Genomic DNA, 57,671 nt, shown 5'->3' on the forward strand with positions numbered 1-57,671 from the left:
GCCTCCAAACTGGTTTTGGCCCCTGCAGAATCACCACCCTTCAAGGCTTTCTCTGCGGCTTTGATCTCATTTTTTTGCGCAAACCCCACCATTGTAAAGGACATCGCCGCAAGTATAAAAATTTTAGTCTTCATTACGATTTAATTAAAATATTAGTGTTTATTGATTATTCTTTATTATCATCAGTACTCTCATTATCAAGAGCCGTGCCATCTTCGGTTTTTACCTCAATATCCATGATGTCGGTATCATCTACGGCATCTTCATCTTTCATAACCTTAGCTACGGCAGCAATACTATCATTGCCCTTGATATTGATCAATTTCACACCTTGGGTGGCTCTACCCATTACACGTAGATCTTCTACGCTCATACGAATGGCTATACCGGATTTGTTGATGATCATAAGATCATCGGAATCACATACATTTTTAATGGCAACAAGACCTCCTGTCTTCTCGGTAATGGATATGGTCTTTACTCCCTTACCTCCACGATTGGTAATCCGATAATCATCAATACTGGAACGTTTACCATAACCATTTTCAGATACTACAAGTATTTCTTCTTCCAAATCGTGTACCGATACCATTCCTATAACCTCATCTGTTTCATCGGCCAAGCGTATTCCCCTAACACCGGATGCATTACGACCCATTGGCCTGGTCTTACCTTCTTCAAACCTAATGGCCTTACCTGACTTTAATCCCAAGAAAATCTGACTGGTTCCGGTGGTCAATTTTGCTTCTAGCAGTTCATCATCATCTTTTATACTAATGGCATTGATCCCGTTCTGACGCGGTCTGGAATATTGCTCCAATGAAGTTTTCTTCACCGTTCCTTTTTTAGTGGCCATAATGACATAATGGTTGTTCACATACTCTTCATCCTTCAGATCCTGAGTACATATGAACGCCTTTACTTTATCATCTTGTTCAATATTGATCAAGTTTTGTATAGCCCTTCCTTTCGAGGTTCTACTTCCTTCTGGGATTTCATAGACACGCATCCAGAAACACTTCCCTTTTTGGGTAAAGAACAGCATATATTGGTGATTGGTTCCAACGAACAAATGCTCTAAGAAATCCTCATTCCTGGTAGACGAAGCTTTTTGACCGACTCCACCCCTATTCTGTGTCTTATATTCAGATAACGGGGTTCTTTTAATATAACCGGCATGGGAGATGGTTATGACCACCTGCTCATCAGGAATCATATCCTCTATACTTAAATCGCCCCCGGCAAAGTTGATTTCGGAACGTCTTTCATCGCCATATTTCTCCTTTACTTCCAACAGCTCATCCTTAATGATCTGCATTCTGCGCTCTTTACGCTCCAAGATATCTTTTAAATCGGCTATGGTCTTGATGATTTCATCGTATTCCGAACGTAATTTATCCTGTTCCAGACCGGTAAGTTGACGCAATCTCATTTCTACGATCGCCTTGGCCTGGATCTCTGTCAATTTAAACCGTTCCATCAAGTTCTCCCTAGCTTCATCGGCATTGGAAGATGCCCTGATAATGGCAATGACCTCGTCTATATTGTCAGAAGCTATGATTAACCCTTCAAGTATATGTGCCCGATCCTCCGCTTTTTTCAGCTCAAACTTGGTTCTTCTTACCACAACCTCATGTCTATGCTCCACGAAATAGTGGATCATCTCCTTGACATTCAACATTTGTGGTCGCCCATTGACCAATGCGATGTTATTAACACTGAACGACGATTGTAATGGTGTATACTTATACAACATATTCAATACGATGTTCGGTATTGCATCCCTCTTAAGTATGTATACGATACGCATCCCCTTTCTATCCGATTCATCCCGGATCGTGGAAATACCTTCAATTTTTTTATCATTGACCAAATCGGCAGTCTTCTTGATCATATCTGCCTTATTGACCTGATAAGGAATTTCGGTAACGATAATACACTCACGCCCCTGAACTTCCTCTATTCTTGCCTTGGCACGTATTTTAACCCTACCACGACCTGTATGAAAAGCTTCCTTTACACCATCATAACCATAAATGACACCTCCAGTAGGGAAATCCGGTGCTTTGATATGGGTGATGAGTTCATCGATTTCGATGTCATTATTATCTATATAGGCAACGGTACCATCAACAACCTCGGAAAGATTGTGTGGGGCCATATTCGTGGCCATACCTACGGCAATACCGGAAGCTCCGTTTACCAATAAATTGGGGATACGTGTAGGCAAAACGGTTGGCTCCTGAAGGGAATCATCAAAATTCAACTGATGATCCACAGTATCCTTATCGATATCTATCAACATATCGTCCGCGATCTTACGCATCCTGGCTTCAGTATATCGCATGGCCGCAGGGCTGTCCCCATCTATAGAGCCAAAGTTACCTTGACCATCGACCAACATATAGCGTAAACTCCATTCTTGTGCCATACGCACCATGGTATCGTATACTGAGGTATCACCATGAGGGTGGTACTTACCCAAAACCTCACCCACGATACGAGCCGATTTTTTATGGGAACTATTGGAACGAACACCTAGCTCATGCATACCATATAGCACCCTTCTATGAACAGGTTTCAGACCATCCCTGACATCTGGCAAGGCACGTGACACAATGACCGACATTGAATAATCAATGTAAGCAGACTTCATTTCGTCTTCAATGTTGATAGGAATCAATTTTTCTCCTTCTGCCATCCTAATTTTTATCTATTTAACTTGGTTAAAAAAGCATGGCAATATACGTATTTTGATAGGTTTCAACATACATATCACAATCTTTATCCAAGAATTTATTAACACTCTTACCCCCCTTTTTAGTTGATAATTTGATTGTTAATTATTTTGTAATTAGAGGGTTTTTTCGACATTATGGCTATGTTTATCGATTATTAGGTATGGTAATTGGTCTAGATTAGTCTAGATTTACTAATTTTATTGTTGAAAGGATAATATATGGATGATAATTTTTCACCTCGGGTAAAGGATGTAATTGCGTACAGCAAGGAAGAGGCATTAAGATTGGGACATGATTTCATTGGTACCGAGCATTTAATGTTGGGCTTGTTACGTGATGGAAACGGGAAGGCGATAAGTATCTTGGATGCTTTGGATGTTGATTTGGACCACTTACGAAGAAAGGTCGAAATCCTAAGCCCATCCAACCCAAACCCAAACGGGGTACAGAAGGACAAAAAGAACCTTCATTTGACAAGACAGGCGGAACGCGCTTTAAAAACAACATTTCTTGAAGCGAAACTATTTCAGAGTTCCTCTATCAATACTGCTCACTTATTATTGTGCATTCTCAGAAATGAAAATGACCCAACCACCAAATTACTTCATAAACTAAAGGTAGATTATGACGGTGTTAAAGAACAATTCAAATTTATGATCACAAGTGACGATGATATTGTGGATTCCCCAACCTCAGAATCCTTCCCCAGTGACTCGGATGAAACGGGCAGTGGTAAAGAAGGTTCATATGGAGCCACATCGAACCAAAAAGGAAACAAAAAATCCAAGACTCCCGTTTTGGATAATTTCGGCAGGGATTTGACCCAAATGGCCGAAGAAAACAAACTGGACCCCGTTGTGGGCCGTGAGAAAGAAATCGAAAGGGTTTCTCAAATATTGAGTAGACGTAAAAAGAACAACCCGTTATTGATCGGGGAACCAGGTGTAGGTAAAAGTGCCATTGCAGAAGGTTTGGCCCTACGCATCATCAACAAAAAGGTTTCCAGGATCCTTTACAACAAAAGGGTTGTAACACTGGATCTTGCCTCACTTGTTGCAGGGACCAAATACCGTGGGCAATTCGAAGAACGAATGAAAGCGGTCATGAACGAGCTTGAAAAAAATGACGACGTTATTCTTTTCATTGATGAAATACATACCATTGTCGGGGCCGGTGGGGCTACAGGTAGCCTAGATGCCTCCAACATGTTCAAACCTGCATTGGCAAGGGGTGAAATCCAATGTATAGGAGCCACTACTTTGGATGAGTACAGACAGTACATTGAAAAGGACGGTGCATTGGAACGCAGGTTCCAAAAAGTAATTGTTGAACCTACTTCTGTAGACGAAACCATTGAAATTCTACAGAATATCAAAGGGAAATACGAGGATCACCATAATGTATCCTATACAGATGAAGCCATTGTCGCTTGTGTTAAATTGACCAATAGATATATGACCGACCGGTTTTTACCAGACAAGGCCATAGACGCCTTGGATGAAGCCGGCTCAAGGGTGCATATCGTAAATATGGATGTTCCCAAACAAATTCTTGAACTTGAAAAACAGTTGGATGATGTGAGGGACCTGAAGAACAGTGTAGTCAAAAAACAAAAATACGAGGAAGCTGCAAAATTACGCGACGACGAAAAAAGACTGGAAAAGGAACTAGCCGCAGCCCAAGAAAAATGGGAAGATGATAGCAAGCTCCATAAAGAAACGGTCACTGAGGACAATGTTGCCGATGTAGTTTCAATGATGAGCGGTATACCCGTGAACAGGATCGCCCAGACCGAAAGCAATAAACTGGCCGAATTGCCAGAACTTATCAAGTCGAACGTCATTGGACAAGATGATGCCGTGGCGAAAGTTGCCAAAGCCATTCAAAGAAATAGAGCCGGACTTAAAGACCCTAACAAACCCATTGGTTCATTTATATTTTTAGGTCAAACCGGGGTTGGTAAAACACAGTTGGCCAAAGTATTGGCCAAGGAACTTTTCGATTCGGAAGATGCCTTGATACGTATAGACATGAGTGAATACATGGAGAAATTCGCCATTTCCAGATTGGTAGGGGCACCTCCAGGATATGTCGGTTACGAAGAAGGTGGTCAGTTGACCGAAAAGGTAAGACGCAAACCTTATTCCGTAATACTTTTGGATGAAGTGGAAAAAGCGCATCCAGATGTATTCAATATGTTATTACAGGTATTGGATGATGGTTTCTTGACGGATAGTTTGGGAAGGAAAATCGATTTCAGGAACACTATTATTATAATGACCTCGAATATCGGCGCCAGACAATTGAAAGATTTTGGACAAGGTGTAGGTTTCGGTACCGCCGCAAAAAAATCACAAGCGGACACCCACCAAAAAAGCGTTATCGAAAATGCTTTGAAAAAGGCATTTGCCCCTGAATTTCTTAACAGAATTGATGATGTGATCGTTTTCAATGCTTTGGAAAGGGACGATATCCACAAAATCATAGATATAGAATTAGCGAAGCTTTATGCAAGAATCAAGGATATCGGTTATCATTTAAACCTAACCGACAAAGCCAAAGATTACATTGCTGAAAAAGGTTTTGATAAGCAATACGGTGCAAGACCTTTAAAAAGGGCTATCCAGAAATACATTGAGGATGCCTTGGCAGAGGAAATCGTAAACTCGAAACTTGAGGAAGGGGATAGTATTTTCATGGATTTAGATAAGAAAAATGAAATTTTAACCATAGAAATCAAAAAGGCTGAAAAATCTTCAAAATAGTTGATTTTTGAATAGCCGAAATAATCAAAGGGAGCCATTTACCAAATGGCTCCCTTTTCTTTTTTACACTCTTTTAATAAACGAAAAACAACCACAAATACACTTTTCATAGCCATATATAAGATATTTGAGCCTTTGGTCTATTTTTTTATATATTCCATTTACTTAAATCTACATTCGTTTCGGACACTATAAATTACATGAAATGAATGTGGGATCTAAAAAGACCATAATTGTACGAGAATACAATTTAGAGGTTGGCGTAGTTCAAGTTTACGACAATTATATGGTAGCAAAATTTGAGGAAGGAGCTACCTTAACCATGGAAAGGGTATACCAGATTATAGGGATCTCGGAAATACATTTTAAAGAAAAGCCTTTTGGTTACATAAGTCTTCGAAAGAATTCCTATGCGATCGACCCAACCGTTTACACCTATTTACGGGAATTGGACAATATGAAAGCTTTTGCTATTGTTTCTGTCAAGGAAATAGACATGCACAACTTTAAAATCGAAAAACTTTTCTATAAAAAACCTATGAAATTCTTTATCGAATACGACAATGCCTTGGCATGGGTCAAAAAAAGAATAAGGACGGCCAAATAAAATTTTTATTCAGATGCCCAATCTTCATTAGGATTGGGCTTCATTCGATTCTTCTTGCGGAACCGGTTCCTCCGGCATTTTAAACAAATCTATAAAGGCCAAGCCTATAGCTTCGATGATTTTGGAAGCGGTCAATGCTTGGTAACCTGTTTGTTCCAGGGCAATATCGCCTGCCCTACCGTGAAGATAAACCCCAAAAACGGCAGCATCCAAAGGTTCGTATCCTTGGGCCAACAAACCAGTAATAACCCCTGTCAGAACGTCACCACTTCCCGCTGTGGCCATTCCCGGGTTACCCGTATTGTTTACATAACCACGGTTTTCATAGACCGTTATGGTATGCGCACCTTTTAAAACAAGGATAACATCGTATTTTTTTGAAAATGCCTTGGCTTTTTTCAATTTATCAAAATCATCTTTCCATTCACCTATCAACCGTTTCAGCTCTTTCGGGTGTGGTGTCAGAATGGTTTTAGGCGTTAGTTTCTTGAGCAGATCCTTCTTTTTCGAAAGCAGGTTCAATCCGTCAGCATCAATAACCAATGGTGATTTTACAGAATCCAGAAAACTAGAAAAGGCTTCGGACGTTTCTTGGGCTACACCCATTCCTACACCAAGACCAATTACGGTTGGCGCAATATCGAATGTTATATCCTGGATATGGTTTTCATCCTTATCGGTAATGACCATCACCTCTGGTAATGCTGTTTGAATTGGCACATATCCACATTTTGGGACATAAGCGGTGACCAACCCACTACCTATGGCCATAGCTGCTTTTGACGCCAATGATACAGCCCCTATTTTCCCATAACTCCCTCCAATTATCAATGCATGTCCGTAATTTCCCTTATGCGAAAACTTTTCACGAGGTATATAAACGGGAAGTAATTCATTTTTACCGATCAACTCAAATTCGGTTTCAAGACCCGCAAGATGTTCTGGATCCAATCCAATATCCAATACCTCCCACTGATTACTGTAAATACCCGTTTCCGGCAAGAAAAAAATCAATTTTGGTGCTTGAAAACTTAAAACGTGGTTTGCCTTTATGACCGCTTGGGTATTTTCTATGGCTTTATCCATAAAAACACCGGAGGGCAAGTCAACAGATAAAATAAATGCACCGGAATCATTTAAATGCTGTATAAGTTTAGTAACCCATGAATCAGGTGTTCTATTCAAACCGATTCCGAAAATCGCATCTACGATAATGTCATCCCTGCCGATTTCTTCAAACTCACAATCCCTTTCCAGAAAGTTAGGCCAAATCTTACGGTCCTTAAGTCGGTCAAGGTTTATTAAAAAATCCTTGGACCGCTTTTCACTGTAATTGACCACATTTACCGTTATATTATAACCATGTTCTTTCAAATGTCTTGCCAAGGCCATACCATCACCGCCATTGTTTCCTATACCACAGAAAAGATGTATTTTCACTTGGGCACCCTGCATACGAAGGTGAAGCCAGTTGAATATTTGCACAGCGGCACGCTCCATGAGTTCATTGCTGGAAATTTGCTGTTTTTTTATTGTGAATTTATCAGCAGCATAGATCTGCTCGGCATTAAAAAATTTCATTCAGTAAGAATTTTTGGTAATTATTGACAATTCCATAAAAATATGACGAAACGTTTGATTAGCAGCCCAAAAATACTACTTTTGGAACTTAGAACGAACTATGCCTTTGAACATTTCGAACATAGCTACCTTATTTTCTCCATTCACTAATGGATGCAATACCACGATTTTGCGTACGACCCCTTTGGGGTAACATGCTACATATAATCAATCCGTCCGTTATTGCGATTTTTCGCCAAAAATACTTCAGTACCAGTTAATCAATATACATAATGAAAGTTTTAAAATTCGGGGGCACCTCGGTTGCCAATGCCCAAAATATTGCGTTAGTAAAAAATATTGTATCAAATTCCGAAAGCGACAAGAATATCGTCGTTGTCTCAGCCTTAGGAGGCGTAACGGATTTACTATTGAATACGGCAACCCTTGCTGCTTTACAGGACGATTCATACAAAGCATTCGTAAAGGAAATCGAGGACCGGCATATTGAAACGATCAAAACGCTCATACCCATTGCATCACAAAGCAGTGTCTTGAGTATGGTAAAAAGTGAACTCAATACTTTAGAGACACTTTTGGAAGGTGCTTTTTTAATCGGGGAGATTACTCCTAAACTATCCGACAAAATAGTGAGCTACGGTGAATTGCTATCATCATACATCATTAGTGAATACTTTAAGGAAGAAGGTCTGGACGTTGTGCATGCCGATAGCAGAAAGCTCATAAAAACCAATACCGTAAACGGGAAAACCATTGTTAATTTCGAAGCAACCAATACCCTCTGCAGTGACTTCTTTTCGGTAACACCACAAAAAGTAGTTGTAATGGCCGGGTTCATCGCTTCGGCAGAAAATGGCGACTCAACCACTTTGGGAAGAGGTGGTTCCGATTATACAGCTGCCATTGTTGCTGCTGCCGTAAATGCTGAATTATTGGAAATATGGACCGATGTAAGTGGTATGTACACCGCCAACCCAAAATTGGTGAAACAAGCCAAGGCCATTCCTCATATCTCCTACCAGGAAGCCATGGAACTTTCTCATTTCGGAGCAAAGGTATTGTACCCACCAACTATTCAGCCTGTTTTGGCAAAAGGAATCTCAATTCAAATAAAGAACACTTTCGATCCTAAAAATGAAGGCACCATAATTACCAAAAACAAAAATGAAAAGGGGAAAACCGTTCGCGGTATTACCCACGTTGAGAATATTGCCTTATTATCCCTTGAAGGACCAGGAATGGTGGGTATACCAGGAATATCAAAACGTTTTTTCGAGGTGCTTTTCCAAGCTAACATAAGTGTGGTACTTATTACACAAGCCTCATCAGAACATTCAATCTGTGTAGGAATATCGGCCGATGACGTAGCACTGGCAGAACAAGCCGTTAACGATGCCTTTGAATTTGAAATGGGTAGTGGAAAAATAAACCCTGTAGTGGTAGAAAAAAATCTAGCCATAATCGCTTTGGTGGGTGATAATATGAAAAGCCATCAAGGGTTAAGCGGTAAAATGTTCAGTACCCTAGGAAAAAACAACGTAAATATCAGGGCCATTGCCCAAGGTGCCTCTGAGCGAAATATTTCCGCCGTAATCAATAAGGATGATGTAAAAAAAGCTTTGAACGCCCTTCATGAAGAATTTTTTGAGGAAAACATTAAGCAATTGAACCTTTTTGTAATGGGTGTTGGTAATGTTGGTGGTAAATTCATCAACCAAATCAATCAACAGAAAAAATACCTCAAGGAGAACCTTAAGCTCAATGTAAGGGTAATCGGTATTTCCAACTCAAGAACCATGGCTTTTGATGAAGATGGTATCCCTTTGAAAAATTGGGAGTCCGTTCTAAGTAATGGTGAAAAGGCAGACAAGGCCAAATTCTTCGAGACGGTGAACAAACTGAATTATCGTAACAGTATTTTTGTCGATAATACGGCAAGTGCCGAAGTTTCGGATACTTACAGTTCTTATTTAGGCAATAGTATATCGGTAGTAACCTGTAACAAAATCGCTTGTTCCTCTAACTACTCAAACTACCTAAACCTTAAGCAATTAGCAAGAACATACAATGCTCCTTTCCTATTTGAGACCAATGTCGGTGCAGGACTACCGATCATAGACACATTAAAACATTTGATAGCCTCAGGGGACAAGGTCCAAAAAATACAGGCCGTACTTTCCGGTAGCCTAAATTTTGTCTTCAATAATTTCAACGACAAGACCACTTTTCATGATGTTGTAAAACAAGCCCAAGAAGAAGGTTACACCGAACCAGACCCAAAAATAGATTTAAGCGGTATAGACGTTATGCGTAAAATACTCATTCTGGCAAGGGAAAGTGGCAACCAATTGGAAATCGACGATATTCAAAATAATCCGTTCTTACCTCAAGAAAGTTTGGATACTACCAATAACGAAGATTTCTTCGCTACTTTAACCAAGAATGAATCCTCTTTCCAGGAATTATATAAAAAGGCCGTGGACCAAGACAGTAAGTTAAAGTATGTTGCCCAATTTGAAGACGGTAAAGCCAGCGTAGGCCTGCAAGAGATTCCTAAAGGACACGATTTCTATAATCTTGAAGGTAGTGACAATATTGTTTTGTTCTACACTGAGCGCTATCCTAACCAACCTATGATCATCAAAGGTGCAGGAGCAGGTGCAGATGTAACAGCTTCCGGTATCTTTGCCGATATAATAAGAATCGGAAATTTTTAAAGATGGAGGAACTAAGAGTATTCTGTCCGGCCACTATCGCCAACATTTCCTGTGGATTTGATGTACTTGGGGTCGCGTTGGATTCAGTGGGTGACGAGATGGTCATTAGAAAAACACCAAAAAAAGGTATTTTCATTACAAAACTCGAAGGTCAGGACTTGCCAATGGAAACCGAAAGGAATGTAGCCGGTGTTGCAGGATTGGCCTTGTTAAATGAAAGCGATTACGACGGAGGTTTTGAAATTGAAATTTATAAAAATATCAAAGCCGGAAGTGGTATCGGCAGCAGTGCCGCTAGTTCAACCGGTGCTGTTTGGGCCATGAACCAATTATTGGGCAAGCCTTTCACAACTTCCAAATTGGTTGAGTTTGCCATGGAAGGGGAACGCTTGGCCAGTGGGGTCGCCCACGCCGATAATGTAGCCCCTGCCCTATTCGGAGGATTCACCTTGGTTCGCAGTTATGAACCGTTGGATATTATACCGATCAATAGTCCGTCAGAATTATTTGCAACGGTAATACATCCGCAAATAGAAATCAAAACTTCAGATTCCAGGAAAATATTGAAAACCCATATCACCTTGAAAGAAGGCATAAAACAATGGGGAAACTTAGGAGGATTGATAGCCGGACTATTTACCGAGGATTATGATTTGATAGGGCGTTCCTTGGAAGACCATATCGTGGAGCCCATCCGATCCATATTAATACCCGGTTTCAATGATGTGAAAAAAGGAGCCTTGACTTCAGGAGCATTAGGTTGTGGTATTTCCGGTTCGGGACCATCGATTTTTGCCTTTAGTAAAGGTGAGGCCACAGCCAAAAAAGTTGCCCTTTCGATGAAAAAAGTGTACGAGAAAATCGGAATTGACCATGATGTGCATATATCAAAAATCAATACCGAAGGAGTCAAAGAAATCTAAATAGAACAAAAAAGATGTTCTCCCTATAAAGAGGGAAGAACCATATAACAACCATGAATTTTTATAGCCTAAACAATAAAGCCCCGAATGTTTCTTTCAAAGAAGCTGTCATCAAGGGAATTGCTCCCGATAAAGGACTCTACTTTCCTGAAAGCATTACCCCTTTACCTAAAAGTTTTTTTGAGAATATTGAAAAATTATCGAACGAAGAAATAGCATTTACGGCCATTCAACAGTTCGTAAGTAGCGATATTCCCGAAAATGAACTTCGAAAAATCATCAAGAATGTTCTTGATTTTGATTTTCCCGTTGTTGAAATCGAGGAAAATGTGGCAACACTGGAACTTTTTCACGGCCCTACAATGGCCTTTAAAGATGTAGGCGCGAGATTCATGGCGCAATGCTTGGGGTATTTTTCTGAAAGCACGAGCAACGAGGTAACCGTATTGGTAGCAACTTCAGGCGATACGGGAGGGGCCGTGGCCAATGGTTTTCTTGGTGTCCATGGTGTAAAAGTGGTTATCCTTTACCCAAGCGGCAAGGTCAGTGACATACAAGAAAGACAACTAACGACTCTAGGACAGAATATTACCGCTCTAGAAGTTGACGGCACTTTTGATGATTGCCAAAAAATGGTAAAAACTGCCTTTTTGGATGATGCCCTTTTACAGAAAATGCAATTGACCTCAGCAAATTCGATTAATGTGGCTCGCTGGTTACCACAACTGTTCTATTTTCTTTTTACCTATAAGCAATTAAAGTCAAAAGGTAAGGAATTGGTATTCTCTGTTCCTAGTGGAAATTTTGGAAATATTTGTGCCGGTATGGTCGCCCAAAGATTGGGTATGCCCGTAAAACATTTTATCGCTGCCACAAATGTGAACGATACGGTTCCCGAATTTATGGAAACCGGGGAATACAAACCCAAGCCTTCATCTGCAACCATTTCTAACGCTATGGACGTGGGCGACCCTAGTAATTTTATTCGAATTCGACATTTACATAATGACGATTTCGAGGCATTAAAGGCTAATTTAAGTTCTTATCCTTTCACGGATGAAGAAACCAAAAAAGCGATGTTGGATATCTATAAGACATCAGATTATATCGCCGACCCACATGGGGCAGTGGGTTACCTTGGTATACAAAAATACCGAAAAGACCATCCTGAAACCTTTGGGGTTTTTCTAGAAACGGCACATCCCGTGAAATTTTTGGATGTAGTTGAAGAAACCATTGGCCAAACTTTGGAGCTTCCTACCCAAATTAAAAAAGTAATGGGTAAAGAAAAAACGTCTATCAAAATAGGCAAGTATGAGGAACTGAAAAGTTATTTGCTAAAACGCTGATCAAACAATATCCGAAACTTTACAAAAAAGTCTTTATGAAAATAAGGGCTTTTTCTATATTTTAACGGTTATTCATGAGTAACTTTCAAAGCACTGATACCTACCAACCCAAACGAAGCTGCGTCATATGTGGCTTCCTTTACCGATTGTAGATAATTTCCGACTTTAAAATAACTGGTATCCCCAGAAGTATTCAAAGTTCGTTCAAAAACCATTTCCCCATTCACAAAGACAGTTATAACTCCATTTTCCATAACCAGTTTAAAATCATAAACGGTATCCAAATTATAACCGGACAAACTAATTGAACCACCTTGTTCTTCTGTAATGTACCCACTTATCTTTAAATCTACCTCGCCCTCTTCTTGGTTGGGCTCCCCACGAAATTGCAGTCGTATAGTGTCATCTACATCCACACCATCATCATTGAAACCTTGACTATCGCTTGGCCCATGTATTTGTCCAAAACAAAGCACCCCATCAGTTCCACTTGTACTTTTAGGTAATTGATCCACACGTACCGTCCATTCCATAATATGCCTACCGGAATCCCCATCCCAATAATGGGTTTCACCGTCTTTCATCTCCCTAAGCTCTACTCTTGGATTATTTGAGTTTTTTGACCCGCCCAAACCACGATAACATTTGAAATACGTGAAACCGTCAAGCGCATAAAAATAATTATCATCAACATAATCATCGAATGATTTACCCAAGGCCTTTAACAAATCATCTTCATAGACCGCATCAGCCCCCGTACCAATAAAACCGTTCAACTTCCAATCAGAAGTTGATAGCCCCAATACTTGACCTGGGATATCCGAGTTGGTCTCTTCCTCGGTTTCGGTCTCTTCCTCCGTTTCTGTTTCCTCTTCAGTTTCAGTTTCCTCTTCGGTTTCAGTTTCAACAACCTCACTATCGGGAACAATAGTGTCAGAATCCGCACCATTATCTGAACAACTATAAATAAAAAATAAGGCAAATAGTATTTTGAAATAGGTATGTAATCTCCAAAATCTTAATCCTTTCTGCATATGCAAGTACTGTTAAACGTATGAATATTAAATTGGTTAACCAATTTAGCAAGACTACTCCATTTTCTACTACAAACAATGTTAAAATCGATAAAATAAGGGGTTTTCAGTATCAATTTACAATCTACACCTTCAATATACTTTATGAACTAGTGTATTTTGTTCTCGCTGAATATTTTCTCCTTACAAATTCATTCTGGCAAATCGAAAGCATCTCCTTTTCTATCCTTAAATTATTCAATAGCTTTGCCTCACAAAATTAAGAATGATGAAAGATACGGCCCTTACCAAAACCCATGAAGCACTAGGTGCAAAAATGGTACCTTTTGCAGGATACAATATGCCGGTTTCCTACGAAGGCGTGAATATTGAACATGAAACTGTCAGAGAAGGAGTTGGGGTTTTTGATGTCTCACATATGGGGGAATTTCTCATTGAAGGTCCTAATGCCTTGGAATTAATTCAGAAAGTCACTTCTAATGACGCCTCGAAATTAACCATAGGTAAAGCACAATATAGTTGCCTTCCTAATGAAACGGGAGGAATTGTTGACGATTTAATCGTTTATCGCATTAAAGAAGAAACCTATCTTTTAGTGGTAAATGCCTCCAATATTGAAAAAGATTGGAACCATATCTCAACATACAATAAAGGCATAAAGGCTGAAATGAAAGACCTTTCCGAACAGTATTCACTTTTGGCCATTCAGGGACCAAAAGCGGTTGAGGCCATGCAAAGTTTAACTTCAGTCGATTTAAGCAGCATCAAATTCTACAATTTTGTCGTTGGTGATTTTGCGGGAATTGAACACGTTATCATTTCAGCAACCGGATACACAGGTTCTGGCGGTTTTGAAATATATTGCAAGAACAGTGAAGTAAAACAAGTATGGGACAAGGTTTTCGAGGCCGGTGCAGATTTTGGAATAAAACCGGTTGGACTGGCAGCGAGGGATACCCTTCGTTTAGAAATGGGGTATTGCCTTTACGGAAATGACATTACCGATGAAACCTCCCCTTTTGAGGCTGGTTTAAGCTGGATTACAAAATTTACAAAGGATTTCGTCAATAGCGAGGCCTTAGCGAAAGAAAAAGCACATGGACCCGAAAGAAAATTGGTAGGTTTTGAATTGGACGAACGCGGTATTCCCCGACATGGGTATGATATCGTGGACTCACAAGGAAAAACGATAGGGGAAGTAACCTCTGGCACCATGTCCCCTTCTTTAGGAAAAGGAATTGGGCTCGGTTACGTACCGACCATATTTTCTGAAACCGGTAGTAAGATCAGCATTCAAATTCGAAAAAAGGCAGTACCGGCAACTGTAGTCAAATTACCTTTTTATAAAAATTAATGCCGAACTATCAGGACATAATAGAAGCGATTGCTTCCGAATTAAATAATGTTAAGGAAAAAGGGACTGTAGCCTCTTATATTCCTGAATTATCGAAAATAGACCCCAACAAATTTGGGATCCATTTGGTAGATTCCCAAATGAACCATTATTCTGCGGGAGACGCTGACGAATTGTTTTCGATACAAAGTATCTCTAAAGTCTTAAGCCTATCAAAATGTTTTGCTTTGGTCGGTGATTCAATTTGGGAACGCGTGGATGTTGAACCCTCGGGTGATCCATTTAACCACTTATCCCTTTTGGAATTCGAAAATGGTATTCCTAGAAATCCGTTGATAAATGCAGGGGCTATTGTGGTTGCCGATATTCTTGTTTCCAACCTAGAAAACCCCAAAGATGAGTTCCTGTATTTTATTCGTCAAATAACAAACGACGATAGCATCACCTACAATGAAAAAGTAGCGGAATCTGAAAAAAATACAGGATTCAAGAATATTGCCGCGGCAAATCTCCTTAAATCTTACGGTAATCTTGAAAACGATGTTGACGAAGTCCTTGATTTTTATTTCCACCAGTGCTCCATCGAAATGAGCTGTAAACAATTGGCAAATGCATTTTACATGTTCATGAACCATGGCAAGTGCCAGAGAGGTAAAACTTATCTGAACATTAACCAAGTGAAAAGAATCAATGCCTTAATGCTTACTTGCGGGTTTTATGATGAGGCAGGCGAATTTGCCTTTGAAGTGGGGCTACCCGGTAAAAGTGGCGTTGGAGGTGGAATTGCCGCCGTGTTCCCTGACAAATTCTCCGTAGTCACTTGGTCACCCGGCTTGAACCTAAAAGGTAATTCAAAACTTGGCATGCAAGCCCTTGAAAAGCTTACTACAAAAACCTCTCAATCAATTTTTTGAAATTGGACTCAAAAAAGATTCTAATACTGGGCGCAAGCGGCTTTATCGGTAATGCAATTTATCGAGAGCTTCGCTCCTATTTCAATACTTATGGTACGTATAATTCTGCCAGAAGGTCTTTTGAGGGCAACCAGCAGTTTTTAAAATACGATTTAGCGTCTGATGATATCTTCCAGGTTTTGGAGAAAATTCGTCCACAAATCATAATTTCAGCAGTGCGCGGAAACTTTGCTTCTCAAATACAAGCACACCAACATCTGGTAGAATATGTTTCGGAAAACGATTGTAGGTTGATTTTTATCTCATCGGCCAATGTATTCGATGCTTATAGTAAGTACCCGTCATACGAAAATGACAAAACCCTTTCAGAAAGTGTTTACGGAAGGCTTAAGATCAAAATCGAGAATATGATGATGCGCTTACCGAGCCACAAAATGGCTATCCTTAGGGTACCCATGGTATTTGGCAACTCATCACCAAGAATCAAGGAAATTAGAAACCTTATATGGAACAATAAACCCATTGAGGTTTTCCCTAATTTGATCATGAACGTAACACATGATGATAAGCTAACGCAACAAATACACTTTATCATTAATCAAGATAAAACAGGTATTTTCCATTTAGGCAGTAAGGACTTGGTGCACCATGAAGATTTCATAAAGGAAGTTGTGGAGCGTATTGGGAAATTCAACCCCATCTATAAAAGGGTCTATACAACGAATGACGATCGTTATTTGGCCGTACTTGCGAAAACCAACAAGCTTCCCAATAACCTCCAGACCACTTATCAAGAAATCATTGACCATCATCTTTTAATGGATTAAGTTCCTGAAAGTCATTTGCTTTTATATTTTTGATAAAAAAATGAGGTTATGGCAAAACTAGATGAAATCGAAATTCAGGAACGTCTTAAAAATTTGGAAGGTTGGGAATACATTGACGACGCTTTGCAAACTACTTTTGAATTCAAGGATTTTAAAGAAACCTTTTCCATTATGACCCGCATTGCCTTTGAATGCGAGGCCCAAAACCATCACCCCGAATGGAGCAATGTATACAATACCCTGACGATACGTTTGAACACCCATGATGCCAATGGGGTAACCTTAAAAGATTTTAAATTGGCCCAAAGCATAGAGGATATTATTGAAAGTGATTGAACCCGATCTTTTACAATACTTTGGAAATCGCAGGAACAAAAACCTATTTAGATTGATAAATGCCCTAAAACCAAAATCTTAGGAACTCCTTTGCAAAAGGCAGTTACCCTTGAACCTTATCGTATTCAATCCTTTGAATTTATACTTCGCCGAAGGTTTATGATACTGTCTAAATTTTCTTAAATTTACAGCCGTTAAAATAATACACACATCACATTATGGGAAGAGCTTTTGAATTCAGGAAGGCACGTAAAATGAAAAGATGGTCCGCAATGTCCAAAGCGTTTACGCGTATTGGAAAAGACATTGTTATGGCCGTAAAAGAAGGTGGCCCAGACCCTGATTCCAATTCAAGGCTTAGAGCGGTAATACAGAATGCCAAATCTGTGAACATGCCCAAAGACAATATCGAAAGGGCCATAAAAAGGGCCACTGATAAAAGTCTAGGTGATTTCAAAGAGGTATTATACGAAGGGTACGCCCCACACGGTATCGCTATTTTAATAGAAACCGCAACGGACAACAACACAAGGACCGTAGCGAATGTTCGTAGTTACTTCAACAAATGCAATGGTAGTTTAGGTACATCAGGTTCGGTAGAATTCATGTTCGACCACACTTGTAATTTCAGGATCAATGCAGAAGGAATAGATGCGGAAGAACTTGAACTCGAAATGATCGATTTTGGTGCTGAGGAAGTTTTTGTCGATGATGACGGAATATTGATTTACGCCCCTTTCGAAAGTTTCGGTGCCATTCAAAAAGAATTGGAGCATAGGGAAATCGAGATTCTTTCTTCCGGCTTTGAACGCATTCCACAGGTAACCAAAAAATTGACCGAGGAAGAAGCGGCCGATGTTGAAAAATTATTGGAAAAAATCGAAGAGGATGATGACGTTCAGAACGTTTATCATACGATGCAGGAATAGGTTATGACAATTCGGGTTTCTTTCCCGTAACACCCTTAAAAAATTCCCTGTAGAGTTTAAAATCAGCCTCTATATCTTTCGAAGGAGTGTAAGGCTTCGAAAATTTTATCTGTTTACCGCCATAATCAAAGGCAACCAAAACAATAGGTACTTGGGCGGCTTTGGCAATGTAATAGAATCCTGTTTTCCATTTTTCAACCTTCTTACGGGTTCCTTCCGGTGATAGTGCCAGCCTAAAAACTTCCTTTTCGTCAAAAATACCGGCAATAGCAGTTACGGTGTCATTGCTTTTTGAGCGATCAATAGGTGCACCGCCCATCCATCTGAAATACCACCCGAACGGAGGTTTAAAAAGACTCTTCTTTGCTATGAAATTCATGTCCTTATTGATGACCCTTCGAATAAGTAGTCCCAAAAAGAAGTCTACCCAGCTGGTATGTGGTACAACGACCAATAAACATTTATCAATATCGGGAAACTCTCCAATGATCTTCCAACCGAGTAATTTGAAATAAATAAATTTTGCAAGTGTATGCATATAGGCTTAGATCTTTTCGTAGATCGATTTTAATTTAGCTGGTGTAATGGTTTTTCTCCACTCTTTTCCCAATGCGTTTTCCCATAAAGGTTCCATTCCCATAGCTACAGAGATCATGGTTTCGAACTCCTCTTCAGATAAGTTGGCACATATACCTTTTGGAAGCTCAATTTGATGTTTTTCTTGCATAATCTTGAACAAGGCCACTCCTTCGGGATAAAACTCCTCTAAATATTGAAAAACAAGACAATTACCAATCCCATGCTTCACCCCTAAAAGATAAGAAAGTCCGTAACTCATGGCATGCGCGACACCGACTTGGGAATAGGCGATACTCATACCACCATGCCACGAAGCCATCATTAATTTGTCCCGCGATTCTGTTTCGCCCAACCCATCAAGGAACACTTCCTTACACAGTTCGTATGCCTTTTCACCATAACTCTGACTAAAGGCGTTTAGATAAGTCCCATTGAGCGACTCCACACAATGGATAAAACAATCCATGCCCGTATAAAACCATTGTTCTTTGGAAACCCCTTTAGTTAAATCGGGATCAAGAACAACTTGATCAAAGGTCGTGTAATCAGAATTTATACCTAATTTCCTTTCAGGCCCCAATAGTACCGTTGTTCGCGAAACCTCTGCCCCTGTTCCGCTAATTGTGGGTATACCTACATGGTAAATGGATGGTTTTTTCACTAGATCCCAACCTTGGTATTCATAAGAGCTCCCTTCATTATTCATCATTATGGACACGGCCTTTGCCAAATCCATTATCGTACCCCCTCCTATACCTACAATACCGGATGGAATCTCTGAAAAATCATCCCTTATTTTTTGTACCAAAGCATCAACCTGATTGGTCTTGGGTTCTTCATCGGCCGAAATAAATACAATACGGTCATTGAACATGGTCGGTATACGATACGGTAATTCCTTTCCTTCAAAAACATCATCAACCAAGAAAATAAATGGAGCTTCGGAATTTTTCCTTTTGGCCATTAATATAGTACCTAGTTGATCAAAGCTTCCGTTCCCAAAAACCACACGTGGCACCATTGGGAAATTTTTATATTCCACTTTCTTTTTGGTAGGATCGTTTTTCAATATACTTGTGTTCTTTACCTCCATAATACTATTTCAAATAGCCTAGAACATCTTCTAACCTATTTAATTTCAAATATTTGTAATCATTTTCCTCAATCGACACCTGCTCATGTTGCCAAGTCGTATGAAAAGGAACATGAACTGCTTTTGCCCCAATATTAAGTAAGGGCAAAACATCTGACTTCAAGGAATTCCCTATCATTAAAAATTCATCGACCCCTATTTCAAGATGTTCCAATAGGTTTTTGTAATTCAGTTCTTTCTTATCGCTCAGCACCTCTACATGATGAAAATATTCTGATAGTCCCGATCTTTCGAGCTTTCGTTCCTGATCCAACAAATCGCCTTTGGTCAAAACGATCAATCGATATTTATTTTTCAATGCCAGTAAGACTTCTTTGACCCCATCCAACAATTCAACTGGGTGACTAATCATATCTTTACCTAGATTCAAAATTTTCATAATCGTTGCTTGGGAAACCCTATTATTTGAAAGTTCCAAGGCCGACTCGATCATAGAGAGCATAAAACCCTTAATTCCATACCCATACAGTTCCAGATTGTCCATCTCTTTTTTGAACAACTCTTGATCTATTTTGTTTTTAGTTTCGAAGCCTTCGAGTAAATCGGCGAACAATTCCTCGGTATCCCGAAAATACGTTTCGTTCACCCATAGGGTATCATCGGCATCAAAGCCTATAACTTTTATGTTACTGAAATCTACTTCCATGCTGCTTGGGCCTTTTTTAGATCTTCAGGCGTATCTATTTCGATACCTGTTACTTTCGTCTCTACCATTTTAATTTTTTTACCATACTCAAGATATCGAATGGCCTCTATTTTTTCCTTAGCTTCCAAAGGCAACATGGGCAAACGGTGAAAATCCATCAAAGCACTTTTCCGAAAAGCGTAGATGCCTTTGTGTTTATAATAGATATCCTCAATGGCCGTGTCTCGTGGAAATGGTATTGGCGATCGGGAAAAATAAAGGGCAAAATTACGATTATCGATAATGACCTTTACCGTATTCGGGTTGTTAATTTCATCCCAATCGTTAATCCTTACCATTAAAGAAGCCAGGTCTATTTCCTTGACAACATCTTCCTCAAAAACCTTCAATACACTTGCCAAGCTTTCACGATCGGTAAAAGGTTCGTCACCTTGCACGTTGACAATGATATCAACATCCATGTCGGCAACGGCTTCCGCAATACGATCACTGCCACAATCATGCTCCTTAATACTCATTATCGCCTGCCCTCCAGCGTCTGTAATGGTATCAAAAATAATTTTACTGTCCGTAACAACATAAACCTCATCGAAAAGTTCGGTTTTTATCGCCGCTTCATAAGTACGCACAATAACGGGTTTGCCCGATAGGTCCTGCATTAATTTGGCAGGAAATCTTGAAGCCGCATATCGTGCGGGTATCATTGCTATAATTTTCACTTTATTCGCTTTAAGTTGTTGATTAAGATTTTGTCCTTGGCCTTAGTTTACGATAAATCGTAAAGACGAACACCAAAATGGCGATGACCAAAATAGCCGCCAGGATCGGGGCAAAAATGGATGCGGCCGAAACCACCACCGCAGCCCCCGTTTCAACTGTTGAAACCAGTGGATTTGCCAAGCCTCCCGTAGTTGCTGTCGATGTTAATCGGGTCGAGGCTCCCGCCCCTTTTATTGCAGTTGCCGTACCTCCCCCAGCAATTATGGCCAATGACCATGTAACCACTGGATCGAGATTCGCTACCGTTGACACCATAACCGCTGTACCTGCAATAGCTGCCAAAGGTATGGCAATACTGTCCAATAAATTATCTACCCAAGGAATAAAATATCCGAAAATTTCAGCTAAAGTAGCCACCCCTAGGGTTATCAATGCAGCAACACTCCCTATCCATTGCCAATTATCGTTCAATTCCCAAACCCCAAAATATGAAGCCAGGCTAAGTGCGAAAAGGGGCAGGAAAACACGAAAACCCACTGACGCCGCTAGACCAACACCCAAAAATATACTGATTATCGTTTCCGAGTTCATTTTTTATACTTTGTACTAAATTAGGTTATTCCGAATCAAGAAAAAAATCGGACTTAAAGCCTATAAGATACAATTTTTCCTTTGCCCTAGTAACCGCCGTGTACAACCACCTAAGATATTCTTTATCGATACCATTGGGTAAGTAAGGCTGCTCAACAAATACGGTATTCCACTGGCCACCTTGTGATTTATGACAGGTTATGGCATATGAGAACTTGACCTGTAACGCATTGAAATACTTATTGTTCTTTACACCAAGGAACTTTTTATATTTTGAAGTTTCATGTTCGTAATCTTTCATTACTTCCTGGTATAAACGATTACCATCTTCGTAAGATAAGGAAGGGGTTACCGCCATGATGGTATCTAACAACAGGACCGTTTCAAAAGGTGGTTGATTCGGATAGTCGACCATTTGCACCTTCACCTCAGCAAATTTGAACCCGTACAATTCCTTTATCGCAAAAATCTCGAGCACCTCGATAATATCACCATTCGCTATAAATCCGGCTTCAGAGGTGGGTTTTAACCAAAAATAATTATTCTTGACCACCATCATAAAATCCCCTGTGGCAATATCATTTTCCAAATAAAGGATTCTTTGGCGTATATTTTCATTGTAGAGATTGGCCCTTTTGTTCGACCTCACAATTATGGTAGTTTCTTCTTTCCCGTTCTCTGAATAAGATGAATCAATAGCCTCTAGTATTTCATGACCATCTATGAGTCTAACAATATCACTGAACGGATTTACATCAAACTGAAATCCTTCGAAAAATGTCCCGGCCAATTGCTCCCTGAGCAATGTGGCATTGACCAAAATACCGGAATCCTCTGATTGCCGAACCACCTCATCCAACTCGAGCTTTGTAACCTCTTTGTTATAATTTAGACCTAATTTGCCTTCATCCAAAGCCGGACTCAAATCGAGATGAACCGGAGGTAACTGGGCCGTATCCCCGATCAAAATCAACTTACAGTTGTGTCCGGAATAAACGAACATCATAAGATCGTCTAACAACGAGCCGTTTTCGAAAAGTTTGGAATCTGCAGGGGTATCCGGAATCATTGAGGCCTCATCAACGATAAATATGGTATTCCTATGCTTATTAGGCGCCAGAACAAATTGTACCCCACCTCCTGATTGCTTTTTGGGAAAATAGATTTTACGATGTATGGTGAACGCCTGTGTATTTGAGTAATTTGACATTACTTTAGCCGCTCTTCCCGTTGGCGCCATCAACACCGCCTTCATAGTCGTACGCCATAAATTACTAACCAAGGTACCAACAATCGTAGTTTTTCCAGTACCGGCATATCCCTTCAACAAGAACAATCGTTCTTTTTCATCAGAAAGCACATAATCCGACAATTGTTGCAATGCCACCGACTGCATAGGTGTAGGCTCATGTGGAAACTTTTCCTTAAGGATAGAAAAAAAAGAGGATGCAGTAAGGACCTTCATAGTTTTCAAAGATAATCATGATTATCGGCCCAAAAACCATTTGCTATATTATTCTACTGAAATATCATATAAAATTGGACTAAAACACACACTATCCATTACGTTTCAAACGGTTATGATATGCACCTCATTTAATCATAGAACGACCGTCTTTATAGGCGAAGCGATAAATTTGATAAACCTTAATAATTACCGCAATAAAATATTAGGCAGTTTGTAAAAAAATTGTAGATTTGTGTTAACCACTAAATCAAAAAAATAACACGTAAGAAATGAAGACCATAATACAAATTGTACTTTGGATTGCTTGTATCGGATTAGCATACCTTATTTATAGCTCAGTAACCGGACCTATAGAATTCAAGAAAGTAAAACAAGAGCGTTTTGCCAAAGTCGTATCCAAATTAAAGGACATTCGTAATGCCCAGGAAGCCTATAAAACGGCTAATGGAAAATATGCAAATGATTTTAAAAGTCTGATAAGTTTCGTAGATACTGGTAAATATACAATTACCCAGCAAAGGGATTCTTCTTATATGGAGATGGACAAAACATATGGTATTGAACTTCTGAAAGAAATCAAAATCATTGACACCTTAGGATTTGTATCGGTGAAAGATTCATTGTTCAAAAATGACGATCGTTATAAAAGCTTAATGGATGTTCCTTACGCTCCAGGCGGGGAAAAATTTGAAATGAAATCAGCGATTATTGACAAAGGTGGCTATAAAGCCCCGGTTTTCGAAGCCAAAGTCAAAAAGAGCGTAGTATTATTTGACCAACCTAAAGACTTATTGACTCGCGAAAATGCACAAATAAGTGTTGAAGAGGTAAATGGCGATGTTATTAAAGTTGGTTCTCTTGATCAGGTGAGTACTAGTGGTAACTGGCCTCCTATTTATGACAAAAAAGAAGATCTTTAAAACGGACGATATTCCATTGGAAAAATTTAACAAACTGTCCATTCAAGTTAGCTTGAATGGACTTTCTTTTTGTGTACTTGATACAATTTCCAACACCATTACCAATTCTGAACGACAGGTTTTCGATAAAATCCTAAACCCCTTTGAACTTCAAAATAACCTAAGAACATTACTGGAAAAACATCAAATACACAAAACCTCTTTTTCCGAAGTCATTGTCGTTCACAGTAACGGACTTTTCAGTTTTGTGCCAAAATCTTTATTTGATGAAAATGAACTGGCCAACTACTTGAAACTGAATGCCAAAATCCTGGCCAATGACCATTTGGCTTACGACACCTTGGAGAATTATGATATGGTCAACGTTTACGTGCCTTTTGTAAACATCAATAATTATATTTTCGAACTTTTCGGAGAATTTGAATACAAACATAACGGTACTGTATTGGTTGAGGCATTATTGAATAATTCCGGCGCCAATAAAGAGCCTATTTGCTATGTTCATGTTGACGGCCAACAAATGAGCATCACCGTAATATCACAAAAAAAATTACAACTCCACAATAACTTTACCTTTACCTCCAAAGAGGATTTCATTTATTATTTGCTCTTTACCATGGAGCAATTGAACTTAGAGACCGAAACCACAAAGTTGAAACTTTTCGGTTCTATAGAAGAAGACGATGAAATCTATAAACTTTGCTATTCCTATATTAAGGACATAACCATTTTTATCCCCTCCATTACATCTTATCCAATGGCCGATACTGATAAAAACACCATAGATTTCACCTTAATCAGCGCCCTGTAATGCGAATAATTTCCGGAAAACATAAAAGCAAAAGAATAACGGCCCCAAAAAAATTACCGGTTCGCCCTACTACCGATATGGCGAAAGAAGCCCTTTTCAACATCCTCAATAATTCATACTATTTTGAGGAGATAAGTTTCCTAGACCTATTTGCCGGTACCGGAAACATAAGTTTTGAATTTGCCTCTAGGGGAACGACTGATATTACGGCTATTGATGTCGATTTTGGGTGCATAAAATTCATTGATAAAATCTCAACGGAATTAAGTTTTGGTATCTCTGCCATTAAAAGTGATGTTTTTCAATTTTTGGAAAAGACAGTCATTAAGGCCGATATCATTTTTGCTGACCCACCTTACGATTTTCCCGTAGAGGAATTTGCCAAAATACCGGAATTGGTATTTAAAAACAACCTCCTTAATGATGATGGGGTACTGATTGTTGAACACTCAAAACATACTGATCTTTCGCAGTTGGAACATTATTCCAAAAACAGAAGGTATGGGGGAAGTGTATTCAGCTTTTTTGAAAAATAGCCAACACTTTTTCCTTTAATATGATATTACATTTCACCTTATAACCCGATTAAGGCATATATTAGGGTATTTTTACCAAGCACTTGGGTAAAGTAAATACGGTGATCACTGTTGAATGTAAAAGAAATCAGGGATAATTCGACAACACATTTTCCTTTGGAAATGCTATTTTATTAAAAAAGCAGGTCATAAGCCGGATTCTGTTCATCCTGAAAAATTCAGAATGCCCTTATCATTTATCTGGACCTTTGGTTGCCCAAAGGCTCTAACCGCCTACCCTTCAGCTCGGACGTGCCGCCCTCGAACACTGATTTACATGACGTTTCACCGTATAGAGTTTACCTGGTTTCACTACAGCCTTACCTGTACATACTTTCTGCTGCACTTGTCCTCCCTGACAGTAACTATCAGGTGACGGGCGTTACCCGCTATACTGCACTATGGTGTCCGGACTTTCCTATCTGACGTTTAAAGCCAAATCGATAAGGAGACCTGCTAAGATGCAAATTTACTTCAATTGTTGATAAAAAAGTGTTTAATCCATCTTAAATAAAGCGCTATAAACACCGCTATTTTTATATTTGTAAAATAGCCTCGGTAAACAGAATACCTTAAAAACACAAACGATTTGGAGCCATTTATTGTATCAGCACGTAAATATAGACCACAGACATTCAAAGATGTCGTTGGCCAACAGGCGATAACCAATACATTGCTCAATGCCATTGAGAACAATCATTTGGCCCAAGCCCTATTATTCTGCGGACCAAGAGGGGTAGGAAAGACTACTTGTGCCCGTATTTTGGCCAAACAGATCAATCAAGATGGCACGGAACGGGAAGATGAGGATTTTGCTTTCAATATATTTGAGTTGGATGCTGCTTCGAACAATTCAGTCGACGATATCAGGAACTTGATCGATCAAGTCCGTATTCCTCCCCAAGTAGGAAAGTACAAAGTATATATTATAGATGAGGTACATATGCTATCGCAATCGGCCTTCAATGCCTTCTTAAAGACTTTGGAAGAGCCGCCAAAACATGCGATTTTCATTTTGGCCACAACGGAAAAACATAAAATCATCCCCACTATTCTTTCTCGTTGCCAAATTTTTGATTTTAAACGCATTACGGTCAAAGATGCCGCTTCATACTTAAAATATATCGCTGAAAACCAAGGAATTGAAGCCGATGATGATGCCCTGCATATCATAGCACAAAAAGCCGATGGTGCAATGCGGGATGCCCTATCTATCTTTGATAGGGTCGTTAGCTTTTCGGGAACCAACCTAACCCGTAAAGCGGTTACCGAAAATTTGAACGTCTTGGATTATGACACGTATTTCTCGGCTACCGACCTTATTTTAAAACACGATATTCCCGGTTTATTACTCCTATTCAATAAAACCCTGTCTTTGGGTTTCGACGGCAACCATTTTATATCGGGACTCGCTTCCCACTTTAGGGATCTTATGGTTTGTAAACATGAACAGACCATTGAGTTATTGGAAGTAGGTGAAACCGCCAAAAAAAATTATTTGGAACAGTCCAGACTTACATCAAACAATTTTCTGTTACAAGCCTTGAATATTGCAAACGACTGTGATCTCAAATATAAAACCAGTAAAAACCAACGGCTCTTAGTAGAGCTTTCATTGATGAAATTGGCGTCCATTAACTTTGGAGCTGAAAAAAAAAATCCTGAATCAGTCGCATTAGCCAATACTACTATTGAATTTATTGCTCCCGCTGCGTTTTACAGGAACATCATTAAACCCCCTACCAAAGCCCCTGAAAAAGAAGAAGCCAGCAAAAGTGATGCATTCGACCCAAGCACAACTACTGGAATAGAGCAAAAAAAGACGGAAACACCCCCTACTACTAACACGGTAAACGAAGTGGTTGTGCAGGAAAATACCGTACAGCCTGCCGTCGAAGAACCCAAGGCAACCATTAAGCCAATATCAATAAAGGGCAATACGAAAAGGGTATCCGGACTTTCAATTTCAAGTTTAAAGGCAAAAAAACAACATGAGATAAATAAAATAGATGTTGTAATCGATGAAAATGACCTGCCTAAAGAGGATTTCAGCGAAGAAGACATGCAAAAACATTGGAATGATTTTGTAAAAAAAATAGACAATGATGGTAGAAAATTATTGGCATCCAGTTTAAGTACCGACATTCCTAAAATGGCCAATGCCACCACCATTTGGATCGAACTTCCCAATGACACCATGAAAAAAGAGGTGGAACGTGAAAAATTCGACCTAATGGAGTATTTACGTACCAACCTCAACAACCATTTCATTACCCTTAAAATTACGGTCAATGAACAAGTGGCCAAAAAATTCGCTTTTACCCCTGAAGAAAAATATGAGAAGCTTCGGGAAAAGAACCCGGCCATAGACATTCTACGCAAAACATTCGACCTAGACCTTTAGCCTATTCCGCATCCGAATACGAATAGAGATAACAAGCATTACTATTGCGATAATCAAAAGACCGAAAGCTTCCCTGCCTTCTTCAATATTTTTAATATCACCCTGACCAATTGTAAATCCTTCGAACTTAATGGGAAAATGATATAAGAAACCTAAAAAACCGAATATCGAAGCGGTCAAAGGAACTATAAACTTTATTTTATCAAACAAAAAACCAAGGGTTACCAAGGCGGCCACACCATATACCACAATCCATAAAATAGGATCGGCGTCATTATATTGCAATAATGCCGACCATAAGAACAGAAGTACAAAGAGCCATCCAAAAAACTTGAAAAAAGTATTCATTTTATAAATATAAGCACCTTATTTTGAATCGGATGTTGAACCTACTATTTTTGAAAGATCTTAAAACTTAAAATATGCTTGGCCTTAAACTACCCACAGACCCAAGATGGGTCAATATTGTAGAAAAGAACATTGATGAAATTCTAACCGACCATGCCTATTGTGAACAAAAGGCGGCAAGTACTGCCATTTCTTTGATTGTTTCCTTCCCGGAATATACGGATCTTACCCAAGAAATGATCGCCTTATCCAGAGAGGAGATGGGCCACTTTAAAATGGTTCACGATCGCATCATCGCAAGAGGACAAACTTTAGGGCGTGACCGTAAAGACCTTTATGTAGTTGAATTGATGAAATTTTTTCCCAAAGGAGGCAGCAGAACCAATCAATTGGTGCATCGTTTACTTTATGCCGCCTTGATAGAAGCCAGAAGTTGTGAACGTTTTCGCTTGCTATCCGAAGAATTACAGGACAAGGAATTAGCTGAGTTTTACCATAAACTCATGGTCAGCGAAGCCGGTCATTATACCATGTTCTTGAAATTTGCCCGCAAATACGGCAATCTTGAAGAGGTAAATCAAAAATGGCAGGATCTTTTGGACTATGAGGCCAAGATCATGAAAAATTTAGGCAAGAACGAAACCGTGCACGGCTAGCTAATTGGAATTATACATAATTAAGACGCCGAAAAATATAGGCTTTTAATGATTCCGTCTGACAAACCGATTTTAGGAACGAATATTTTTTTGGCACCGCTCCATTTGGTAGCCATTAAGAAAATTCGTGTGGCAGGAATTATAACATCTGCACGATCCGTATTCAGGCCTAACTCTGATATCCGATCCTCATAAGTAAGGCTGTTCAAAAAATTATATTGGGCATTTAACCAGACATAAGATAGGTGTTGGCCTTCCTTTCTACCAGACATCTTATGTAACTTATTTATATTACCACCGGAACCTATGATAGAAATGCGTTCTAGGTCGGCCGTATGTTGTTTTATCCAATCCTCCAATTTTTTCCAGGTGGCGTCCCCTACCATATTGTTCAATAGCCTTACCGTCCCCAATTTAAAGGATTTCGAAACTTTTATAACCCCCTCATTAAAAAGTGTGAATTCGGTGCTACCACCACCCACGTCTATATAGAGATAGGCCTGGTCTTTCTGTATCAATTGCTTCAAATCTGTGGAAGCGATGATCTCGGCTTCTCGTTTACCATCGATTAAATCGATTTTAATACCTGCTTCACGCTGTACCTTTTCTATGATTTCCATACCATTATTTGCCTCACGCATAGCTGAAGTTGCGCAAGCCATATATTTTTCAACCCGGTTTACATCCATCAAAAGTCGAAAGGCCTTCATAGATTTTATGATACGCTCTTCATTATCTTCGGATATCTCCCCAACGGTAAAAGAATCTTCTCCTAAACGAACGGGTACACGTACCAACTCACTTTTTGTAAATACGGTCTTTTTGCCTTTCTCCTCAATAACATTGTTTACCAGCAACCTAATAGCATTTGATCCTATGTCTATTGCAGCGAATTTTCTAACTTTCAAATTGTATGGATTTAAGAATTCAATTTGTTTTTATAATAATCATACAGAGCAAATTGGGAACGTACCTTGGGCTTGTGGTTCTTTTTATAAGCATTGTCCTGTTCGGCAGAAAAAAGACGGGCCTTTACATTATCGCTCCAGCAAATCTCAAACGTATCAATCAATTCCTGCTTAACATCCTCATCATATATCCTACACCCTACTTCTACCCTATTGTCCAAATTTCGGGTCATCCAATCTGCTGAAGAAATATAAACCTTCGCATCATCATCATTACAAAAGATAAATGCCCTAGGGTGCTCCAAGAACTTGTCTACCACGCTTATGGCCTCTATATTCTCGCTCATACCCTCAACACCGGGAATAAGACAACAAATACCACGTATGATCAAATGGACTTTCACACCTGCATTACTCGCCTCATACAATTTATCGACCATTTTATAGGACGTTAAACTGTTCATCTTTATTTTGATATAAGCATTTTTACCAGCTCTGGCATTTTTTATTTCTTTATCGATCAAAGAAATGAAATAACTTTTGGTATAATGCGGGGATACCACCAAATGTTTGTATTTATTTATTTTATATGTTGTCGTAAAGAAATCGAACACCTTGTTCAGCTCTTTCAATATGGGTACATGGGCGGTGAAGAGTGTATAATCCGTATATATTCTAGCAGTAGATTCGTTGAAATTACCGGTACTGATAAAACCGTACCGTTTTATTTTCTCGCCCTCTTCCCGCTCAATAACACATATTTTACTGTGTACCTTTAAACCAGGAACACCGAAAATGAGCTTTACTCCTTCAGCCTGCAATTGTTCAGCGTATTCTATATTCGCCTGTTCATCAAAACGGGCCCTCAATTCTATTTGCATCGTGACCTGTTTCCCATTTTTTACGGCATTGACCAACGATGCGGCTACTTGCGAATTAGCTGCAAGTCGGTACACCGTAATTTTTATACTTCGTACCTTGGGATCTAAAGCGGCCTCCCTTAAAAATTTAATAACATAGGAAAATGTGTGGTACGGTGTGTATTGTAGATAATCTTTTTCAGCGATTTTTTCCAAAATACTCCCTTCCAAACTTAGTCCCTTTATCGGTAAAGGCTCTATGGTATCATACATTAAATCGTTTCTACCCAGACTTGGGAACCCCATATAGTCCCTGCGGTTATGATATCGGCCACCAGGAATTACACTATCGGTTTCCTCTACATTCATTTTTTCTTTGAGAAATTGAAGGGTATCTTGGGCAATGTGCTTGTCGTATACAAAACGTACGGGGTCACTTATTTTTCTTCCTTCGACACTTTTGGACAGTTTCTCAATAAAACTTTTACTCAGATCGCTATCTATATCCAACTCGGCATCACGGGTGATCTTGATCATATGTGCCGTTATGGACTCATAGGAGAACATGGTAAAGATGTTACGCAGACAATAACGAATCATATCATCTAACATGATGATATAATCCTTACCATCGATTTTGGGCAATACAATAAACCTATCTATCCCTTTAGGTATCTCAATAAGTGCATATTTTACGTTTTTTTTGCCCTTGGGAGCCCCTTCCTCAGGGATCAATACCATTTTTACCGCAAGATATGCTGCCGTATCTTTTAAGGTAGGAAACTCCGTGAGGTCATTAAGAATAATGGTCATTAAGACCGGACTTACCTTTTTAGTGAAATATGATTTGATGAATTCTTCATGATCTTCACTTATTTTCGTCTCATCGATCAAGAAGATATTATGCGTATTGAGTTCTTTGGTTATCTGTCTTAAAATAGAAAGGCTTTTCGCCTGTTGCTTTATTACGATGCTGGTAATTTCTGCCAATAAATCCTTTGCCGTTTCTCCACCCAATTCACTTTTTCCGGTTTTACCGGCATGCACAATACGTTTTACGGTCGCATAGCGCACTTTGAAAAATTCATCAAGATTATTCGAAAAAATACCCAAAAAACGAAGTCGTTCGATCAATGGCACGTTTTTATCGGCACTTTCCTGTAGCACCCTTTCATTAAAACTTAACCAACTGATCTCTCTATTTATATATTGATTTTTTGCTTTCACCATTATTTTAAGGATTTAGGAAAAATTGTATACGATGTTGAGCCCTTTCCTATGGCACTCCAATCGTTGGTATTAAAATTCAGGTGAACCAATCCACTGGTCGGTACATTGTCTATATATTCACTGCCCAAACTATTCGCAATATGGGTAAAGGCGTGGTTGTGCCCAAAAATCATTACGGTTTCAAGGCCATTATCCAACTCCTTTACAAATTGTAGAACATCATCACCGGAGAAGTCATAGAGCGCATTTGTAATTTGAAAATCAGCATACGCAAAATCCATACTCCTCAAAAAAATCATACAAGTATGCAATGCCCTGTTGGCCGGACTTGAAAAAACGGCATCGGGCCGAATTTTCTTTCTATTAAAGGCCCCAACCACCAAATGACCATCATTGATTCCTCTTTGCAACAGCGGCCTGTCCTTATCATTTACGGAATATTCCCATGAGGATTTACCATGTCGCACCAGTATAAGTTCCTTCATTTTACCTCTTCGATTTAATTCAAACTAATAAAATTAATCAATCGACCAAAGTATACCGAAAAAAGTTGATGCAATATTTAAACTAGGGGGCCAATCGTTCTATTTTCCAATCAAAATCTTCCTGTAAACTAAATCGGATCCTATCGTGTAAACGATTTGGACGCCCTTGCCAAAATTCCATTGAAACGGGCCTCACCAAATAACCACCCCAATAATGGGGACGTGGAATTTCTTTGCCCTTATATTGATCTTCCAACGATTTTAGACCGTTTTCCAATACAGACCTTGATGGGATGACCTCACTTTGATTGGAGACTATGGCCCCCAACTTGCTGCCATCTGGCCGGGATTCGAAATAACCATCGGACAGGTTTTCCGAGATTTTTTCAGCAGTACCCTTAATAATTACCTGACGCTCCATCGAATGCCAAAAAAAAGAAAGGCATACCTTCGGATTAGCAGCAATGGCCTTTCCTTTTTCACTCTCATAATTGGTATAAAAAATGAAACCCTCATAGGTGTACCTTTTCAATAGGACCACACGGTTCTTGGGGAAACCATCCAAACCTATGGTAGAAACGTTCATTGAATTGGCCTCATCAACGGTATTCGATGCTTCTACTTCATAAAACCATTTCTGAAACAACTCCATTGGGTTGTCTGAAATGGCATCTTCCATGAGTGCGCTTTTTTCGTAGGATTTCCTATAATTGCTTAAATCTTTTTCCATTGTAATGTAATCTTGAACAAGATATACAAAGTTCACCAAAAGAACGGAAAACAGGAAGGCTTCCTCCGTTTTTATTGAAGACTTTTCTTATTACGGCAACAAAAAGAAATTAAGGACAATTGTGGTTTAAGGGTTTTGCCTTATATAACTGATTTGGGCAGCAACAGGTGCATCCGCAGGATAAGATATGTAATACAAGGTCAACTTTTCATCAACGATTTTGAACCTACTGCCATATGCTTCAACATTCAAGTCAATAGTTTCAGGGTTTGGTTGGAAAACTTTATCCCAAGAGGTGTTGATCATTGCTTTTATAAAGACACTATCCCCTTCTACCCTATATGTGCCTGTATTCTCCGAAGAGCCTATTATTTCCTCAGGATCATCATCTTCAAATCCATAAAAATCGATGGTATAGGAATATGAATAATCACTAAGAAACCGATATGTAGCCACCATATCAAAATATCGATAATCCCCTTCAGAACCACCACTGGGAATAACATCGGTCCTACTCCAGGAACCCAATAGGGCCGCCCCATATTCATCGACCGGAACAGAATCGTCCGTTTCACAGGAGTAAAAAAGAAATGAGATGAAAATAATCGAAATAAGCTTTATTCGCATTACAGGTTTTATAAAAAGATACCTTTTTGAATAATGGTTGCGTGGTAAAGTTCAGTTACAACTCGAACACTTTACCATCTTCTGCCAACTCTACATTGGGAAAAATCTGCATGGCTTCTTCCTTAAACATTTCAATGGATTTATAACGGGTAGAATAGTGACCTAAAATCAATGTGCCTACTTCTGCTTTTAAGGCTATTGTAGCCGCTTCTTTTGCAGTGGCATGCTTGGTTTTGGTTGTCAAATGAGCTTCCGAATCCAAAAATGTTGACTCATGATATAAGGTATGTACCTTTTGTATTTGCCCTATGATTCGCGGTAGATAACTCGTATCGCTACAAAAGGCATAGCTTTTGGGTTTTGGGGGATCAAAAGTAAGGAGCTTATTCTGGATCAATTCGCCATTATCCAAAGTAATATTCTTGCCATTCTTGATATTTTGATAATAGCACTTGTCTATCTTATATTTCGCTACAGCTTCGATATTCAATTTTCGTTCCCCTAATTTCTCCCTAAAGAGATAACCATTGGTATACACCCGATGGTTCAAGGGTATCGTTTCTACGGTAATTTTTTCGTCCTCAAAAACAAGTTCAGGTTCTTTCGACGTTAATTCATGAAAGAGAAGTGGATAATTGGTCCATGAATCACCTAATTTAAGCATTAGGGTAATCACCTCCTTTATCCCTTTCGGTCCGTAAATATGTAACTCCTTATCGCGACCTAAAAGCCGGAAAGTAGAAATTAGTCCAGGTAGGCCAAAAAAGTGATCCCCATGAAGGTGCGAAATAAAAATATGGTTGATCCTGGAAAACTTGACCTTATGTTTTCGCAGTTGCACTTGCGTACCTTCACCACAATCTATCAATATCATATGGTTCTTTATTTCCAACACCTGTGCGGTCGGGTTGGTCAAAGTACGTGGTGTAGCTGCATAGCAACCAAGAATATGTAATTTCATAAATATTTAAAAAATGAAAGTTAAAGGTTTAAAAAGGAACTATTACCAATTATTACCTAATAATAATTAAAGTTCCAGATCGCGCTCTATTTCCTCCATTTCAATGATGTCTTTTGCTTCTTGTATGGTCGGCACCACACATAACTCCTCCGGAACTTCGTCAAAAGAAACCTTTTCGGTAGCCAATACAAAAGATTTTCCCGACTCCCTATGTAAGTTGGAAATAGGTAAAAATTCCAAAATATCACTTGAGGTAAGTTTTGAGAAAGAAAACAGGTTAAGGATTATATTGTCGTTCTTAAGCTTTGGATATCCTTTTTCAAGATTTTTTAAAAACTCCTTAATGGAAATATTTTCTTGGAATACGATGGTAGTGGTACCGTCCTTATCAAAAATCATATGCTTTTATTTTATTTTGGAAGCCAACAGATAAATAACAGCCATTCGTATGGCAACCCCATTTTCAACCTGGTTCAAGATAATAGATTGTTTTGAATCCGCAACATCACTTGTAATTTCGACCCCTCTATTTATCGGACCTGGGTGCATGATTACGATTTCTTTGTCCAATGAATCCAAAAAAGCTTTATTTACCCCAAATTGTTGGGTGTACTCCCTTGTTGTCGGGAAATAACTAATATCCAATCGTTCATTTTGTATTCGGAGCATATTCGCAACATCGCACCAGTTCAAGGCTTTCCTCAAATCGGTCTCAACCTCTACTCCCAATGATTCTATATGTTTGGGCATCAATGTCTTAGGTCCGCAGACTTTTACCTGTGCCCCCTGTAATTTTAAGGCGAAAATATTGGATAGGGCAACTCTGGAATGGAGTATATCACCTACGATCACAACTTTCTTACCGGCTACATCACCGAATTTCTCTCGGATTGAAAATGAATCCAGCAATGCCTGGGTAGGATGCTCATGTGCGCCATCACCGGCATTTACTATGGCCGCTTTCACATGTTTGGAAAGGAATATGCCTGCTCCTGGATTGGGGTGTCTCATGACCACCATATCCACTTTCATCGATAATATATTGTTCACCGTATCGATCAAGGTTTCCCCTTTCTTTACGGAAGACTGGCCCGCAGAGAAATTAATGACATCAGCAGAAAGTCGCTTTTCTGCCAACTCGAACGATAATTTTGTTCTTGTACTATTTTCAAAGAATATATTGGCTATAGTGATATCACGTAAAGAAGGTACCTTTTTTATAGAACGGTTAATGACTTCCTTAAAATGATCGGCGGTTTCAAAAATGAGCTGAATATCTTTCTCGTTGATATATTTAATACCCAGTAAGTGATTTACACTCAGTTCGCTCATTGTTTATTTATTTATCAGATATATTTGATCTTTACCGTCATTCTCCTCCCACATTACAACAACCTTTTCATTATTAATAGCATCTACTTGGCGCCCCCTATAAGTTGGTTGTATGGGTAAATGCCTACTGAAACGGCGATCTATCAGGGTCAACAGTTCTATTTCCGAAGGTCTTCCAAAAGATTGTATGGCGGTCAAAGCAGCTCGTATACTTCTTCCTGTATAAAGAACATCGTCGATTAATACCACTTTTTTATCCTCCACCAAAAAGTCGATTTTGGTCTGATTGGCCTCAAGTGGTTTATCTCCGCGCCTAAAGTCATCACGATAGAAAGTAATGTCCAAAAAGCCAACGTCTATCTTCTTAACCTTATATTCTTCCTTAAGTATCTTTGTAAGTCTTTCCGCTACGAACGTTCCCCGTGGCTGAATACCGATCAATACGGTTTCTGAAAAATCGAGATGATTTTCCAACAATTGACAAGCCAATCTATGTAAGATGATATTAATTTCTTTTGAAGAGAGTAGTACTTTTTGACTCATAGTAGGCCAGCAACACTTTTGTTAGACAAAAATAGGGAATTCTTGTAAATATTCGTTTATCAAAAGACAAACAAAAAAGCCCTGACAAATTTGTCAGGGCTTTTAATTTCCCGATTACACAGGAAGTTCTATTAAACAGGAGCTTATTACTTTTTAGAATTAGCTTCCATTTTATCTTTCAACGCTTGTAATGCTTCGTTAGCATCCCCTAAAGTAGGTTTAGCCTCATCAGCACTGGCGGCTTGTCTTTTGACCGCTGCCTTGACATTACGTTGTTCTTCTTCTCTAAAGATCGCGGTATGACTTGCAACAACTCGCTTAAAGTCTTTATTGAATTCAATGATCTTGAATTCAGCTTCTTCGCCTTTACCAACTTTCTTACCATCTTCTTTTTCCAAGTGACGTTGTGGAACAAATGCCGTGATATCCTCGTTAAAGTCTATCGTTGCACCTTTATCAACGATATCTGTAATGGCCGCTTTATGAACGGTACCAACTGCAAATTCGCTTTCGTATTTGTCCCATGGGTTCTCGGTAGTCTGTTTGTGACCTAAACTTAGTTTACGTCCTTCAACATCCAATTCCAATACTTCCACTTCCAATGTATCACCAACAGTTACAAATTCTGATGGGTGTTTAATTTTCTTGGTCCAAGAAAGATCAGAGATATAGATCAAACCGTCGATACCTTCTTCCAATTCCAAGAATACTCCGAAATTGGTAAAGTTTCTAACGATTCCTTTATGTCTAGATCCAACAGGGTATTTTGTAGTAATATCAGTCCATGGATCTGGTGTCAATTGCTTAATACCAAGTGACATTTTACGATCTTCACGATCCAAGGTCAATACTACAGCTTCAACCTCATCACCAACTTTTACGAAGTCTTGGGCTGAACGTAAGTGGGTAGACCATGACATTTCAGAAACGTGGATCAATCCTTCTACACCTTCAACAACCTCGATAAATGCACCGTAATCAGCTATAACTACAACTTTACCTTTTACTTTGTCACCTATTTTAATGTCTTCGCTCAAGGCATCCCAAGGATGTTTCTCCAATTGCTTAAGACCCAATTGGATTCTTGATTTGTTTTCATCAAAATCCAAGATAACAACATTCAATTTCTGATCTAGTTCAACAACCTCGTTCGGGTGGTTGATCCTACTCCATGAAAGGTCGGTAATATGTACAAGTCCATCAACACCTCCAAGGTCGATAAAGACACCGTAAGAAGTAATGTTCTTAACAACACCTTCAAGTACTTGACCTTTTTCAAGTTGACTGATGATTTCTTTTTTCTGTTCTTCAATATCAGCCTCGATAAGAGCTTTATGTGAAACAACAACGTTCTTGAATTCATGGTTGATCTTAACAACCTTGAATTCCATTGTTTTATTTACATACTGATCGTAATCCCTGATTGGCTTAACATCGATTTGAGAACCTGGTAAGAAAGCTTCGATCCCGAATACATCGACGATCATACCTCCTTTAGTTCTACATTTTACGAAACCACTAACGATTTCTTCCTTATCATGAGCTGCATTGACCCTATCCCAAGCCATAATGGTTCTGGCCTTTCTGTGCGAAAGTACCAATTGACCACTTTTATCTTCACGGATATCGATCAATACCTCTACCTTATCCCCTACTTTCAAGTCTGGGTTGTAACGAAATTCGTTCAAGGAGATAACGCCTTCTGATTTAGCGTTGATATCGATAATAGCTTCCCTATCGGTCAAGTACACTACGGTACCTTCAACAACCTCTTCATCTGCTGTATCGACAAAATTTTCGGCAACCAATGTTTCAAACTCTTGAAGTTTAGAGTCTTCTACACGTTCAATGCCTTGTTCGTACTTTTCCCAATCAAAATTTTCTAAAAACTCTTTAGGGTCCTGTACAGGTGTTTCCACCTTTGTTTCTTGAGTAGCTTCAGTAGTTTCTTCTACTGGATTTGTTGCTTTTTCTTCAGCCATTTGCTGATTTAAATTTGTATTCCGTAGTGCCACAAGAGTTAAACAATTACTACAGAAGATGTTATATGAATTTTTATTTTCCACCTCTTTCCTCTCGATTCTTTGTAAAAAAGGTGTGCAAAACTACGATTTTATTATGTATTAACAAACAATCAGAGCCCTTGGATTAGTGAAAATGGAGTATTTCATCCATTTTTTTCTAAAATATGGCATTAATTCTTATATTGTCCCTATAAATATTAACCGTAATTAAATTACAACTATGAGCGTTAAAGCAAAATATCAGCCAGTTTTAGATCTTGGCGAAGAATTATCCATCAAGGACGGAAACGTTACTGAAGAGAATGGCGTATTGAAAATTAAGGGCACGGCCAATACTCAATATGAAAAAAACCTTCTTTGGGATAAGATAAAGGAAATAGGAGGACAATCACCTTCTGATTTAAAAGCCAATATCACTGTTGCCGATGAATCCGTATTTCACAGACACACGGTCAAAAGTGGTGAATCTTTAAGTAAGATCGCAAAGCAATATTATGGCGACCCAATGAAATACAAACAAATATTCGAAGCAAACACCGGTATCTTAAAAAATCCGGATGTAATTCATCCTGATCAAGTATTGGTTATTCCAAACTTATAAGGCTAAGGTAACATATATTAAAAAAGACGTTCTAATGAACGTCTTTTTTTTGTTTGTCGATTACGCGATTCGCAAAATCCAAAATCCTAGAGAATTGGTCTTCCAACCCCATGTCACTATTATCGAACTCAATGGCATCATCCGCTTTTTTCAAGGGTGATATTTCCCGATGGGAATCAATATAATCCCTATGTTCCACATTCTTCAGGACCTCGCTATACTTTACTTCCTCTCCCTTATCCAATAACTCCTTGTACCTTCGCGTAGCTCTTTTTTCAGGGGAAGCCGTCATAAAGATCTTTAGTTCGGCATCAGGAAAAACAACCGTACCGATATCCCTACCATCCATAACTATGCCTTTCTCCAATCCCATTCTTTGTTGTATGGCCACCAATTTTTCACGCACCTCCTCAACAGTCGCTACCTGGCTTACCAATCTTGAGACTTCCATAGTCCTGATCTCACGCTCAACATTCTCGTCATTCAAGAACAATTCGGCAAAACCTAGGGTTTCATTATAAACAAAACGCAGGTCAATATTGTCCAAGGCAGCAATCAAGCCCTCCAAATCATTGGAAGTTTCACTAATAAAACCATTACGCATGGCATAAAGCGTTACACCCCTATACATGGCACCTGTGTCCACATAAATATAATTTAGGGCCTTGGCCAATTGCTTTGCAATAGTACTTTTACCCGTTGATGAATATCCATCGATCGCAATGGTGATTTTTTCCATACCTTAAAAATAAACAGAAAATCGGAAGCCTTAAAACATTAAAGCTTTTTTGCGTTTTTTACTTTTTGTTTTGTAATGGCCAGGTCTATAACCTCACTCATGTCAGTAACATAATGGAAGGTAAGTCCTTTTAGATAATCCTCTTTTATTTCCAAGATATCTTTCCTATTATCTTCACACAGGATGATCTCTTTGATCCTTGCCCTTTTTGCGGCTAAGATTTTTTCCTTGATACCCCCGACCGGAAGCACTTTTCCTCGTAAAGTAATCTCTCCCGTCATCGCCAAGCTTTTCTTTACCTTTCTTTGGGTAAACAAGGAAACCAAAGAAGTCAACATGGTTACACCCGCACTTGGACCATCTTTGGGCGTCGCCCCTTCAGGTACGTGAATATGCACATTGTATTTTGCGAAAACCGCAGGATCTATACCGAAATTTTCGGCGTTCGATTTTATATATTCCATCGCAATGGTGGCCGATTCTTTCATTACCTTACCTAAATTCCCGGTAATGTTCATCATCCCCTTACCTTTCGATAAGATAGATTCTATGAAAAGAATATCCCCTCCTACACTGGTCCATGCGAGTCCTGTTACCACTCCCGCTACATCATTGTTCTCGTACTTATCCCTTTCAAGACGGGCTGGCCCCAATATTTTCTCAACATCATCATTACTGATCTTAATATTGTATTCTTCCTCTATAGCAATTGATTTAGCAGCATAACGCACCATTTTAGCAATCTGTTTCTCCAGTGAACGCACACCCGATTCCCTGGTATACCCCTCTACGATTTTCTCCAATTGGGGTTTTCCTATTTTCAGGTCTTTCGCAGTTAATCCATGCTCTTTCAACTGTTTGGGCAACAAATGCCTTTTCGCAATTTCTACCTTTTCCTCTATCGTATACCCGGTAACATTGATGATCTCCATACGATCCCTTAAGGCAGGTTGTATGGTAGACAGAGTATTGGCAGTGGCTATGAACATAACCTTGGAGAGGTCATACCCCATTTCAAGGAAATTATCATGAAACGCACTGTTTTGTTCAGGATCCAATACTTCTAGCATCGCCGAAGAGGGATCCCCTTGATGGCTGCTGGCCAATTTATCGATTTCATCAAGGATAAACACCGGATTCGATGTTCCGGCTTTTTTGATACTCTGTATTATCCTACCTGGCATGGCACCAATATAGGTTTTACGGTGACCCCGAATCTCGGCCTCATCGCGTAATCCGCCCAATGACATACGAACATATTCCCTACCCAAGGCTTCGGCAACGGACTTGCCCAAAGAAGTTTTACCCACCCCTGGAGGACCGTACAAACAAAGTATGGGCGATTTCATATCGTTACGCAATTTAAGGACTGCCAAATACTCGATAATCCTTTTCTTTACGTCCTCGAGACCATAATGATCACGGTCCAATATTTTCTGGGCCCTTTTTAAATCGAATTTATCCTCAGAAAACTCATTCCATGGCAACTCAATAAACAGATCCAAATAATTTCTTTGGATGGAATATTCCGCCACCTGTGGATTCATCCGCTGTAATTTCGCCAATTCTTTCTCAAAATGATCGGCAACCTTGGCATTCCATTTCTTATCCTTGGCCTTTTCACGCATTTCACTTATTTCCTCATCATAGGAAACCCCTCCCAATTCTTCTTGGATGGTCTTCATTTGCTGATGCAGGAAATACTCCCTTTGCTGTTGGTCCATATCGCTCCTTACTTTGGATTGGATAACATTCTTCAATTCCAATTTCTGAAGCTCTATGTTCATATATTTCAATGTGGCCAATGCCCGATCCTTCAGGTTCCCGATTTCCAACAACTCCTGTTTTTCTTTTACATCGAGGTTTAAGTTCGAAGAAACGAAATTGATCAAGAACGAATTACTCTGGATATTCTTAATGGCAAAGGAGGCCTCACTCGGAATGTTAGGGTTGTCCTTTATGATTTTCAAGGCCAATTCCTTAACAGATTCAATAATGGCCAAAAACTCCTGACCGTCCTTATCTGGACGTTCCTCCAACGTTTCCCTAACCGTGGCCGTAATATAAGGCTCCTCGGTAAGTACTTCTGCAAGTTCGAACCGTTTTTTACCTTGTATAATAACCGTGGTATTCCCATCCGGCATTTGAAGTACCCTTAAAATACGGGCAACCGTACCAAGAGTGTGAATATCATTGATACCGGGATTCTCGGTTTGCTCATCTTTCTGTGCCACGACCCCAATTACCTTTGAACCGTTGTTGGCATCCTTGATCAATTTGATCGATTTATCCCTACCTGCGGTAATCGGAATCACCACCCCAGGAAACAAAACCGTATTTCGCAAAGGCAAGATAGGTAGGGTTTCCGGTAAACCTTCATTGTTCATTTCCTCTTCATCCTCAGGGGTCAATAACGGTATTAATTCGGCATCTTGGTCAATACCTTGCAAGGACATATTGTCAAAATTTAAAAAATTAGAATCTCCCATATTATATTTTCGGCCATTCTGTCATATATTCAACAGTAATAGGCATTTTTTGGTGTTTAAAAAAAATCTTATTTCGTCCAAAGCCATTGTTTTTAGGCTACAGCACGTTTCATTACTACCCTTAATGGGCAATTCCTGTGCCAACAGCCTTAAATATTTTCTTTAAACTGTAACATTGGGTAATTTAGGTCATCTTTAAAACAAATCGATCACTTTTTTGAGCCAAGTAAAAGAACATACTGATGATTTGATTCCATTGTGCCTAAAGGGAAACCAAAATGCCCAAATGGAAATTTACAATCGCTATTACAAAGCCATGTACAACACATCGGTGCGTATTGTGAAAGACAGTGCCGAAGCTGAAGATGTAATGCAAGAATCGTTTTTAAGCGCGTTTACGAAACTGCATACATTCAAAGGTGAAGTAACCTTTGGTTCTTGGTTAAAACGGATTGTCATCAACAACAGTATTTATCACTATCGAAAAAACCAAAAGAAAAATGAGGTTGCGTTAGATGATATATTGTACAAGGTCGAAGATAATGATGGAGTTGCTTCGGATCATGTGTTTACCGGACAGAAGGCTCAAAAAGTGATGGAAACCATGAAACGACTGAAAGATAATTACAGAATTTCTTTGACCTTATATTTAATAGAAGGGTATGATTATGAAGAAATAAGTGAAATAATGAATATAAGTTACGCCAATTGCCGAACAACGATTTCAAGGGCAAAGGAAAGTCTACGAAAAAAAATGATAAATGAGAATTAGATGGAAGACGATAAATTAAAAGAACTGTTCAAAGGTCTGGAAGGTACTTTCGACACGGAGGAACCCCAATATGGTCATCGGGAACGGTTCCTTAAAAAACTGGAACATTCCGAGAAGACAATCACCCTTAACAATAAGAAGAAGAATTGGTGGAGAACCTTATCGATTGCCGCTTCAATCGCCGTGCTTTGCCTTATTGCAATAGGCATATATTCAACAAAACCTTCTTTGGATGAACAAGTTGCGCAGATATCACCCGAAGTAAGTAATACCCAAGTTTATTTTGCAAGCCTTATAGAAGACCAGGTAAAACAACTTGAAAATGAAAGTTCCCCTGAAACACAAAGGATCATCAGTGACACCTTGGAACAATTGAAAAAGCTGGAAGCCAATTACAAACAATTGGAAACCGACCTGATCAATGGTGGTAATGACAAACTGATTCTAAGTGCAATGATAACCAACTTTCAAACACGGATAGACCTCCTGCAAGATGTCATCAATCAAATTGAAACAATTAAGAACTTAAAAAATCAGAACAATGCGAATATTACTATATAAATACGTAACGGTGCTTTTTTTCATAGCACCGATGATCCTTGCTGCCAACGATGGCAAACTTAGAGGAAAGTATTCCAAGGAAAAAACCATTAAAAAAGAGTACAATGTCAACTCGAATGCCCTTCTGAAAGTAAATAACAGCTATGGCAACCTAAATGTCATTTCTTGGGAAGAAAATCGAATTCTCATCGAGGTACATATCAAAACCAGTGGTAATAACGAAGAAAAGGTGCAAAAAAAATTAGACGATATTACCGTTGACTTTGAAGCCTCGAACGAAATGGTTTCCGCTAAGACCATCTTCAATAAAAACAAGAGTAGCTGGGGTTGGAACTGGGGCAATAGCAATGTGAACATGCAGATCAATTACACCATTAAATTACCTGTTAAAAACAGTGTTCACTTAGATAATGATTACGGTAATATTATTTTGGACCGCATTGACGGCCATGCCAAAATCAACTGTGATTATGGCCGATTGGAAATCGGGGAACTTCACGGAAGAAACAATTACCTGAATTTTGACTACACCTCCAAATCGAGTATAGGTTATATAAACAGTGGGGAGATCAAAGCCGATTATTCAGGTTTCACTATCGATAAAGCCGGCAACCTGAAAATCAACGCAGACTACACCAACTCTACCATACTTAGCATGGAGAACCTTCAATATTCCTGTGATTATGGGAATATAGAAGTCGGTGAAGCCCATAATGTAGATGGCAATGGGGATTATATCAATGTTAAACTAGGTACCGTTCACGGCAATGTGGATATAAATTCGGACTATGGTTCGTTACGGATAAACGATATGGCAGCAGATGCCGGCAACCTACATATAAGTTCTGACTATACCGGAATAAAAATTGGATACTCCCCACAATATTTCTTTGATTTTGAAATCCGGGCCGAGTACGCCGGTGTCAGTGGTAAAGATGATTTTGAAATTAACATTAGCACAGAAAAATCGAACAACCGTTATTATAAAGGTTACCATGGTACTCCCAACAGTGGTAATTCGGTCATGATCAATAGCGAATATGGGGGTATATCATTCAAAAGAAATTAAAATCAAAAACAAACTCAAGATTTAAAACATAAGTAATGAAAAAAATAGCACTATTCGGGTTAATCGCAATGTTCACATTTTCATGCTCTGCACAATGGGGCAAAAGAGTAAAAGGAAACGGTAATGTCGTTACCATAGACCGATCTACTGGAGATTATGACGGGATTGCCGTCTCAGGATGGTTTGACGTTGATCTCGTAGCGGGAAATGAAGGTGATATATCTTTAAGAGGAGAAGAGAACCTTTTGGAACATATTATCACAGAGGTGAAGGATGGCAAATTGGTCATTAAGGTAGAAAAAGGCATGAACTTAAAACCCTCATCTTGGAAAAACGGTATACTCATTACCGTACCTGTCGAAAGTATTAGTATGGTATCCCTTTCCGGTTCCGGTGATATAGTGGGTAAAACCACTATTGAAACCCGGGATTTTAAAACTTCAATGTCAGGCTCCGGGGATATTACCCTGGATATAGAGGCCAACAGCATTGATGCTTCAATGTCTGGTTCCGGCGACATCATGTTAAGTGGGTCTACGACCGATTTTGAAGCAACCATATCCGGTAGCGGTGATATAAAGGCGTATGAATTGGAGGCCGACAATGTAGATGCAACGGTTTCTGGGTCTGCCGACATAAAAGTAACAGCAAATAAAAGTTTAAAAGCACGTGTATCGGGTTCTGGCGATATCCACTATAAAGGAAATCCCGAAAAAGTCAATACAAAATCCTCCGGTTCCGGGGATATTACAAAAGCATAACTGTTTTCGAACAGGCACATCAAAAAGCGAATAACAATCATGTAGGAAGCCTCTTTTACAAAGGGGCTTTTTCTTTTGGCACCCGAAACAACAAAACAATACCCACCAAGAAAAATACAAATAGGAATAAAATCGCGTATCTCATGGTACTTATATGATCAACCAATGCGAATATGACCATTCCGATAACAATACCTATTTTTTCGGCCACATCATAAAAACTAAAATAAGAAGTGGTATCCTCAGTTTCGGGCAAAAACTTGGAGTAAGTTGATCTTGCCAATGCCTGAATACCACCCATTACCAAACCTACCAACCCCGCAGCTATATAAAATTGCATGGGCGTGATCATAAAATACGCATAAAAACAAAGGCATAACCATATAGAGTTCACCACGATCAAGGTCCTAATATTACCGAATTTATCCGAAGCCCTTGAAGTGACCACGGCACCGACAACGGCCACAAGTTGTATTACCAATATGCTTATGATTAACCCTGTCGTTTTTTCAGAATCGGTGGCCCAAGCAATTTCCTTCTCCCCAAAATAAACCGCCATGAGCATAATGGTCTGTACCGCCATACTAAAAACGAAAAATGCCCCTAGATAACGTTTCAACCTCAAATTTTGCTTCAACTGCTTCCAAACGGCTTGCAGTTCTCGAAAGCCGTTAAGGAATACGTTTTTAGTAATCTTATGCCCACTGGACACCCCTTTTGGAAGCACATAAAAGGTATACTGACTAAATAATATCCACCATAATCCCACGGTGATGAACGAAACTTTCATGGCCTTAATCTTGGCCATTCCCAATTCTTGCTCCGTAGTCCCGATATCAAAGCCAAACCATTCCGGTTTCATTACCATTGCCAAATTAACCAACAATAAGAGCACACTACCTATATAACCTAATGAAAAACCTTTGGCGCTAATACGGTCTTGTTGGTCTTCAAAAGCAATATCGGGCAGATAAGAATTATAAAACACCAAACTCCCCCAGTACCCAATTAACCCCATAAAATAGAACAGCAGGCTCAGATGTATACTCTCAATACTGAACCAATATAATCCTATACAGCCCATACCACCCACATAACAGAAAAACTTCATAAAACTCTTCTTATTCCCCACATAATCAGCAATTCCTGATAAAATAGGTGATAGGATTGCGACCATTAAGAAAGTAAAAGCCGTAATGATTGAAATTAAAACGGTTTGCTTCATTTCAAATCCAAAAGCGGATACAAGCTGTTCTTTGGAAGAAAAAAGTGCAGAATAATAAATCGGAAATATCGAGGAGGCTATCGTTAAGGTATATACTGAATTTGCCCAATCATAAAAGGCCCATGCATTCAATAGCTTTTTGCTGCCCTTTTGGGCCAATGTTCTAGTCATATATAAAAATAAAAGCTGTCCCTTTTAAGAACAGCTTTCAATATACAATTATTACATAAAACCTTTAACGGATTATTCAAAAGAAGTAACCCCGAATTTAATCGCCTCTTGTTTGGCTGCGGGAGCCCATTCCGTTAAATTGGCAATCCTAGTATCGTTCGATGGGTGTGTACTTAGAAATTCCGGTGGGGCTTGGCCGCCACTATTGGCTTTCATTCTTTTCCAAAGTTCGGCAGCTTCTGATGGGTCATAACCGGCAATGGCCATGATCTGCAAGCCTATTCTATCGGCTTCGGTCTCATGACTTCTACTAAAAGGCAATATTAACCCTATAGAGGAACCTAGCCCATATGCCTGATTGAACATATTCCTTTTCTGCTCATCCTGGATAGCCACATTCCCTGCTACCGCACCTAATTGCTGCAAGGTCCCGGCGCTCATACGTTGGGCACCATGATCCGCCAATGCATGGGCGACTTCATGACCCATAACTACTGCAATCCCGGTTTCTGTCTGTGTAATAGGCAATATTCCGGTATAAAAAACAATTTTACCTCCTGGCATACACCAAGCGTTAACCGTTTCATCATTTACCAAGTTATATTCCCATTTATAATCACTTAAATAACCTGGATAACCGTTGGCCGTCAACCATCTTTCCGCAGCAGAAGAAATACGTTGTCCCACCTTTGTGATCATTCGGGCTTCCGGAGTATCCTCAACAACATTATTCTCGGTCAAAAATTGATCATATTGGGCAAAAGCCGTTGGAAAAATTTGACTGTTCGGGTAAAAGTTCAATACTTTCTTACCCGTAAAGGGATTTACTTTGCAAGCTGCCACTCCCATAAAAATGGCAATAATCAATAGAAATTTTTTCATTTTATTATAGTGTTTAGTATAGTTAAAATACAAAAAATTATTATCCCTTAATGATCACTTGCGTAAAATCCTTACAAATCTCTATAACATCGTTACCGTTCGGCTTCACCTCATTCAATGGCACTTCTTCATTATCTACCTCTACCGATTCAATTGCAAAAGGCAAACCATGCAAGTTGATCCTAAAAGAATCATAGGAAGTCATGAAGGCTCCGTCTTTAAATTGCTGAATGACCAGACTATTCTCTTTGCCATTCATTTTAAAACTCCTTAGGCTAAAATCCCCTTTGTTATAGTCATACCCATCTTGAGCATCTTCATAAACTGTAGAACTCTCTGTTCCCAATTTAAAATACACCTCTAGATCCAACTTTTCTATAACCAGTTCCCCAACGTACTGCTGTACTGGGAATTTAGGAATTATCGCACCTTCCTTAATAAACAAGGGTATTACATCTATATCAGCTTCTACCCACTGCTCTTTTCCTCCTTTTACAATATTGTCATCCCAATAATTGTACCATTTTCCTCTCGGAATGTACATTCGCCTTCCTTGGGCATTTGGTTCTTGTACCGGGCATACCAAAATATGATCCCCAAAAATGAACTCGTCGGTCCTAAAATGGGTCTGTGTGTCTTCTTGATCAAAATAGACCAAAGGCTTCAACATGGGCTCCCCGAATTTCGAATATTTCCAGAACATAGTGTACAGATAAGGAAGGAGTTGATATCTCAATTCAATATACTTCCTAACTATATCGGTAACATCAGTATCAAAAGACCAAGGTTCTTGGTCACCATGATCGCCACTTGAATGCACACGGCAAAAAGGGTGGAAAACACCTAATTGGATCCAGCGGGCAAAAAGTTCACCGTTCGGTTGTTCGGCAAACCCACCGATATCGGAACCAACGAATGACATGCCGCTCATACACATACGCTGTACCTGAACATTGGCCAACCATAAATGTTCCCACGTCGCCACATTATCACCTGTCCATGTAGAAGAATAACGTTGTGTCCCCGCATAGGCAGCCCTTGTAATCACGAACGGTCTTTTTGGGTATACATACTTTTTAATACCTTCATAAGTGGCCCTCACCATTTGCATGCCATAGATATTATGCGCTTTTCGATGGGTGCAAGGGTGACCGTCATAATTGTGCCGAGTATCCAGTGGCGCCGTTTTCGTAGGCACCTCCATCACGGCAGGTTCGTTCATATCGTTCCAAACGGCATGAACCCCTAATTCTGACATAAATTCTTTATATAATTCTGCCCACCATTCACGAACTTCAGGATTCGTAAAATCGGGAAAATGACATTCGCCCGGCCATACTTTCCCTTTCATATAAGGGCCATCACCACGCTTACAGAAGTAATCTTCTTCCATAGCTTCCTGATATACCCAGTAATCCTTATCTATTTTGATTCCCGGATCGATCATTACAACGGTTTTGAAACCATCTTCATTCAGTTCTGCCATCATCCGCTTAGGATCAGGAAACTTTTTCTTGTCCCATGTAAAACATCGGAATCCGTCCATATAATCAATATCCAAATACAAAGCATCACAAGGAATTCTCAATTCGCGAAACTTAGCGGCCAATGCCTTAACATTACTTTCCGGGAAATAACTCCATTTGGATTGGTGGTACCCCATAGCCCACATCGGTGGTAGTTCGGGTGTTCCGGTAAGGTTGGTATAGGCCTTTACTACCTTTGACATTTCGGGTCCATAAAAAAAGTAGTAGTTCATTTCGCCACCATCTGCCCAAAAGCTCGTCACATTCCTTCGTTCATGGGCGAAATCAAAATAAGACCTAAAGGTATTATCAAAGAAAATACCGTAAGCCTGATTCTTATGTAATCCTATATAAAAAGGTATTGCCTTGTACAATGGGTCCTGGTCCTTACCATAGGCATATTGATCCATACACCAATTATTTACCCTTTTACCTTTAAGGTTAGAGTGGGTAGCCTTGTCACCCATGCCAAAATAGCTTTCCGCATTTTGGGTGATTTTGCTCATTTTTACGGTATTGCCACCATACTCATAGTTTTCTTCCCAATGAAAGCCAATTTCATCTTCATTGATGATATTGCCTTCATGATCGGAAATCTGAATACGCATGGTCAACTTATCTACCAACACCTTTAATTTGGTGGTAGTGATCAAATAATAGGATTCTTCCTCGGATACCTCCAAATCTCCATATCCCCTACTTGCATCTTCACTTATGGCGTATGAAAAATCGGGTTCAAAAACATTTTCAGTCGCATATCTAAAACGCAGTGCGCTATTTCGTAAAACCGTAATTTGTAAGATGACACCATTCTCAGAGGTGAAATTGAATTTATCAACATCTTGATTAAAGCTTATTATTTGGTTTGGATAAAGGTTTCCTTTATACTCAAGCTCTGTATTTGTAATCATAATATTCAAATTTAAAAGCGCGACAAAATACGCATATTACCATGTAATTGCGAAATGATATACGACCAATTGTCAACAATTGCGATATAATCGAAAAGAATTATTGAAAAATAACGATTCCCAAAGGCGGAATTGTTATTTCAATAGAATTATCATATCCGTGCCACGGTTCATTTTCTGTAGTTACCGACATTTTTTTAGAACCGGCACCACCGTACTTTTTGGAGTCACTATTGAATATCTGTTTTAAAGTACCCGTTTTGGGAACACCTACTCGATACTTTGTTCTTGGTACGGGGGTAAAATTGGCCGCAATGACCAGATCGTCCTCTTGGTTATGCCCCTTCCTGATATAAGTTAAAACGGAGTTTTCGGCATCTCCATAATCGATCCACTGAAAACCTTCCTGACTGAACTGCTTTTCATATAGGGCAGGATAAGACTTATAAATGTTGTTCAGATCCTTGATCAATTCCTGAATGCCTGAATGTAATTCGTACTGGGTCAAATGCCAATCCAGACTTTGGTTGTAATTCCATTCGGATGACTGCCCGAACTCACCTCCCATGAATATTAAATTAGCACCTGGGTGGGTGAACATATAACTGTACAATAAACGTAGATTGGCAAATTGTTGCCATTCATCGCCCGGCATTTTATATAATAAGGAACGTTTGCCATAGACAACCTCATCGTGCGAAAACGGAAGCATAAAATTTTCTGTAAACGCATAGGTCATGCTAAAGGTAAGGTCGTTCTGATGATGCTTTCTATAAATGGGTTCTTTCTTAAAGTATTCCAAGGTATCGTGCATCCAACCCATCATCCATTTCATCCCAAAACCCAAACCGCCCATATGAACAGGTTTGGAGACCATTGAAAATGAGGTGGATTCCTCTGCGATGGTCTGTACCCCTGGGAAATTACCATAAACGGTCTCGTTCAATTCACGGATAAATGAAATAGCCTCTAGGTTTTCATTGTTACCATAGATATTCGGTTCCCATTCCCCTTCTTCCCTAGAATAATCTAAATAAAGCATTGATGCCACGGCATCTACCCGTAAACCATCAACATGGTATTGATCCAACCAGAACAATGCGTTACTGATCAAGAATGCCCTTACTTCGTTTCTACCATAGTTGAAGATAAGACTTTTCCAATCTGGATGGTATCCTTTTCTACGATCGGGATGCTCATATAAATGAGACCCATCGAAAAACCCAAGTCCATGGGCATCTTCAGGAAAATGGGACGGTACCCAATCCAAAATAACCCCTATTCCTGCTTGATGCAATTTATCGACCAGTTGTTTAAATTCATCCGGAGTTCCAAAACGTGATGTTGGGGCAAAATAACCGGTAAGTTGATAACCCCATGAAGGATCAAAAGGGTATTCCATAATGGGCATGAACTCTACATGGGTAAAACCCATTTCATTCACATATTTTACCAATTCTTCCCCTAATTCGGTATAATTCAGAAAATCATTGTTCTCTTTTCTTTTCCATGAACCCAAGTGTACTTCATAAACGGAGTATGGTTTATCCAAGGCATTTTTATCTCCCCTTGTATCCATCCAATTCCCATCTTGCCATGAGTAATCACCTTCCCAAACCACTGATGCGGTTTTTGGAGGATGTTCACAAAGTCTTGCAAAAGGATCCGCCTTTTCCGTTGCAATTCCGAAATTATTGGATAATATATAATATTTATAAAGTGTTCCCGGGCCAAGTTCAGGTATAAAACCTTCCCAAATACCACTACCATCCCAACGAACGTTCAATTCATGTGACTTGCCTTGCCATCCATTGAAGTCACCTACTACGGATACGGATTTGGCCGTAGGGGCCCAAACTGCGAAATAAGTTCCTTTTTCCCCATTTAGTTCCATAGGGTGTGAACCTAATTTCTCATACAGTCTAAAATGTTTGCCTGCTTTGAATAAATCGATATCAAATTCGGAAAAAAGAGAATGTACAATAACTTTCGACATAGTAAGGTTATATTTTAGGACAAAGCTAATCAACTTTGAATTAAGTGATACGGATTAAAGGATTTACTTTATTCCTTCACAAATTAGTTATATAAAAATAAGGAGAAAATAAAAAGTGGAACGCTTTTTGAAACAATACCTATATCTATCTAGTTGAAACAAACAATTAAAACCATAATTATGAGAAAAATCAGTTTAATACTCGGAGCATTTTTATCCTTATTCATTATTTCCTGTGAAGGTCCTGAAGGCCCTCCGGGGTATGATGGTTACGATGGCAGAGATGGACAAGATGGTGAAGACGGAGTGAATATATTGGGAACCGTCATAGATATACAAGGTGATTTTGTAGCTGACGATTATAGCATTTTTTATGAATTCCCGCAGACCGTAGAGGTTTTTGAGAGTGATGTTGTACTCGTTTATATACTTTGGGACCAAACTGAGGATGGCAATGGTGACCCCGTAGATATATGGAGACTTTTACCCCAAACCCGATTATTGGACCAAGGTATTTTACAATACAATTATGATTATACCTTTTTTGATGTAAATATATTTCTAGAGGCTGATTTTGACCTAGGGACTTTACCTGCAGGAGATACCGATGACCAAGTTTTCAGGATCGCTGTTTTACCTGCCGACCTAGCTCAAGGCTCAAGACTTGATCGTTCAAATATCAATGCGGTTATGAGCCTAATGGGTGCTTCCGAATTAGACGTGCAAAAAATTGCTTTAGATTAATTTCTTAAAACTTTACCCCCCCACAAACCCGCTTTTGTAAAGCGGGTTTTTTTTTGCCCTTCATTTAAAAGCGTAATTAACAAAACCTTAAAGCCTGAACAACGGCGATATTCTTATTTTTGAAAGGATGGTTGACATCTATCGACTAAAACCAAAAAGAATATGAAGAGATTATTTATCGGTCTAGTAATTCTACTCGTCGGCTGCAAAGGCAATTCACAGGAAAAACCGGTTTCGGAAGAGACAGCTTATTCAGTTAAGAAAACCGATACACAATGGCGAAAAGAACTTTCCGATCTTCAGTATTATGTGTTACGAAAGGCGGGCACCGAACCTGCAGGCAGCAGTGAATTATTGAACAATAAAAAGAAAGGCGTTTATGTTTGTGCCGCCTGTGGCACTGAACTTTTTATGAGCGAACACAAATACGATTCCGGTTCGGGATGGCCAAGTTTTGACCGTGAGATCAAAGGCAATGTAGCCTTTGATGTGGATTATAAAATAGGATATAAACGTACCGAGGAACATTGTGCGGTCTGTGGAGGTCACTTAGGCCACGTTTTTAACGATGGCCCTCGAGAAACGACCGGACAAAGACATTGTATAAATGGGGCTGCATTAAAATTTATTCCATCTGAAAAGTAAAAAACTGATATTTGGTTTAAATGGACTTTCCTACGAATTATCTAGATAGTGCACTTTTCGAATTCCGTCGCTATAAGACCATGGGGGACAAAACCTTTGCCCAACTAGACGAAGCGGATATTCTTTGGAAATATCATAGGGATGACAATAGCATTTCACAAATCGTTAAGCACATTTCAGGGAACATGTTGAGTAGATGGACGAATTTCCTAACCGAGGACGGCGAAAAGCCTTGGCGAAACAGAGACACCGAATTCGAAGACCCGTTCATCACAAAAGCAGAAATGATCGCAGGATGGGAAAAAGGTTGGGACTGCATTTTCAATGCCCTTGCAAGCATAAATCCCGATAATTTCAATAGCCTTATAAAAATACGTAATGAAGAACACACCATTGTAGAAGCCGTAAACCGTCAATTGGGCCATTACGCCAACCATGTGGGACAAATAGTACTTTTAGGCAAAATGATCAAAGGTGATCATTGGGTTTCGTTATCCATACCAAAAGGTGGATCGGCACTGTTTAATAAGGAAAAATTCAATTCTTAACTTCTCTAGTATATCGAATATACTACCAATCTATCATTGACATCCCAATTTGTTATTTTAAAATGCAATTTTGAAATACTACCATTAGGTTTTGTATTTTTGCACCTGCTTGTCAGTTCGCAAGCCTCTAATTTTAAAAAAATCAAAGACTAAAAATATGAGCAATTTTGATGTTATTGTTTTGGGAAGTGGCCCAGGAGGATATGTTACTGCGATACGTGCCTCACAACTTGGATTGAAAACAGCAGTTGTTGAAAAGGAAAAGTTAGGTGGTATTTGTCTAAATTGGGGCTGTATTCCCACAAAAGCATTGTTAAAATCGGCCCAAGTTTTTGAATACTTACAACATGCCGGAGATTATGGACTTATGGCCGAAGGCGTTGATAAGGATTTCGATGCCGTCGTCAAAAGAAGCCGGGGCGTTGCCGATGGAATGAGCAAAGGTGTTCAATTTTTGATGAAGAAAAACAAGATTGAAGTCATTAACGGATACGGAACCCTAAAACCGGGCAAAAAAGTATCTGTTAAGGATGCTGAAGGCAAAGAAACAGAATACAGTGCCGACCATATTGTCATTGCAACGGGAGCCCGCAGTAGGGAATTGCCAAGCTTACCGCAAGATGGTAAAAAAATCATTGGGTACAGAGAGGCTATGACCTTGGAAAAACAACCTAAAAAGATGATTGTCGTAGGTAGCGGCGCCATAGGTATCGAATTCGCTTATTTCTACAATGCAATGGGCACCGAAGTTACCGTAGTGGAATATTTACCTAAAATTGTACCTGTTGAAGATGAGGATGTTTCCAAACAATTGGAGCGTAGCTTCAAAAAAATAGGTGTCAAAATAAAAACCTCTGCTGAAGTTACCGGTGTTGATACTTCCGGTGAGGGAGTTAAAGCAACCGTTAAAACAGCAAAAGGCGAAGAAGTATTGGAGGCAGATATTGTTCTATCTGCCGTAGGTATAAAAACCAATATAGAGAACATTGGTCTTGAGAACGTAGGTATAGCTACCGATCGTGACAAGATCTTGGTCAACGATTATTACCAAACCAATATCCCCGGATATTACGCCATTGGTGATGTAACCCCAGGACAGGCTCTGGCACATGTTGCCTCTGCAGAAGGTATTCTATGTGTTGAGAAAATTGCAGGAATGCATGTTGAACCATTGGATTATGGTAATATACCTGGTTGTACCTATTGTACACCCGAGGTTGCTTCCGTTGGTCTTACGGAACAACAGGCAAAAGATGCAGGTTATGACATCAAAGTAGGTAAATTTCCTTTCTCAGCTAGTGGAAAAGCTAAGGCTGCCGGTAATTCAGACGGATTCGTAAAAGTGATCTTCGATGCCAAATACGGAGAATGGTTAGGTTGCCATATGATCGGTGCAGGTGTTACCGATATGATCGCCGAAGCAGTAGTGGCCCGTAAATTGGAAACCACGGGACACGAAATACTTAAGGCAGTGCACCCTCACCCAACGATGAGTGAAGCGGTTATGGAAGCTGTTGCCGATGCATATGATGAAGTAATACATCTATAAATAACAACCTTGTACTTATCCCGAATGATTTGACCACCTTCTTTTTCATTTATGATTAAAGAACAATTTGAATCATTCGGGGGAAGTCAGGTTAATTTTCCAAAAACCGTAACGGAACTATTGAACTCCCACTAAATAATGTTGAAAACCTTTAGACTTACGGCCATTCTCGAAGGCATTTCGTATTTATCCTTATTCGCTATCAGTATGCCATTGAAATACTTGGCGGGATTAGGGGAGCCCAACAAATATATTGGGTACGCCCATGGCTTCTTGTTCATTGCCTACATAGCACTTGCCGTATTATTGACCCTATCCAAAAAATGGGGCATTAAAAGATTGGCAATCCTGTTCGCAGCTTCACTCTTGCCCTTTGCAACATTTTATATAGACGAGAAGTATTTTAAAGGCCAATAGTCCTTACCTCAAAACGTTATTCTAACAAGTATTATCAAAATTCCCTATCCCAAAATCAAGAAATACCTTTGATTGGATTAATTTATGTTTTAAGATTTTCTGTAAAAACAGAGTGGATTGCCCATTAATCATAAACCCCTGGACAACCCACTCCTAATCAACAACCACAATACTATTTTTCCTTTTCAAATGGCCAAGCGGTAATTCCGCCTTCCAGTACTTTTACATTGGTATACCCATGGGCCTTTAATAAAACAGCCGCTTCATACCCCCGTAAAGAAATTTTACAATATGTAATAATTTCCTTGTTTTTGTCTTCGGGCATCTCACCGATCCTAGACCTTAAAGCGCCTAATGGAATCAATGTTTCCCCCAGTCCCAAACGGGTCTGTTCATATTCATCTGCTCCACGTACATCCAACAAGAAAACATCTTCATTGTTATTAATCTTATCCATAACCTCCAACCCGGATACACCTTTAAAGATACCTTGCATTTTATTCTGTAAAATATGGGCAGAGGCAATACTGTGATCAATGGCCAATGAAAATGGCGGCGCATAAGGAAGATCAGCATTTACCATATCCTCGACTTTCAAATTCCCTTTTATGGCAGTGGCCCAAATAGCCAATTGTTTGCTTACATCCCCTGGGCCGATACATTGGGCACCTAAAATCTTCCCCGTATCTTTTTCGGCAACAAGTTTGGTGATGAGCATCTTACCATCCATAAACCCAGGTTTGTCAGGACTGGCATTTATCACCTTAACATAATCAATACCGGCCTCTTTGGCCTTTGTTTCCGACAAACCGGTAATTCCGATACCGTAATCGAACAATTTGCATATTCCGGTCTGTATGGTACCCGGAAAAGTGGCCTTATTCCCTTTAATGACATTCTCACCAGCCACACGACCTTCAAGATTCGCCAAATCCCCATAAGGTGCAAGAACGTGCTTTCCTGTAATGATATTCTTTATTTCACAACAATCCCCCACAGCATAAATATCGGGATCGGAAGTCTGCATATACTCGTTCACGGTAATTCCCCCAAGGCTACCTATCTCAAGTAACGCTTCTTTGGCCAAGGCAACATTTGGGCGAACCCCAATGGCCACTACGGCCAATTCACATGGAATCTCTGTTCCGTTTTGAAGTTTAACACCGGTAAGTTTACCGTCTTTACCTTTAAACTCGGCCACTCCATTTTTGGTGATAACATTGGCTTTGGTTTTTAAGTAATTTTGGACCAGTTTTGCCATTTTCCAATCCAGAAATGTCAACAATTGTGGCAAAAGCTCGATCATGGTCAATTCGATTCCAGCTAAATGAAGGGCTTCCAAGGTTTCAATACCGATAAGTCCGCCACCAATAACAACGGCTTTTTTAATTTTACCATCGTCCCTGATTTGTCTTAA

53 protein-coding genes and 1 other RNA gene (2 of these 54 running past the window's edge) are annotated in these 57,671 nt (G+C 39.4%); 25 read left to right on the top strand and 29 right to left on the bottom strand.

Features of this window, described 5'->3' with window-relative positions; translation table 11 throughout:
- Positions 1 to 134: the 5' portion of a tetratricopeptide repeat protein gene (locus tag R3X28_RS10275; RefSeq protein ID WP_317664194.1), read on the bottom strand. 1,129 nt of this gene lie to the left of the window's left edge; only the first 134 of its 1,263 coding nucleotides appear in the window; its start codon is at positions 132 to 134; its stop codon lies off the left edge, out of view.
- Between the two features lie 32 nt (positions 135 to 166).
- Positions 167 to 2,701 (bottom strand): DNA gyrase subunit A, encoded by a 2,535-nt coding sequence (gene gyrA, locus R3X28_RS10280; protein ID WP_154368252.1) that lies wholly within the window; start codon positions 2,699 to 2,701, stop codon positions 167 to 169.
- Between the two features lie 258 nt (positions 2,702 to 2,959).
- On the opposite strand from gyrA, the gene R3X28_RS10285 reads away from it, so the two are divergent.
- Both R3X28_RS10285 and R3X28_RS10290 read left to right on the top strand, forming a co-directional pair.
- The gene (locus tag R3X28_RS10285; RefSeq protein WP_154368254.1) at positions 2,960 to 5,506 is read left to right on the top strand and encodes an ATP-dependent Clp protease ATP-binding subunit; all 2,547 of its coding nucleotides are present in this window, start codon (positions 2,960 to 2,962) and stop codon (positions 5,504 to 5,506) included.
- A gap of 205 nt (positions 5,507 to 5,711) precedes the next feature.
- The gene (locus tag R3X28_RS10290) at positions 5,712 to 6,113 is read left to right on the top strand and encodes an STAS/SEC14 domain-containing protein (RefSeq protein ID WP_154368256.1); all 402 of its coding nucleotides are present in this window, start codon (positions 5,712 to 5,714) and stop codon (positions 6,111 to 6,113) included.
- Positions 6,114 to 6,140: 27 nt separating this feature from the next.
- Here the strand turns inward: R3X28_RS10290 and R3X28_RS10295 are convergent, their stop codons facing one another.
- The gene (locus tag R3X28_RS10295) at positions 6,141 to 7,694 is read right to left on the bottom strand and encodes an NAD(P)H-hydrate dehydratase (protein WP_317664195.1); all 1,554 of its coding nucleotides are present in this window, start codon (positions 7,692 to 7,694) and stop codon (positions 6,141 to 6,143) included.
- A gap of 272 nt (positions 7,695 to 7,966) precedes the next feature.
- Between R3X28_RS10295 and thrA the strand changes: the two genes are divergently transcribed.
- From thrA to thrC, 3 genes are read left to right on the top strand one after another with little or no spacing between them, the layout of a single operon-like run.
- A complete protein-coding gene (gene thrA, locus R3X28_RS10300) occupies positions 7,967 to 10,411 on the top strand; it encodes a bifunctional aspartate kinase/homoserine dehydrogenase I (RefSeq protein ID WP_317664196.1) in 2,445 nt (814 codons plus the stop codon).
- 2 nt (positions 10,412 to 10,413) lie between these two features.
- Positions 10,414 to 11,334 (top strand): homoserine kinase, encoded by a 921-nt coding sequence (locus tag R3X28_RS10305; RefSeq protein WP_317664197.1) that lies wholly within the window; start codon positions 10,414 to 10,416, stop codon positions 11,332 to 11,334.
- Between the two features lie 53 nt (positions 11,335 to 11,387).
- The gene (gene thrC / locus R3X28_RS10310; protein WP_317664198.1) at positions 11,388 to 12,683 is read left to right on the top strand and encodes a threonine synthase; all 1,296 of its coding nucleotides are present in this window, start codon (positions 11,388 to 11,390) and stop codon (positions 12,681 to 12,683) included.
- Between the two features lie 68 nt (positions 12,684 to 12,751).
- On the opposite strand, the gene R3X28_RS10315 is transcribed toward thrC, so the two are convergent.
- On the bottom strand, positions 12,752 to 13,717 hold the full coding sequence (locus tag R3X28_RS10315) for a polysaccharide lyase family 7 protein (protein WP_317664199.1): 966 nt from the start codon (positions 13,715 to 13,717) through the stop codon (positions 12,752 to 12,754).
- Between the two features lie 268 nt (positions 13,718 to 13,985).
- On the opposite strand from R3X28_RS10315, the gene gcvT reads away from it, so the two are divergent.
- The 5 genes from gcvT (at position 13,986) to R3X28_RS10340 (ending at position 18,077) form a co-directional block, all read left to right on the top strand.
- Positions 13,986 to 15,071 carry a glycine cleavage system aminomethyltransferase GcvT gene (gene gcvT / locus R3X28_RS10320; RefSeq protein ID WP_282056524.1) on the top strand — a complete coding sequence of 362 codons (1,086 nt, stop codon included), beginning with the start codon at positions 13,986 to 13,988 and terminating at the stop codon, positions 15,069 to 15,071.
- Entirely contained in the window at positions 15,071 to 15,985 is a 915-nt protein-coding gene (locus R3X28_RS10325; protein ID WP_317664200.1) for a glutaminase, read from the top strand. The genes gcvT and R3X28_RS10325 overlap by 1 nt, the downstream gene beginning before the upstream one ends.
- A 2-nt stretch (positions 15,986 to 15,987) precedes the next feature.
- Positions 15,988 to 16,812 carry a sugar nucleotide-binding protein gene (locus R3X28_RS10330; RefSeq protein ID WP_411556605.1) on the top strand — a complete coding sequence of 275 codons (825 nt, stop codon included), beginning with the start codon at positions 15,988 to 15,990 and terminating at the stop codon, positions 16,810 to 16,812.
- A gap of 48 nt (positions 16,813 to 16,860) precedes the next feature.
- Positions 16,861 to 17,148, top strand: a complete 288-nt coding sequence (locus R3X28_RS10335; RefSeq protein ID WP_154368272.1) for a 4a-hydroxytetrahydrobiopterin dehydratase — start codon at positions 16,861 to 16,863, stop codon at positions 17,146 to 17,148.
- Positions 17,149 to 17,366: 218 nt separating this feature from the next.
- A complete protein-coding gene (locus R3X28_RS10340) occupies positions 17,367 to 18,077 on the top strand; it encodes a YebC/PmpR family DNA-binding transcriptional regulator (protein WP_154368274.1) in 711 nt (236 codons plus the stop codon).
- 1 nt (position 18,078) lies between these two features.
- Here R3X28_RS10340 and R3X28_RS10345 read toward each other — a convergent pair whose 3' ends face one another.
- From R3X28_RS10345 to R3X28_RS10370, 6 genes are read right to left on the bottom strand one after another with little or no spacing between them, the layout of a single operon-like run.
- Positions 18,079 to 18,615 (bottom strand): 1-acyl-sn-glycerol-3-phosphate acyltransferase, encoded by a 537-nt coding sequence (locus tag R3X28_RS10345; protein ID WP_317664201.1) that lies wholly within the window; start codon positions 18,613 to 18,615, stop codon positions 18,079 to 18,081.
- Between the two features lie 6 nt (positions 18,616 to 18,621).
- Positions 18,622 to 19,749 (bottom strand): iron-containing alcohol dehydrogenase family protein, encoded by a 1,128-nt coding sequence (locus tag R3X28_RS10350; RefSeq protein WP_317664202.1) that lies wholly within the window; start codon positions 19,747 to 19,749, stop codon positions 18,622 to 18,624.
- 4 nt (positions 19,750 to 19,753) lie between these two features.
- Positions 19,754 to 20,455: an HAD family hydrolase gene (locus R3X28_RS10355; RefSeq protein WP_282056253.1), complete on the bottom strand. Its 702-nt coding sequence runs from the start codon at positions 20,453 to 20,455 to the stop codon at positions 19,754 to 19,756.
- Positions 20,446 to 21,159: a 3-deoxy-manno-octulosonate cytidylyltransferase gene (gene kdsB, locus R3X28_RS10360; protein ID WP_154368617.1), complete on the bottom strand. Its 714-nt coding sequence runs from the start codon at positions 21,157 to 21,159 to the stop codon at positions 20,446 to 20,448. Before kdsB ends, R3X28_RS10355 begins: the two co-directional genes overlap by 10 nt.
- A gap of 37 nt (positions 21,160 to 21,196) precedes the next feature.
- Positions 21,197 to 21,766 carry a DUF4126 domain-containing protein gene (locus R3X28_RS10365; protein ID WP_154368282.1) on the bottom strand — a complete coding sequence of 190 codons (570 nt, stop codon included), beginning with the start codon at positions 21,764 to 21,766 and terminating at the stop codon, positions 21,197 to 21,199.
- Positions 21,767 to 21,791: 25 nt separating this feature from the next.
- Positions 21,792 to 23,231 carry an ATP-dependent RecD-like DNA helicase gene (locus R3X28_RS10370; protein ID WP_317664203.1) on the bottom strand — a complete coding sequence of 480 codons (1,440 nt, stop codon included), beginning with the start codon at positions 23,229 to 23,231 and terminating at the stop codon, positions 21,792 to 21,794.
- Between the two features lie 272 nt (positions 23,232 to 23,503).
- Here R3X28_RS10370 and R3X28_RS10375 point away from each other — a divergent pair, with 272 nt between their 5' ends.
- Genes R3X28_RS10375 through R3X28_RS10385 form a run of 3 tightly spaced genes read left to right on the top strand, consistent with a single transcriptional unit; the run spans position 23,504 to position 25,501 of the window.
- Positions 23,504 to 24,154, top strand: a complete 651-nt coding sequence (locus R3X28_RS10375) for a hypothetical protein (RefSeq protein ID WP_154368286.1) — start codon at positions 23,504 to 23,506, stop codon at positions 24,152 to 24,154.
- Positions 24,132 to 24,965 carry a DUF3822 family protein gene (locus tag R3X28_RS10380; protein ID WP_317664204.1) on the top strand — a complete coding sequence of 278 codons (834 nt, stop codon included), beginning with the start codon at positions 24,132 to 24,134 and terminating at the stop codon, positions 24,963 to 24,965. The genes R3X28_RS10375 and R3X28_RS10380 overlap by 23 nt, the downstream gene beginning before the upstream one ends.
- Positions 24,965 to 25,501: an RsmD family RNA methyltransferase gene (locus R3X28_RS10385; protein ID WP_317664205.1), complete on the top strand. Its 537-nt coding sequence runs from the start codon at positions 24,965 to 24,967 to the stop codon at positions 25,499 to 25,501. The genes R3X28_RS10380 and R3X28_RS10385 overlap by 1 nt, the downstream gene beginning before the upstream one ends.
- A gap of 174 nt (positions 25,502 to 25,675) precedes the next feature.
- Here R3X28_RS10385 and rnpB read toward each other — a convergent pair.
- An RNA gene (gene rnpB, locus R3X28_RS10390) (RNase P RNA component class A) lies at positions 25,676 to 26,000 on the bottom strand.
- Positions 26,001 to 26,129: 129 nt separating this feature from the next.
- Between rnpB and R3X28_RS10395 the strand changes: the two genes are divergently transcribed.
- A complete protein-coding gene (locus R3X28_RS10395; protein ID WP_317664206.1) occupies positions 26,130 to 27,944 on the top strand; it encodes a DNA polymerase III subunit gamma/tau in 1,815 nt (604 codons plus the stop codon).
- On the opposite strand, the gene R3X28_RS10400 is transcribed toward R3X28_RS10395, so the two are convergent.
- A complete protein-coding gene (locus R3X28_RS10400; RefSeq protein ID WP_317664207.1) occupies positions 27,933 to 28,292 on the bottom strand; it encodes a transmembrane 220 family protein in 360 nt (119 codons plus the stop codon). The two genes, R3X28_RS10395 and R3X28_RS10400, sit on opposite strands and share 12 nt — an antisense overlap.
- Before the next feature lie 74 nt (positions 28,293 to 28,366).
- Here R3X28_RS10400 and R3X28_RS10405 point away from each other — a divergent pair, with 74 nt between their 5' ends.
- Entirely contained in the window at positions 28,367 to 28,948 is a 582-nt protein-coding gene (locus R3X28_RS10405) for a tRNA-(ms[2]io[6]A)-hydroxylase (protein ID WP_154368291.1), read from the top strand.
- A 20-nt stretch (positions 28,949 to 28,968) separates the two neighbouring features.
- Here R3X28_RS10405 and R3X28_RS10410 read toward each other — a convergent pair whose 3' ends face one another.
- The 10 genes from R3X28_RS10410 to rpsA form a co-directional block, all read right to left on the bottom strand.
- Positions 28,969 to 29,856, bottom strand: coding sequence for a Ppx/GppA phosphatase family protein (locus R3X28_RS10410; protein ID WP_154368292.1), 888 nt, complete (start codon positions 29,854 to 29,856; stop codon positions 28,969 to 28,971).
- 11 nt (positions 29,857 to 29,867) lie between these two features.
- On the bottom strand, positions 29,868 to 31,946 hold the full coding sequence (ppk1, locus tag R3X28_RS10415; RefSeq protein ID WP_317664208.1) for a polyphosphate kinase 1: 2,079 nt from the start codon (positions 31,944 to 31,946) through the stop codon (positions 29,868 to 29,870).
- The gene (locus tag R3X28_RS10420) at positions 31,946 to 32,431 is read right to left on the bottom strand and encodes a SixA phosphatase family protein (protein WP_317664209.1); all 486 of its coding nucleotides are present in this window, start codon (positions 32,429 to 32,431) and stop codon (positions 31,946 to 31,948) included. The genes ppk1 and R3X28_RS10420 overlap by 1 nt, the downstream gene beginning before the upstream one ends.
- A gap of 82 nt (positions 32,432 to 32,513) precedes the next feature.
- Positions 32,514 to 33,161: a pyridoxamine 5'-phosphate oxidase gene (pdxH, locus tag R3X28_RS10425; RefSeq protein ID WP_154368304.1), complete on the bottom strand. Its 648-nt coding sequence runs from the start codon at positions 33,159 to 33,161 to the stop codon at positions 32,514 to 32,516.
- A 126-nt stretch (positions 33,162 to 33,287) separates the two neighbouring features.
- Positions 33,288 to 33,788, bottom strand: coding sequence for a hypothetical protein (locus tag R3X28_RS10430; RefSeq protein WP_317664210.1), 501 nt, complete (start codon positions 33,786 to 33,788; stop codon positions 33,288 to 33,290).
- A gap of 55 nt (positions 33,789 to 33,843) precedes the next feature.
- Positions 33,844 to 34,749: a ribonuclease Z gene (locus tag R3X28_RS10435; RefSeq protein WP_317664211.1), complete on the bottom strand. Its 906-nt coding sequence runs from the start codon at positions 34,747 to 34,749 to the stop codon at positions 33,844 to 33,846.
- Positions 34,750 to 34,815: 66 nt separating this feature from the next.
- Positions 34,816 to 35,148: a ribonuclease Z gene (locus R3X28_RS10440; protein ID WP_154368310.1), complete on the bottom strand. Its 333-nt coding sequence runs from the start codon at positions 35,146 to 35,148 to the stop codon at positions 34,816 to 34,818.
- A 6-nt stretch (positions 35,149 to 35,154) separates the two neighbouring features.
- Positions 35,155 to 36,081 carry an aspartate carbamoyltransferase catalytic subunit gene (locus tag R3X28_RS10445; protein ID WP_154368311.1) on the bottom strand — a complete coding sequence of 309 codons (927 nt, stop codon included), beginning with the start codon at positions 36,079 to 36,081 and terminating at the stop codon, positions 35,155 to 35,157.
- Positions 36,082 to 36,084: 3 nt separating this feature from the next.
- Entirely contained in the window at positions 36,085 to 36,624 is a 540-nt protein-coding gene (gene pyrR / locus R3X28_RS10450) for a bifunctional pyr operon transcriptional regulator/uracil phosphoribosyltransferase PyrR (RefSeq protein WP_154368313.1), read from the bottom strand.
- A gap of 146 nt (positions 36,625 to 36,770) precedes the next feature.
- Positions 36,771 to 38,606 carry a 30S ribosomal protein S1 gene (gene rpsA / locus R3X28_RS10455; protein WP_154368315.1) on the bottom strand — a complete coding sequence of 612 codons (1,836 nt, stop codon included), beginning with the start codon at positions 38,604 to 38,606 and terminating at the stop codon, positions 36,771 to 36,773.
- Positions 38,607 to 38,868: 262 nt separating this feature from the next.
- Between rpsA and R3X28_RS10460 the strand changes: the two genes are divergently transcribed.
- Complete coding sequence (locus R3X28_RS10460; RefSeq protein WP_154368317.1) at positions 38,869 to 39,249, top strand: LysM peptidoglycan-binding domain-containing protein; 381 nt, start codon at positions 38,869 to 38,871, stop codon at positions 39,247 to 39,249.
- A gap of 31 nt (positions 39,250 to 39,280) precedes the next feature.
- On the opposite strand, the gene cmk is transcribed toward R3X28_RS10460, so the two are convergent.
- Together cmk and lon are read right to left on the bottom strand one after the other, a co-directional pair.
- Positions 39,281 to 39,988, bottom strand: a complete 708-nt coding sequence (gene cmk, locus R3X28_RS10465) for a (d)CMP kinase (protein WP_282056233.1) — start codon at positions 39,986 to 39,988, stop codon at positions 39,281 to 39,283.
- Between the two features lie 38 nt (positions 39,989 to 40,026).
- Positions 40,027 to 42,477 carry an endopeptidase La gene (gene lon / locus R3X28_RS10470; RefSeq protein ID WP_154368322.1) on the bottom strand — a complete coding sequence of 817 codons (2,451 nt, stop codon included), beginning with the start codon at positions 42,475 to 42,477 and terminating at the stop codon, positions 40,027 to 40,029.
- Between the two features lie 217 nt (positions 42,478 to 42,694).
- Between lon and R3X28_RS10475 the strand changes: the two genes are divergently transcribed.
- From R3X28_RS10475 to R3X28_RS10490, 4 genes are read left to right on the top strand one after another with little or no spacing between them, the layout of a single operon-like run.
- A complete protein-coding gene (locus R3X28_RS10475; protein ID WP_154368324.1) occupies positions 42,695 to 43,249 on the top strand; it encodes an RNA polymerase sigma factor in 555 nt (184 codons plus the stop codon).
- Positions 43,250 to 43,810: a hypothetical protein gene (locus R3X28_RS10480; RefSeq protein ID WP_317664212.1), complete on the top strand. Its 561-nt coding sequence runs from the start codon at positions 43,250 to 43,252 to the stop codon at positions 43,808 to 43,810. It abuts the gene before it with no gap.
- Complete coding sequence (locus R3X28_RS10485) at positions 43,791 to 44,879, top strand: hypothetical protein (protein WP_317664213.1); 1,089 nt, start codon at positions 43,791 to 43,793, stop codon at positions 44,877 to 44,879. The genes R3X28_RS10480 and R3X28_RS10485 overlap by 20 nt, the downstream gene beginning before the upstream one ends.
- 35 nt (positions 44,880 to 44,914) lie before the next feature.
- Positions 44,915 to 45,640, top strand: a complete 726-nt coding sequence (locus R3X28_RS10490; RefSeq protein ID WP_282056227.1) for a head GIN domain-containing protein — start codon at positions 44,915 to 44,917, stop codon at positions 45,638 to 45,640.
- Positions 45,641 to 45,695: 55 nt separating this feature from the next.
- Here R3X28_RS10490 and R3X28_RS10495 read toward each other — a convergent pair whose 3' ends face one another.
- The 4 genes from R3X28_RS10495 to glgB all read right to left on the bottom strand — a co-directional run bounded on the left by R3X28_RS10495 (position 45,696) and on the right by glgB (position 52,351).
- Positions 45,696 to 47,036: an MFS transporter gene (locus tag R3X28_RS10495; RefSeq protein WP_317664214.1), complete on the bottom strand. Its 1,341-nt coding sequence runs from the start codon at positions 47,034 to 47,036 to the stop codon at positions 45,696 to 45,698.
- A gap of 72 nt (positions 47,037 to 47,108) precedes the next feature.
- Positions 47,109 to 47,918, bottom strand: a complete 810-nt coding sequence (locus R3X28_RS10500; protein ID WP_154368335.1) for a M48 family metallopeptidase — start codon at positions 47,916 to 47,918, stop codon at positions 47,109 to 47,111.
- A gap of 40 nt (positions 47,919 to 47,958) precedes the next feature.
- Positions 47,959 to 50,355: a glycoside hydrolase family 31 protein gene (locus R3X28_RS10505; protein ID WP_154368338.1), complete on the bottom strand. Its 2,397-nt coding sequence runs from the start codon at positions 50,353 to 50,355 to the stop codon at positions 47,959 to 47,961.
- Between the two features lie 100 nt (positions 50,356 to 50,455).
- Positions 50,456 to 52,351 carry a 1,4-alpha-glucan branching protein GlgB gene (gene glgB / locus R3X28_RS10510; protein WP_317664215.1) on the bottom strand — a complete coding sequence of 632 codons (1,896 nt, stop codon included), beginning with the start codon at positions 52,349 to 52,351 and terminating at the stop codon, positions 50,456 to 50,458.
- Between the two features lie 180 nt (positions 52,352 to 52,531).
- On the opposite strand from glgB, the gene R3X28_RS10515 reads away from it, so the two are divergent.
- From R3X28_RS10515 to R3X28_RS10535, 5 genes are all read left to right on the top strand, one after another.
- A complete protein-coding gene (locus tag R3X28_RS10515; protein ID WP_154368342.1) occupies positions 52,532 to 53,095 on the top strand; it encodes a collagen-like protein in 564 nt (187 codons plus the stop codon).
- Between the two features lie 162 nt (positions 53,096 to 53,257).
- Positions 53,258 to 53,740, top strand: a complete 483-nt coding sequence (gene msrB / locus R3X28_RS10520; protein WP_317664216.1) for a peptide-methionine (R)-S-oxide reductase MsrB — start codon at positions 53,258 to 53,260, stop codon at positions 53,738 to 53,740.
- Between the two features lie 20 nt (positions 53,741 to 53,760).
- Complete coding sequence (locus R3X28_RS10525) at positions 53,761 to 54,288, top strand: DUF1572 domain-containing protein (RefSeq protein WP_317664217.1); 528 nt, start codon at positions 53,761 to 53,763, stop codon at positions 54,286 to 54,288.
- Between the two features lie 157 nt (positions 54,289 to 54,445).
- Positions 54,446 to 55,837, top strand: a complete 1,392-nt coding sequence (gene lpdA, locus R3X28_RS10530; protein WP_154368348.1) for a dihydrolipoyl dehydrogenase — start codon at positions 54,446 to 54,448, stop codon at positions 55,835 to 55,837.
- 138 nt (positions 55,838 to 55,975) lie between these two features.
- Positions 55,976 to 56,254 (top strand): DUF3817 domain-containing protein, encoded by a 279-nt coding sequence (locus R3X28_RS10535; protein ID WP_154368350.1) that lies wholly within the window; start codon positions 55,976 to 55,978, stop codon positions 56,252 to 56,254.
- Between the two features lie 172 nt (positions 56,255 to 56,426).
- On the opposite strand, the gene R3X28_RS10540 is transcribed toward R3X28_RS10535, so the two are convergent.
- Positions 56,427 to 57,671: the 3' portion of an FAD-dependent oxidoreductase gene (locus tag R3X28_RS10540; protein WP_317664218.1), read on the bottom strand. Its footprint extends 444 nt past the window's final position; the window shows 1,245 of its 1,689 coding nt (coding positions 445-1,689); its start codon lies off the right edge, out of view — the gene reads right to left on this strand; the stop codon is at positions 56,427 to 56,429.

Source organism: Maribacter sp. TH_r10, from assembly GCF_033101095.1.
Taxonomy (GTDB): Bacteria; Bacteroidota; Bacteroidia; order Flavobacteriales; family Flavobacteriaceae; genus Maribacter_A; species Maribacter_A luteus.

Excerpts from the sequence above, each read along its gene's own strand:
- gyrA (WP_154368252.1), bottom strand. The coding sequence starts at position 2,701 with ATGGCAGAAGGAGAAAAATTGATTCCTATCAACATTGAAGACGAAATG.
- R3X28_RS10285 (WP_154368254.1), top strand. The coding sequence starts at position 2,960 with ATGGATGATAATTTTTCACCTCGGGTAAAGGATGTAATTGCGTACAGC.
- R3X28_RS10290 (WP_154368256.1), top strand. The coding sequence starts at position 5,712 with ATGAATGTGGGATCTAAAAAGACCATAATTGTACGAGAATACAATTTA.
- R3X28_RS10295 (WP_317664195.1), bottom strand. The coding sequence starts at position 7,694 with ATGAAATTTTTTAATGCCGAGCAGATCTATGCTGCTGATAAATTCACA.
- thrA (WP_317664196.1), top strand. The coding sequence starts at position 7,967 with ATGAAAGTTTTAAAATTCGGGGGCACCTCGGTTGCCAATGCCCAAAAT.
- R3X28_RS10305 (WP_317664197.1), top strand. The coding sequence starts at position 10,414 with ATGGAGGAACTAAGAGTATTCTGTCCGGCCACTATCGCCAACATTTCC.
- thrC (WP_317664198.1), top strand. The coding sequence starts at position 11,388 with ATGAATTTTTATAGCCTAAACAATAAAGCCCCGAATGTTTCTTTCAAA.
- R3X28_RS10315 (WP_317664199.1), bottom strand. The coding sequence starts at position 13,717 with ATGCAGAAAGGATTAAGATTTTGGAGATTACATACCTATTTCAAAATA.
- gcvT (WP_282056524.1), top strand. The coding sequence starts at position 13,986 with ATGAAAGATACGGCCCTTACCAAAACCCATGAAGCACTAGGTGCAAAA.
- R3X28_RS10325 (WP_317664200.1), top strand. The coding sequence starts at position 15,071 with ATGCCGAACTATCAGGACATAATAGAAGCGATTGCTTCCGAATTAAAT.
- R3X28_RS10335 (WP_154368272.1), top strand. The coding sequence starts at position 16,861 with ATGGCAAAACTAGATGAAATCGAAATTCAGGAACGTCTTAAAAATTTG.
- R3X28_RS10340 (WP_154368274.1), top strand. The coding sequence starts at position 17,367 with ATGGGAAGAGCTTTTGAATTCAGGAAGGCACGTAAAATGAAAAGATGG.
- R3X28_RS10345 (WP_317664201.1), bottom strand. The coding sequence starts at position 18,615 with ATGCATACACTTGCAAAATTTATTTATTTCAAATTACTCGGTTGGAAG.
- R3X28_RS10350 (WP_317664202.1), bottom strand. The coding sequence starts at position 19,749 with ATGGAGGTAAAGAACACAAGTATATTGAAAAACGATCCTACCAAAAAG.
- R3X28_RS10355 (WP_282056253.1), bottom strand. The coding sequence starts at position 20,455 with ATGGAAGTAGATTTCAGTAACATAAAAGTTATAGGCTTTGATGCCGAT.
- kdsB (WP_154368617.1), bottom strand. The coding sequence starts at position 21,159 with ATGATACCCGCACGATATGCGGCTTCAAGATTTCCTGCCAAATTAATG.
- R3X28_RS10365 (WP_154368282.1), bottom strand. The coding sequence starts at position 21,766 with ATGAACTCGGAAACGATAATCAGTATATTTTTGGGTGTTGGTCTAGCG.
- R3X28_RS10370 (WP_317664203.1), bottom strand. The coding sequence starts at position 23,231 with ATGAAGGTCCTTACTGCATCCTCTTTTTTTTCTATCCTTAAGGAAAAG.
- R3X28_RS10375 (WP_154368286.1), top strand. The coding sequence starts at position 23,504 with ATGAAGACCATAATACAAATTGTACTTTGGATTGCTTGTATCGGATTA.
- R3X28_RS10380 (WP_317664204.1), top strand. The coding sequence starts at position 24,132 with ATGACAAAAAAGAAGATCTTTAAAACGGACGATATTCCATTGGAAAAA.
- R3X28_RS10385 (WP_317664205.1), top strand. The coding sequence starts at position 24,965 with ATGCGAATAATTTCCGGAAAACATAAAAGCAAAAGAATAACGGCCCCA.
- R3X28_RS10400 (WP_317664207.1), bottom strand. The coding sequence starts at position 28,292 with ATGAATACTTTTTTCAAGTTTTTTGGATGGCTCTTTGTACTTCTGTTC.
- R3X28_RS10405 (WP_154368291.1), top strand. The coding sequence starts at position 28,367 with ATGCTTGGCCTTAAACTACCCACAGACCCAAGATGGGTCAATATTGTA.
- ppk1 (WP_317664208.1), bottom strand. The coding sequence starts at position 31,946 with ATGGTGAAAGCAAAAAATCAATATATAAATAGAGAGATCAGTTGGTTA.
- R3X28_RS10420 (WP_317664209.1), bottom strand. The coding sequence starts at position 32,431 with ATGAAGGAACTTATACTGGTGCGACATGGTAAATCCTCATGGGAATAT.
- pdxH (WP_154368304.1), bottom strand. The coding sequence starts at position 33,161 with ATGGAAAAAGATTTAAGCAATTATAGGAAATCCTACGAAAAAAGCGCA.
- R3X28_RS10430 (WP_317664210.1), bottom strand. The coding sequence starts at position 33,788 with ATGCGAATAAAGCTTATTTCGATTATTTTCATCTCATTTCTTTTTTAC.
- R3X28_RS10435 (WP_317664211.1), bottom strand. The coding sequence starts at position 34,749 with ATGAAATTACATATTCTTGGTTGCTATGCAGCTACACCACGTACTTTG.
- R3X28_RS10440 (WP_154368310.1), bottom strand. The coding sequence starts at position 35,148 with ATGATTTTTGATAAGGACGGTACCACTACCATCGTATTCCAAGAAAAT.
- R3X28_RS10445 (WP_154368311.1), bottom strand. The coding sequence starts at position 36,081 with ATGAGCGAACTGAGTGTAAATCACTTACTGGGTATTAAATATATCAAC.
- pyrR (WP_154368313.1), bottom strand. The coding sequence starts at position 36,624 with ATGAGTCAAAAAGTACTACTCTCTTCAAAAGAAATTAATATCATCTTA.
- rpsA (WP_154368315.1), bottom strand. The coding sequence starts at position 38,606 with ATGGCTGAAGAAAAAGCAACAAATCCAGTAGAAGAAACTACTGAAGCT.
- R3X28_RS10460 (WP_154368317.1), top strand. The coding sequence starts at position 38,869 with ATGAGCGTTAAAGCAAAATATCAGCCAGTTTTAGATCTTGGCGAAGAA.
- cmk (WP_282056233.1), bottom strand. The coding sequence starts at position 39,988 with ATGGAAAAAATCACCATTGCGATCGATGGATATTCATCAACGGGTAAA.
- lon (WP_154368322.1), bottom strand. The coding sequence starts at position 42,477 with ATGGGAGATTCTAATTTTTTAAATTTTGACAATATGTCCTTGCAAGGT.
- R3X28_RS10480 (WP_317664212.1), top strand. The coding sequence starts at position 43,250 with ATGGAAGACGATAAATTAAAAGAACTGTTCAAAGGTCTGGAAGGTACT.
- R3X28_RS10485 (WP_317664213.1), top strand. The coding sequence starts at position 43,791 with ATGCGAATATTACTATATAAATACGTAACGGTGCTTTTTTTCATAGCA.
- R3X28_RS10490 (WP_282056227.1), top strand. The coding sequence starts at position 44,915 with ATGAAAAAAATAGCACTATTCGGGTTAATCGCAATGTTCACATTTTCA.
- R3X28_RS10495 (WP_317664214.1), bottom strand. The coding sequence starts at position 47,036 with ATGACTAGAACATTGGCCCAAAAGGGCAGCAAAAAGCTATTGAATGCA.
- R3X28_RS10500 (WP_154368335.1), bottom strand. The coding sequence starts at position 47,918 with ATGAAAAAATTTCTATTGATTATTGCCATTTTTATGGGAGTGGCAGCT.
- R3X28_RS10505 (WP_154368338.1), bottom strand. The coding sequence starts at position 50,355 with ATGATTACAAATACAGAGCTTGAGTATAAAGGAAACCTTTATCCAAAC.
- glgB (WP_317664215.1), bottom strand. The coding sequence starts at position 52,351 with ATGTCGAAAGTTATTGTACATTCTCTTTTTTCCGAATTTGATATCGAT.
- R3X28_RS10515 (WP_154368342.1), top strand. The coding sequence starts at position 52,532 with ATGAGAAAAATCAGTTTAATACTCGGAGCATTTTTATCCTTATTCATT.
- msrB (WP_317664216.1), top strand. The coding sequence starts at position 53,258 with ATGAAGAGATTATTTATCGGTCTAGTAATTCTACTCGTCGGCTGCAAA.
- R3X28_RS10525 (WP_317664217.1), top strand. The coding sequence starts at position 53,761 with ATGGACTTTCCTACGAATTATCTAGATAGTGCACTTTTCGAATTCCGT.
- lpdA (WP_154368348.1), top strand. The coding sequence starts at position 54,446 with ATGAGCAATTTTGATGTTATTGTTTTGGGAAGTGGCCCAGGAGGATAT.
- R3X28_RS10535 (WP_154368350.1), top strand. The coding sequence starts at position 55,976 with ATGTTGAAAACCTTTAGACTTACGGCCATTCTCGAAGGCATTTCGTAT.